Origin of the sequence: Brevundimonas sp., from assembly GCF_041688735.1 — a bacterium.
GTDB lineage: Bacteria > Pseudomonadota > Alphaproteobacteria > Caulobacterales > Caulobacteraceae > Brevundimonas.
Genome location: NZ_JBDNHO010000090.1, coordinates 1 through 53,087 on the forward strand (window position 1 = coordinate 1; position 53,087 = coordinate 53,087).

General features: G+C 65.7%; 64 protein-coding genes, 2 tRNA genes, 1 other RNA gene and 1 pseudogene. 37 read left to right on the top strand and 31 right to left on the bottom strand.

Annotation, left to right across the window (positions count from 1 at the left end; genetic code table 11):
• Positions 1-23: 23 nt before the first annotated feature.
• From fabG to ACESMO_RS09095, 5 genes are all read right to left on the bottom strand, one after another.
• Positions 24-764, bottom strand: a complete 741-nt coding sequence (gene fabG, locus ACESMO_RS09075; RefSeq protein WP_372707841.1) for a 3-oxoacyl-[acyl-carrier-protein] reductase — start codon at positions 762-764, stop codon at positions 24-26.
• A 171-nt stretch (positions 765-935) separates the two neighbouring features.
• The gene (fabD, locus tag ACESMO_RS09080; RefSeq protein ID WP_372707842.1) at positions 936-1,892 is read right to left on the bottom strand and encodes an ACP S-malonyltransferase; all 957 of its coding nucleotides are present in this window, start codon (positions 1,890-1,892) and stop codon (positions 936-938) included.
• 241 nt (positions 1,893-2,133) lie between these two features.
• Positions 2,134-3,540, bottom strand: a complete 1,407-nt coding sequence (locus ACESMO_RS09085) for an FAD-binding oxidoreductase (protein ID WP_372707843.1) — start codon at positions 3,538-3,540, stop codon at positions 2,134-2,136.
• Complete coding sequence (locus ACESMO_RS09090) at positions 3,537-3,908, bottom strand: type II toxin-antitoxin system VapC family toxin (RefSeq protein WP_372707844.1); 372 nt, start codon at positions 3,906-3,908, stop codon at positions 3,537-3,539. The genes ACESMO_RS09085 and ACESMO_RS09090 overlap by 4 nt, the downstream gene beginning before the upstream one ends.
• Before the next feature lie 5 nt (positions 3,909-3,913).
• A complete protein-coding gene (locus tag ACESMO_RS09095) occupies positions 3,914-4,174 on the bottom strand; it encodes a type II toxin-antitoxin system Phd/YefM family antitoxin (protein ID WP_372707845.1) in 261 nt (86 codons plus the stop codon).
• Positions 4,175-4,241: 67 nt separating this feature from the next.
• On the opposite strand from ACESMO_RS09095, the gene ACESMO_RS09100 reads away from it, so the two are divergent.
• From ACESMO_RS09100 to ACESMO_RS09115, 4 genes are all read left to right on the top strand, one after another.
• On the top strand, positions 4,242-4,637 hold the full coding sequence (locus ACESMO_RS09100; RefSeq protein ID WP_372707846.1) for an NUDIX hydrolase: 396 nt from the start codon (positions 4,242-4,244) through the stop codon (positions 4,635-4,637).
• Positions 4,638-4,730: 93 nt separating this feature from the next.
• On the top strand, positions 4,731-5,744 hold the full coding sequence (locus ACESMO_RS09105) for an SPFH domain-containing protein (protein ID WP_372707847.1): 1,014 nt from the start codon (positions 4,731-4,733) through the stop codon (positions 5,742-5,744).
• Between the two features lie 3 nt (positions 5,745-5,747).
• Positions 5,748-6,209, top strand: a complete 462-nt coding sequence (locus ACESMO_RS09110) for an NfeD family protein (RefSeq protein ID WP_372707848.1) — start codon at positions 5,748-5,750, stop codon at positions 6,207-6,209.
• Positions 6,210-6,315: 106 nt separating this feature from the next.
• Complete coding sequence (locus ACESMO_RS09115) at positions 6,316-6,570, top strand: hypothetical protein (RefSeq protein WP_372707849.1); 255 nt, start codon at positions 6,316-6,318, stop codon at positions 6,568-6,570.
• Here ACESMO_RS09115 and rnhA read toward each other — a convergent pair.
• A complete protein-coding gene (gene rnhA, locus ACESMO_RS09120; protein WP_372707850.1) occupies positions 6,567-7,010 on the bottom strand; it encodes a ribonuclease HI in 444 nt (147 codons plus the stop codon). The two genes, ACESMO_RS09115 and rnhA, sit on opposite strands and share 4 nt — an antisense overlap.
• Before the next feature lie 60 nt (positions 7,011-7,070).
• On the opposite strand from rnhA, the gene ACESMO_RS09125 reads away from it, so the two are divergent.
• The 6 genes from ACESMO_RS09125 to ACESMO_RS09150 all read left to right on the top strand — a co-directional run bounded on the left by ACESMO_RS09125 (position 7,071) and on the right by ACESMO_RS09150 (position 9,829).
• Positions 7,071-7,298, top strand: coding sequence for an AbrB/MazE/SpoVT family DNA-binding domain-containing protein (locus tag ACESMO_RS09125; RefSeq protein WP_372707851.1), 228 nt, complete (start codon positions 7,071-7,073; stop codon positions 7,296-7,298).
• The gene (locus ACESMO_RS09130) at positions 7,295-7,690 is read left to right on the top strand and encodes a type II toxin-antitoxin system death-on-curing family toxin (protein ID WP_372707852.1); all 396 of its coding nucleotides are present in this window, start codon (positions 7,295-7,297) and stop codon (positions 7,688-7,690) included. Before ACESMO_RS09125 ends, ACESMO_RS09130 begins: the two co-directional genes overlap by 4 nt.
• A gap of 101 nt (positions 7,691-7,791) precedes the next feature.
• Positions 7,792-8,007, top strand: a complete 216-nt coding sequence (locus tag ACESMO_RS09135; protein ID WP_372707853.1) for a twin-arginine translocase TatA/TatE family subunit — start codon at positions 7,792-7,794, stop codon at positions 8,005-8,007.
• A 29-nt stretch (positions 8,008-8,036) separates the two neighbouring features.
• The gene (tatB, locus tag ACESMO_RS09140; RefSeq protein ID WP_372707854.1) at positions 8,037-8,615 is read left to right on the top strand and encodes a Sec-independent protein translocase protein TatB; all 579 of its coding nucleotides are present in this window, start codon (positions 8,037-8,039) and stop codon (positions 8,613-8,615) included.
• Between the two features lie 44 nt (positions 8,616-8,659).
• Positions 8,660-9,490 (top strand): twin-arginine translocase subunit TatC, encoded by an 831-nt coding sequence (tatC, locus tag ACESMO_RS09145; protein ID WP_372707920.1) that lies wholly within the window; start codon positions 8,660-8,662, stop codon positions 9,488-9,490.
• Positions 9,491-9,547: 57 nt separating this feature from the next.
• Complete coding sequence (locus ACESMO_RS09150; RefSeq protein WP_372707855.1) at positions 9,548-9,829, top strand: hypothetical protein; 282 nt, start codon at positions 9,548-9,550, stop codon at positions 9,827-9,829.
• A gap of 76 nt (positions 9,830-9,905) precedes the next feature.
• Here ACESMO_RS09150 and glnA read toward each other — a convergent pair whose 3' ends face one another.
• Entirely contained in the window at positions 9,906-11,315 is a 1,410-nt protein-coding gene (gene glnA / locus ACESMO_RS09155; protein ID WP_372707856.1) for a type I glutamate--ammonia ligase, read from the bottom strand.
• A 78-nt stretch (positions 11,316-11,393) separates the two neighbouring features.
• Positions 11,394-11,732, bottom strand: a complete 339-nt coding sequence (locus tag ACESMO_RS09160; RefSeq protein ID WP_372707857.1) for a P-II family nitrogen regulator — start codon at positions 11,730-11,732, stop codon at positions 11,394-11,396.
• Positions 11,733-11,850: 118 nt separating this feature from the next.
• Between ACESMO_RS09160 and ACESMO_RS09165 the strand changes: the two genes are divergently transcribed.
• The 3 genes from ACESMO_RS09165 (at position 11,851) to ACESMO_RS09175 (ending at position 14,439) form a co-directional block, all read left to right on the top strand.
• Entirely contained in the window at positions 11,851-12,678 is an 828-nt protein-coding gene (locus ACESMO_RS09165) for an NAD(P)H-hydrate dehydratase (RefSeq protein ID WP_372707858.1), read from the top strand.
• 73 nt (positions 12,679-12,751) lie between these two features.
• The gene (gene yaaA / locus ACESMO_RS09170; RefSeq protein WP_372707859.1) at positions 12,752-13,522 is read left to right on the top strand and encodes a peroxide stress protein YaaA; all 771 of its coding nucleotides are present in this window, start codon (positions 12,752-12,754) and stop codon (positions 13,520-13,522) included.
• 71 nt (positions 13,523-13,593) lie between these two features.
• A complete protein-coding gene (locus ACESMO_RS09175) occupies positions 13,594-14,439 on the top strand; it encodes a 3-hydroxybutyrate dehydrogenase (protein WP_372707860.1) in 846 nt (281 codons plus the stop codon).
• Between the two features lie 3 nt (positions 14,440-14,442).
• On the opposite strand, the gene ACESMO_RS09180 is transcribed toward ACESMO_RS09175, so the two are convergent.
• The 3 genes from ACESMO_RS09180 to ACESMO_RS09190 are packed head-to-tail and all read right to left on the bottom strand — an operon-like array spanning position 14,443 to position 16,480.
• Entirely contained in the window at positions 14,443-15,369 is a 927-nt protein-coding gene (locus tag ACESMO_RS09180; RefSeq protein WP_372707861.1) for an L-threonylcarbamoyladenylate synthase, read from the bottom strand.
• A gap of 2 nt (positions 15,370-15,371) precedes the next feature.
• On the bottom strand, positions 15,372-15,929 hold the full coding sequence (locus ACESMO_RS09185; RefSeq protein ID WP_372707862.1) for a YceI family protein: 558 nt from the start codon (positions 15,927-15,929) through the stop codon (positions 15,372-15,374).
• A complete protein-coding gene (locus ACESMO_RS09190; RefSeq protein ID WP_372707863.1) occupies positions 15,929-16,480 on the bottom strand; it encodes a cytochrome b in 552 nt (183 codons plus the stop codon). The genes ACESMO_RS09185 and ACESMO_RS09190 overlap by 1 nt, the downstream gene beginning before the upstream one ends.
• 127 nt (positions 16,481-16,607) lie before the next feature.
• Here ACESMO_RS09190 and ACESMO_RS09195 point away from each other — a divergent pair, with 127 nt between their 5' ends.
• Positions 16,608-18,392 carry an acyl-CoA dehydrogenase gene (locus ACESMO_RS09195; RefSeq protein WP_372707864.1) on the top strand — a complete coding sequence of 595 codons (1,785 nt, stop codon included), beginning with the start codon at positions 16,608-16,610 and terminating at the stop codon, positions 18,390-18,392.
• On the opposite strand, the gene ACESMO_RS09200 is transcribed toward ACESMO_RS09195, so the two are convergent.
• Positions 18,389-19,201 carry a serine protease gene (locus ACESMO_RS09200; protein ID WP_372707865.1) on the bottom strand — a complete coding sequence of 271 codons (813 nt, stop codon included), beginning with the start codon at positions 19,199-19,201 and terminating at the stop codon, positions 18,389-18,391. The two genes, ACESMO_RS09195 and ACESMO_RS09200, sit on opposite strands and share 4 nt — an antisense overlap.
• Positions 19,202-19,293: 92 nt before the next feature.
• Here ACESMO_RS09200 and ACESMO_RS09205 point away from each other — a divergent pair, with 92 nt between their 5' ends.
• Together ACESMO_RS09205 and ACESMO_RS09210 are read left to right on the top strand one after the other, a co-directional pair.
• The gene (locus ACESMO_RS09205; RefSeq protein ID WP_372707866.1) at positions 19,294-21,486 is read left to right on the top strand and encodes a S9 family peptidase; all 2,193 of its coding nucleotides are present in this window, start codon (positions 19,294-19,296) and stop codon (positions 21,484-21,486) included.
• A gap of 115 nt (positions 21,487-21,601) precedes the next feature.
• Positions 21,602-22,150 (top strand): N-acetyltransferase family protein, encoded by a 549-nt coding sequence (locus ACESMO_RS09210; RefSeq protein WP_372707867.1) that lies wholly within the window; start codon positions 21,602-21,604, stop codon positions 22,148-22,150.
• A gap of 10 nt (positions 22,151-22,160) precedes the next feature.
• Here ACESMO_RS09210 and ACESMO_RS09215 read toward each other — a convergent pair whose 3' ends face one another.
• The 8 genes and pseudogenes from ACESMO_RS09215 to ACESMO_RS09250 form a co-directional block, all read right to left on the bottom strand.
• Entirely contained in the window at positions 22,161-22,589 is a 429-nt protein-coding gene (locus ACESMO_RS09215) for a response regulator (protein WP_372707868.1), read from the bottom strand.
• 702 nt (positions 22,590-23,291) lie between these two features.
• The gene (locus ACESMO_RS09220; RefSeq protein WP_372707869.1) at positions 23,292-23,774 is read right to left on the bottom strand and encodes a hypothetical protein; all 483 of its coding nucleotides are present in this window, start codon (positions 23,772-23,774) and stop codon (positions 23,292-23,294) included.
• Positions 23,774-24,016, bottom strand: a complete 243-nt coding sequence (locus ACESMO_RS09225; RefSeq protein WP_372707870.1) for a hypothetical protein — start codon at positions 24,014-24,016, stop codon at positions 23,774-23,776. Before ACESMO_RS09225 ends, ACESMO_RS09220 begins: the two co-directional genes overlap by 1 nt.
• Positions 24,017-24,786: 770 nt before the next feature.
• Positions 24,787-25,719 (bottom strand): hypothetical protein, encoded by a 933-nt coding sequence (locus ACESMO_RS09230; RefSeq protein WP_372707871.1) that lies wholly within the window; start codon positions 25,717-25,719, stop codon positions 24,787-24,789.
• Between the two features lie 46 nt (positions 25,720-25,765).
• Positions 25,766-25,978: a hypothetical protein gene (locus ACESMO_RS09235; protein WP_372707872.1), complete on the bottom strand. Its 213-nt coding sequence runs from the start codon at positions 25,976-25,978 to the stop codon at positions 25,766-25,768.
• A 931-nt stretch (positions 25,979-26,909) separates the two neighbouring features.
• Complete coding sequence (locus ACESMO_RS09240) at positions 26,910-28,124, bottom strand: site-specific integrase (protein WP_372707921.1); 1,215 nt, start codon at positions 28,122-28,124, stop codon at positions 26,910-26,912.
• Between the two features lie 330 nt (positions 28,125-28,454).
• Positions 28,455-28,589, bottom strand: a pseudogene (locus ACESMO_RS09245) (DUF6538 domain-containing protein); the annotation flags it as partial.
• 73 nt (positions 28,590-28,662) lie between these two features.
• Positions 28,663-28,736, bottom strand: a tRNA-Gln gene (locus tag ACESMO_RS09250).
• A gap of 156 nt (positions 28,737-28,892) precedes the next feature.
• Here ACESMO_RS09250 and ACESMO_RS09255 point away from each other — a divergent pair.
• Positions 28,893-28,969, top strand: a tRNA-Pro gene (locus ACESMO_RS09255).
• Positions 28,970-29,049: 80 nt separating this feature from the next.
• On the opposite strand, the gene ilvC is transcribed toward ACESMO_RS09255, so the two are convergent.
• Complete coding sequence (gene ilvC, locus ACESMO_RS09260) at positions 29,050-30,066, bottom strand: ketol-acid reductoisomerase (protein ID WP_372707873.1); 1,017 nt, start codon at positions 30,064-30,066, stop codon at positions 29,050-29,052.
• On the opposite strand from ilvC, the gene ACESMO_RS09265 reads away from it, so the two are divergent.
• The 5 genes from ACESMO_RS09265 (at position 30,065) to ACESMO_RS09285 (ending at position 32,911) form a co-directional block, all read left to right on the top strand.
• On the top strand, positions 30,065-30,613 hold the full coding sequence (locus ACESMO_RS09265; protein ID WP_372707874.1) for a DUF924 family protein: 549 nt from the start codon (positions 30,065-30,067) through the stop codon (positions 30,611-30,613). The two genes, ilvC and ACESMO_RS09265, sit on opposite strands and share 2 nt — an antisense overlap.
• A gap of 273 nt (positions 30,614-30,886) precedes the next feature.
• Entirely contained in the window at positions 30,887-31,756 is an 870-nt protein-coding gene (locus ACESMO_RS09270; RefSeq protein ID WP_372707875.1) for a thymidylate synthase, read from the top strand.
• Positions 31,723-32,058 carry a phosphoribosyl-ATP pyrophosphohydrolase gene (locus tag ACESMO_RS09275; RefSeq protein WP_372707876.1) on the top strand — a complete coding sequence of 112 codons (336 nt, stop codon included), beginning with the start codon at positions 31,723-31,725 and terminating at the stop codon, positions 32,056-32,058. The genes ACESMO_RS09270 and ACESMO_RS09275 overlap by 34 nt, the downstream gene beginning before the upstream one ends.
• On the top strand, positions 32,058-32,585 hold the full coding sequence (locus ACESMO_RS09280) for a dihydrofolate reductase (protein WP_372707877.1): 528 nt from the start codon (positions 32,058-32,060) through the stop codon (positions 32,583-32,585). Before ACESMO_RS09275 ends, ACESMO_RS09280 begins: the two co-directional genes overlap by 1 nt.
• Before the next feature lie 2 nt (positions 32,586-32,587).
• On the top strand, positions 32,588-32,911 hold the full coding sequence (locus tag ACESMO_RS09285; protein ID WP_372707878.1) for a YbjQ family protein: 324 nt from the start codon (positions 32,588-32,590) through the stop codon (positions 32,909-32,911).
• An 87-nt stretch (positions 32,912-32,998) separates the two neighbouring features.
• Here ACESMO_RS09285 and ACESMO_RS09290 read toward each other — a convergent pair whose 3' ends face one another.
• The 3 genes from ACESMO_RS09290 to ACESMO_RS09300 form a co-directional block, all read right to left on the bottom strand.
• Positions 32,999-33,727 (bottom strand): sterol desaturase family protein, encoded by a 729-nt coding sequence (locus tag ACESMO_RS09290; protein ID WP_372707879.1) that lies wholly within the window; start codon positions 33,725-33,727, stop codon positions 32,999-33,001.
• Positions 33,728-33,815: 88 nt separating this feature from the next.
• The gene (locus ACESMO_RS09295) at positions 33,816-34,913 is read right to left on the bottom strand and encodes an NADH:flavin oxidoreductase (protein WP_372707880.1); all 1,098 of its coding nucleotides are present in this window, start codon (positions 34,911-34,913) and stop codon (positions 33,816-33,818) included.
• A 65-nt stretch (positions 34,914-34,978) separates the two neighbouring features.
• The gene (locus tag ACESMO_RS09300; RefSeq protein ID WP_372707881.1) at positions 34,979-36,061 is read right to left on the bottom strand and encodes a P-loop NTPase; all 1,083 of its coding nucleotides are present in this window, start codon (positions 36,059-36,061) and stop codon (positions 34,979-34,981) included.
• Positions 36,062-36,133: 72 nt separating this feature from the next.
• Between ACESMO_RS09300 and miaA the strand changes: the two genes are divergently transcribed.
• The 5 genes from miaA to ACESMO_RS09325 all read left to right on the top strand — a co-directional run bounded on the left by miaA (position 36,134) and on the right by ACESMO_RS09325 (position 39,423).
• Positions 36,134-37,018, top strand: a complete 885-nt coding sequence (miaA, locus tag ACESMO_RS09305) for a tRNA (adenosine(37)-N6)-dimethylallyltransferase MiaA (protein ID WP_372707882.1) — start codon at positions 36,134-36,136, stop codon at positions 37,016-37,018.
• 39 nt (positions 37,019-37,057) lie between these two features.
• Positions 37,058-37,424: a transfer-messenger RNA gene (ssrA, locus tag ACESMO_RS09310) on the top strand.
• A gap of 212 nt (positions 37,425-37,636) precedes the next feature.
• Positions 37,637-38,125, top strand: a complete 489-nt coding sequence (locus ACESMO_RS09315; protein WP_372707883.1) for an SspB family protein — start codon at positions 37,637-37,639, stop codon at positions 38,123-38,125.
• A 56-nt stretch (positions 38,126-38,181) separates the two neighbouring features.
• A complete protein-coding gene (locus ACESMO_RS09320) occupies positions 38,182-38,952 on the top strand; it encodes a C13 family peptidase (protein WP_372707884.1) in 771 nt (256 codons plus the stop codon).
• A 66-nt stretch (positions 38,953-39,018) separates the two neighbouring features.
• On the top strand, positions 39,019-39,423 hold the full coding sequence (locus tag ACESMO_RS09325; RefSeq protein ID WP_372707885.1) for a GFA family protein: 405 nt from the start codon (positions 39,019-39,021) through the stop codon (positions 39,421-39,423).
• On the opposite strand, the gene ACESMO_RS09330 is transcribed toward ACESMO_RS09325, so the two are convergent.
• Complete coding sequence (locus ACESMO_RS09330) at positions 39,408-39,770, bottom strand: RusA family crossover junction endodeoxyribonuclease (RefSeq protein ID WP_372707886.1); 363 nt, start codon at positions 39,768-39,770, stop codon at positions 39,408-39,410. The two genes, ACESMO_RS09325 and ACESMO_RS09330, sit on opposite strands and share 16 nt — an antisense overlap.
• A gap of 93 nt (positions 39,771-39,863) precedes the next feature.
• Between ACESMO_RS09330 and fumC the strand changes: the two genes are divergently transcribed.
• The 4 genes from fumC to ACESMO_RS09350 all read left to right on the top strand — a co-directional run bounded on the left by fumC (position 39,864) and on the right by ACESMO_RS09350 (position 42,494).
• Positions 39,864-41,252 carry a class II fumarate hydratase gene (fumC, locus tag ACESMO_RS09335; RefSeq protein ID WP_372707887.1) on the top strand — a complete coding sequence of 463 codons (1,389 nt, stop codon included), beginning with the start codon at positions 39,864-39,866 and terminating at the stop codon, positions 41,250-41,252.
• Positions 41,252-41,983: an AAA family ATPase gene (locus ACESMO_RS09340; RefSeq protein WP_372707888.1), complete on the top strand. Its 732-nt coding sequence runs from the start codon at positions 41,252-41,254 to the stop codon at positions 41,981-41,983. Before fumC ends, ACESMO_RS09340 begins: the two co-directional genes overlap by 1 nt.
• 173 nt (positions 41,984-42,156) lie before the next feature.
• Positions 42,157-42,333 carry a DUF4169 family protein gene (locus tag ACESMO_RS09345; protein WP_372707889.1) on the top strand — a complete coding sequence of 59 codons (177 nt, stop codon included), beginning with the start codon at positions 42,157-42,159 and terminating at the stop codon, positions 42,331-42,333.
• 2 nt (positions 42,334-42,335) lie between these two features.
• On the top strand, positions 42,336-42,494 hold the full coding sequence (locus ACESMO_RS09350; protein ID WP_372707890.1) for a hypothetical protein: 159 nt from the start codon (positions 42,336-42,338) through the stop codon (positions 42,492-42,494).
• Here the strand turns inward: ACESMO_RS09350 and ACESMO_RS09355 are convergent.
• Together ACESMO_RS09355 and ACESMO_RS09360 are read right to left on the bottom strand one after the other, a co-directional pair.
• Positions 42,491-43,435, bottom strand: coding sequence for a DMT family transporter (locus ACESMO_RS09355; protein WP_372707891.1), 945 nt, complete (start codon positions 43,433-43,435; stop codon positions 42,491-42,493). The genes ACESMO_RS09350 and ACESMO_RS09355 overlap by 4 nt on opposite strands.
• A gap of 96 nt (positions 43,436-43,531) precedes the next feature.
• Complete coding sequence (locus ACESMO_RS09360; protein ID WP_372707892.1) at positions 43,532-44,287, bottom strand: Coq4 family protein; 756 nt, start codon at positions 44,285-44,287, stop codon at positions 43,532-43,534.
• A 113-nt stretch (positions 44,288-44,400) separates the two neighbouring features.
• Here ACESMO_RS09360 and ACESMO_RS09365 point away from each other — a divergent pair, with 113 nt between their 5' ends.
• Together ACESMO_RS09365 and ACESMO_RS09370 are read left to right on the top strand one after the other, a co-directional pair.
• Positions 44,401-44,625, top strand: coding sequence for a ribbon-helix-helix domain-containing protein (locus ACESMO_RS09365; RefSeq protein ID WP_372707893.1), 225 nt, complete (start codon positions 44,401-44,403; stop codon positions 44,623-44,625).
• A 48-nt stretch (positions 44,626-44,673) separates the two neighbouring features.
• Complete coding sequence (locus tag ACESMO_RS09370; RefSeq protein WP_372707894.1) at positions 44,674-45,390, top strand: SIMPL domain-containing protein; 717 nt, start codon at positions 44,674-44,676, stop codon at positions 45,388-45,390.
• A 3-nt stretch (positions 45,391-45,393) separates the two neighbouring features.
• Here the strand turns inward: ACESMO_RS09370 and ACESMO_RS09375 are convergent, their stop codons facing one another.
• Positions 45,394-45,720 (bottom strand): hypothetical protein, encoded by a 327-nt coding sequence (locus ACESMO_RS09375; protein ID WP_372707895.1) that lies wholly within the window; start codon positions 45,718-45,720, stop codon positions 45,394-45,396.
• A 3-nt stretch (positions 45,721-45,723) separates the two neighbouring features.
• Positions 45,724-45,918 (bottom strand): hypothetical protein, encoded by a 195-nt coding sequence (locus tag ACESMO_RS09380; RefSeq protein WP_372707896.1) that lies wholly within the window; start codon positions 45,916-45,918, stop codon positions 45,724-45,726.
• 119 nt (positions 45,919-46,037) lie between these two features.
• On the opposite strand from ACESMO_RS09380, the gene ACESMO_RS09385 reads away from it, so the two are divergent.
• The 4 genes from ACESMO_RS09385 to parE all read left to right on the top strand — a co-directional run bounded on the left by ACESMO_RS09385 (position 46,038) and on the right by parE (position 51,240).
• Complete coding sequence (locus ACESMO_RS09385; protein WP_372707897.1) at positions 46,038-48,374, top strand: ATP-dependent helicase; 2,337 nt, start codon at positions 46,038-46,040, stop codon at positions 48,372-48,374.
• A 228-nt stretch (positions 48,375-48,602) separates the two neighbouring features.
• The gene (locus tag ACESMO_RS09390) at positions 48,603-48,773 is read left to right on the top strand and encodes a hypothetical protein (protein ID WP_372707898.1); all 171 of its coding nucleotides are present in this window, start codon (positions 48,603-48,605) and stop codon (positions 48,771-48,773) included.
• Positions 48,774-48,791: 18 nt separating this feature from the next.
• A complete protein-coding gene (locus ACESMO_RS09395; RefSeq protein ID WP_372707899.1) occupies positions 48,792-49,172 on the top strand; it encodes a hypothetical protein in 381 nt (126 codons plus the stop codon).
• A complete protein-coding gene (parE, locus tag ACESMO_RS09400) occupies positions 49,135-51,240 on the top strand; it encodes a DNA topoisomerase IV subunit B (RefSeq protein WP_372707900.1) in 2,106 nt (701 codons plus the stop codon). Before ACESMO_RS09395 ends, parE begins: the two co-directional genes overlap by 38 nt.
• Before the next feature lie 238 nt (positions 51,241-51,478).
• Here the strand turns inward: parE and ACESMO_RS09405 are convergent, their stop codons facing one another.
• Complete coding sequence (locus tag ACESMO_RS09405) at positions 51,479-52,831, bottom strand: glycosyltransferase (protein ID WP_372707901.1); 1,353 nt, start codon at positions 52,829-52,831, stop codon at positions 51,479-51,481.
• A 31-nt stretch (positions 52,832-52,862) separates the two neighbouring features.
• Complete coding sequence (locus ACESMO_RS09410) at positions 52,863-53,018, bottom strand: hypothetical protein (protein WP_372707902.1); 156 nt, start codon at positions 53,016-53,018, stop codon at positions 52,863-52,865.
• Positions 53,019-53,087: the final 69 nt, after the last annotated feature.

The following is a 53,087-nucleotide window of genomic DNA, read 5'->3' on the forward strand; positions in this document are numbered from 1 at the left end:
GGCGTGGAGGCGCAAGACGTTCCTCAGATCATCGCCATCCCCCCGTTCACATGCAGGGTCTGCCCCGTGACGTAGGCGGCTTCGTCGGAGGACAGGTAGACGGCGGCGGCGGCGATCTCGTCGCCGGCGCCCAGCCGGCCGAGAGGGATGGTCTTCAGGATGGTCTCGCGCTGCTGGTCGTTGAGCACATCGGTCATCGGCGAGGCGATGAAGCCCGGCGCGATGCAGTTGACGGTGATGCCGCGCGAACCGACCTCCTGAGCCAGTGACTTGGAAAACCCGATCATCCCGGCCTTGGAGGCGGCATAGTTGGTCTGGCCGGGGTTGCCGGTGACGCCGACGATGGAGGTGACGCCGATGATCCGGCCCGAGCGGCGCTTCATCATCCCCTTCATGGCGGCGCGCGAGAGGCGGAAATAGCTTTCCAGATTGACGGTGATGACCGACTGGAAATCCTCGTCCTTCATCCGCATCAGCAGGCCGTCCTTGGTGATCCCCGCGTTGGCGACGAGGATGTCGAGCGGGGACCCGGCGGCCTCCTCAGCGCGGGCGACCAAGCCGTCGACGGAGTCTGGGTCGGACAGGTTGGCAGCGGCGACGAAGGCGCGCTCGCCGAGTTCACCGGCGATCTCGGTGAGTACAGCCTCTCGCGTGCCGGACAGGACAACGTTGGCACCCTGCGCATGCAGTGCTCGGGCGATCGCGCCACCGATACCGCCCGTCGCCCCGGTGACGAGGGCGGTCTTGCCAGTGAGGTTGAACATTTAAATCTCCTCTTCCTTCTCCCCTTGCGGGAGAAGGTGGCCCGGAGGGCCGGATGAGGGGTCACGCGGACCTCTCGAGTTGAAGTTGGAAAGGCCATCCCGGTTCGACCGGTGCGACCCCTCATCCGTCAGGCTGCGCCTGACACCTTCTCCCGAAGGGGAGAAGGGAAGTCAAAAACTCTTCACGAACGCTTCCAGCTCTTCCGGCGTGTTCAACGCGCCGCTTTCCGCGTCCGGCACGATCCGCTTGGCCATGCCGGTCAGGACCTTGCCGGAGCCGATCTCGGCGAAACGGGTCACGCCACCCTCCCCGGAGTCTTGGCCCGCCATCCATTCCATGCTCTCGCGCCAACGGACGCGGCCGGTGACCTGTTCGACCAGCAGGCGGCGGATGACTTCAGGATCGGTCTCCGGCCGGGCGGTGATGTTGGCGACCACGGCGATCGAGGGGGCGACGATCCGCGCGTCGGAAAGCGCCTCGGCCATTTCGTCTGCGGCGGCCTGCATCAGCGGGCAGTGGAAGGGCGCCGAGACGTTGAGCGGGATGGCGCGCGCGCCCAGCTCCTTGGCTTTTTCGATGGCGCGGTCGACCGCGGCCTTGTCGCCCGAGATGACGATATTGCCGGCGTTGTTGTCATTGGCGACGACGCACACACCGACTTCGGAGCCGGCGGCGGCGGCGGCCTCGGCCAGGGCGAGGTCGGTCTTCGGGCCGATCAGCGAGGCCATGGCACCGCGTCCGACGGGCACGGCACGCTGCATGGCCTGACCGCGCAGCTTCAGCAGCCGGGCGGTGTCGGCAAGGGTGATCGAACCCGCCGCGCACAGGGCCGAATATTCGCCCAGCGAATGGCCGGCGACGAAGGCGGCGCGGGAGACATCGACGCAGAACTCGACCTTCAGCACACGGGCGGCGGCCAGCGAGACGGCCATCAGGGCGGGCTGGGCGTTCTCGGTCAGGGTGAGCTGGTCCTCGGGGCCCTCGCGCATCAGCAGCGAGAGTTTCTGGCCCAGGGCGTCGTCGATCTCGGCATAGACCTCGCGGGCCGAGGCGAAGGCGTCGGCCAGGGCCGCGCCCATGCCGACCGACTGGCTGCCTTGTCCGGGGAACAGCAGGGCGAGGGTCATGGGGGGTCTCCGGCGGCGTGGAATCGAGCCGGAGGGGTAGGACGGAAGCGCGGAGGGGGCAAGGTAGAGGACGGTCCTTCTCCCAATGGGAGAAGGTGGGCGGCGAAGCCGCTCGGATGAGGGTCGGCTGGTTGAAGCGGCGGAGCCGCCCCCGGACGGTCGACCCTCACCCTTGAGCGCAAGAACGCCGGCTCCGCCGCCGTGCGCTCAAGCCCTCTCCCAGTGGGAGAGGGCTCCAGACCTAGAACAGCACGCCGGGGTTCATGATCCTGTGCGGATCCAGGGCCGCCCGAATGGCCTGCATGGTCTGTATTTCGAGCGGGGATTTGTAGCGCCTCGCCTCGTCCGTCTTGAGCCGCCCCAGTCCGTGCTCGGCGGAGATGGAGCCATCATAGCGGGCGACGATGTCGTGGACGATCCGGGAGCCCTCGGGCCAGCGGGCGAGGAAGGCCGGGTGGTCGCCACCGACAGGGCACAGGACGTCATAGTGGATGTTGCCGTCGCCGACGTGGCCGAAAGCGCTGACCCGCGCGCCCGGCTCGAATCGCTCGACCGCCGCCGTGGCCTGGTCCAGGAAGTCCGCGATGCGGGAGACGGGGACGGAGACGTCATGCTTCCAGCCCCCGCCCTCGGGCTTCTGGGCGGCGGACTGCTCCTCGCGGACCTTCCAGAAGGAGGCGCGCTGGGCGTCGTTCTGGGCGATGGCGGCGTCGGTAATCAGGCCGGTCTCGAAGGCGTGGGTCAGCAGCCGTTCCATCCCCGCCTCGGCCGCGCCCGGCTCGCCGGACACCATCTCGATCAGGACGTACCAGGCGGGCGTGGCCTCCAGCGGCTCGCGTGAGTCGGGGATGTTGCGCAGCACGAACTCCATGCCGATCCGCTTCATCAGCTCAAAGGCCTCGACCCCGCCGCCGGTCTCGGCCTTGGCGCGCGCCAGCAGCTGAACCGCGGCATGGGCGCTCTCCAGTCCGACCATGGCCGTCGCTCGGCTGCGCATGACAGGGAACAGCTTCAGGGTCGCGGCGGTGACGATTCCGAGCGTACCCTCTGCCCCAATCAACAGTTGCTTGAGGTCATAGCCGGTGTTGTCTTTCCTCAGCCGTTTCAAGCCGTTGAACACCTCTCCGTTCGGCATGACCGCCTCAAGGCCGAGGACCAGATCGCGCATCACGCCATAGCGGATCACGGCGGTGCCGCCCGCGTTGGTGGAGATCACGCCGCCGATGGTGGCTGTGCCTTCCGCGGCCAGGCTAAGCGGAAACAGGCGATCGGCGGCGGCGGCGGCCTGCTGGGCCTCCAGCAGAGTCACGCCGGCCTCGACCGTCATGGCGTCATCCAGCGGAGTGACGTCGCGGACCGCGCGCAGCCAGCGTGTCGACAGCAGGACCTCGCCATAAGGAATCTGACCGCCGACGAGGCCGGTGTCGCCGCCCTGCGGAACAATGGCGACCCTGTGGGCGGCGCAGACGCGGACGGCGGCGGCGACCTGTTCCGTCGAGCGGGGGGTCAGCATCAGGGGCGTGTGGCCGTGCCAGCGGTTGCGCCACTCCGTCAGCCACGGCGCGATCTCGGCGGGATCCTCGGTCCAGCCGCCGGGGCCGATGGCGGATTTCAGGGCGGCGAGGGCGGCAGGCGAAGGCGAGGTCACCACAGAACCGAAACGCCATAGGCGGCCAGGGCCGGATCGCGGGAAACGATGGTGAGATCCTCGATCAGCGCTTGCGCGACGAGCATGCGGTCCCAGGGATCCCTGTGCAGAAGTGGCAGGCGGGCGGCACAAATGGCGTGGGCGATGTCGAGCGAGAGCCAGTCGAACACGAGCAGATCCCGAAGATCGCCCAAATCTGTCGGCAAGCGGCCGAGGTCTTTGTCAAACGCCCTCTTGTACTCGATCTCGTAGGCCGACACCGCACTGACCAACCGAACTGTGTCCGGGTCGCTGATCACGTCGCGCGCCATTGGGGACAGTCTGACGGATCGCAGCCCGGCCCAGATCACCGCGTGGGTGTCGAGCAACACTCTCATCGTTTGGTCGGATCGATCGGCGCGTCCATCAAAGCTTCGAGTTCGAGGTCCGGCTCAAAGAAAACGCGGTCAGGAACATCGATGTTGAGATGGTCCCACACGCCGATCTGCGGGCGCCGACGGGGCTTCGGCTCAGCCGCGACCAAGCGAACGGCGGCCTTGCCGTTGCGGGCAATTACCACCTCCTCGCCGGCTTCCGCCCGAGCGACAAGTTCGGACAGTTTGGACTTGGCCTCAGCGATGTTCATGGTCGTCATGGAGCGAGACTAGCACAGGGGGCCGGGTTGGTCCAAGACAGTTGGACCAACTACGGAAGCCGCCGACATGACCCCCATACCCGCCGTCGGCGTCGTCTGCCTGCGGGGCAACGAGGTTCTGCTGATCCGGCGGGGAACACCGCCGCGGCAGGGCGAATGGAGTCTGCCGGGGGGGCGGATCGAGCCCGGGGAGCGGGCCGTGGACGCCGCCCTGCGCGAACTGTTGGAAGAGACGGGGGTTGTGGCCGAGATCACCGGCCTGATCGACGTGGTCGACGGGGTGTTTCCCGAGGCGGGCAGCCACTACGTCCTGATCGACTACGCAGCGCGCTGGCTGTCTGGCGAACCGCTGGCCGCTGACGACGCGCTGGAGGCGAGGTTCGTGGCGCTGGACGCGGTTGAGGCTCTGATCGACTGGTCCGAGACGCTCCGCATCATCGGAATGGCCGTCGCCGCGCGCTGAACGGCGCGGATTACGGGGATGTCATCTTTCTCTGTCCGGTTTCTGTGGCGCGCGGGGCACAGGGTGCTAACCTGAGCCTGACAGGGAGATATCATGGAAACTTCGGTTCTTTTCACTTTGGCACTGGTCGCTCTGGCCTTCGTGCTGCTGTTCAGCGTGGTCAAGATCGTGCCTCAGGGCCGCGAAATGACGGTCGAACGGTTCGGCAAATATACGCGCACCCTCGCGCCCGGCATCAGTATCCTGACGCCCTTCGTCGAGCGCATCGGCCGGCGCATGAACATGATGGAGCAGGTCCTCGACGTGCCCCAGCAGGAGGTCATCACCAAGGACAACGCCATGGTGAAGGTCGACGCCATCGTCTTCATCCAGGTCATGGACGCATCACGCGCAGCCTACCGGATCGAGAACCTGCCCTATGCCATCACCCAGCTGTGCTCGACCAATCTGCGCACCGTCGTCGGCTCGATGGACCTCGATGAGGTTCTGTTCCAGCGCGACAACATCAACTCGCGCCTGCTGACCGTGATCGACGCAGCGACCGAGCCGTGGGGCGTCAAGGTCAACCGGATCGAGATCAAGGATCTGACGCCACCGGCCGACATCACCAACGCCATGGCCCGGCAGATGAAGGCCGAACGCGAGCGTCGCGCCGTCATCACCGAGGCCGAGGGCGAGAAACAGGCCGCCATCGCCCGCGCCGAGGGAGCCAAACAGGCCGCCATCCTCGAGGCCGAGGGTCGCCGCGAAGCCGCCTTCCGCGACGCCGAGGCCCGCGAACGCGAGGCCGAGGCCGAGGCCAAGGCGACCGCCATGGTGTCCGCAGCGATCGCTGCGGGCGACGTCAACGCCATCAACTATTTCGTGGCCCAGAAATACGTCGAGGCCTTCGCCGAACTGGCCCGCAACCCGACGGCCAAGACGGTCATCGTCCCGGCCGAGATGTCTGGCCTGGTCGGCACCATCGCCGGTCTGGGCGAACTGGTCGGCCTGGCCCGGGAACAGCAGCAGGGCCGCAGCGACGTGCGTCGCGACGCTCCGCCGCCGCCGAGGACAGCGCCGCCCACCCCGCCGCGCCCGCCGCGCGGCTCCGTTCCGAGGACCTGATCCATGGACGCCCTGATCGACCTGCACGCCACCCAGCCCTTCTGGATCTGGCTGGCCCTGGGCGTGCTCTTGCTCGCGGTGGTAGCCGCCACCTCGTCCGACTGGCTGTTGTGGCCGGCGGTGTCGGCGGGGGTGGTGGCCGTGGTCACGGCCTTGCAGCTGCCGCTGGGCGGGTTCTGGGGCGAGGCGGCCCTGTTCGCCATCTTGACCGTGATCACGACTCTGCTTTCGCGCCGACTGATCCGGCGGGTCAATCCGTCGGCCGTTCCGGACATCAACGCCCGTGACAGCCGGCTGATCGGCCAGCGGGCGCAGGTGGTCCAGGCCTTCGTCGACGGGCGCGGCCGGGTCTTCGTCTCGGGGTCCGAATGGATCGCCGAGATCGAGGGCGCGGCCCCCCTGGCGGGCGAGAGCGTGATCGTCGAGGGCGTGGACGGGCCGAAGCTGAAGGTGCGGGCGGCTTGATCGGCTTGCTGACGACGTTGCTGGCGGCCTGCTTGCCGAGGTCGATCGCTTCGGCGAGGTCCGGTTCGTCGAGCGCGTCAGCCCGGAAGACGGGCGATTCGTCTCAATGGATTGCGACGAGGACGGTTGCACCGGCCATGATCGCTCCGGCGTCATGTACCACCACAACGGCGAATGGATTTTGCAAAAGATCGTCGTTGGGCCCGGTCCGTCAGCGGCCTTCGAATCCCGTCTTGCGCCCGACTCCGAGGACAGCCGGGTCCTGACGGCCGTGGCATGCGTTGAGGAAGGCGGGATGTGGCTGACGCTGGACCTGACGCAGCCCGAGCGCCCCATCTACGGCCTGTTCGCCCAGCCCTAACCCGCCTGCAGGTCCTCGATCCCCCGGTTGGCCAGGCCGTCGGCGCGCTCGTTCAGCTCGTGACCCGCATGGCCCTTGACCCAGTGCCAACTGACATCATGCCTCGTACGCGCGGCATCCAGCCGTTTCCACAGGTCGTCATTCTTGACCGGCTTCTTGTCGGCCGTCTTCCAGCCTCGCGCCTTCCAGCCGTGGATCCATTCGGTGATGCCAGTCATGACGTATTTGCTGTCGGTATGCAGATCGATGCGGCACGGTCGGGTCAGGGCTTCCAGCGCGGAGATCGCCCCCATCAGCTCCATGCGGTTGTTGGTGGTCAGCGGCTCGCCGCCCCACAGTTCCTTCTCATGCCCGCCGCCGGTCTGCAGAATCGCGCCCCAGCCGCCGGGGCCGGGGTTGCCCTTGCAGGCGCCGTCGGTGTGGATGATGACGTGGGACACGGGGCGACTCGCAGAGCGTTATAACGTGTGTTATATACTGGTCTTCAACGGAGGCCAGCCATGATCGCGCTCAAGCTAACCCAGGTCGGAAATTCGGTCGGTGCCATCTTTCCTCGTGAAGCCTTGATCGAGCTTGGTGTCGAGAAGGGGGCGACCTTGTATCTGACCCGCAGCCCCGACGGTTCGATGCGTTTGTCGCCTTACGACGACAAGGTCAAACAGCAGATCGCGCTGGGCGAGGCGCTGATGGACGAGCATCGCGACGTCTTTCGCGCCCTCGCGAAATGACCACGCGTGAGCCAATCTGGATCGAGAAACAGGCCATCGTCACCCTGCATGACCGCTCGCTGGCCCTGCACGGTGGGCCTGCCGGCGTACGCGACGAAGGTCTTCTCGAATCCGCGCTTCAGAGACCGCAGAATCGTTTCTTTTACCAAGGCGAAGCCAGCATCGCCGCCCTCGCCGCGACCTATGCCGTGCGCGTCGCGTCGAACCGCCCCTTCTTGGACGGCAACAAGCGCGCGGCCTACCAGGCGATGATCCTGTTTCTGGCAATTAACGACGCGCCGTTGGGCGGCGACAGGGTCGATGCGATTAACACCATGCTGGGCGTCGCCGCAGGCGATATCGACATCGACACCCTCGCCGCCTGGGCCCGCACCAACAGCGTGGCCACCTGAGGCGGCAATCGCTTGGCGTCGCGCCACCGAAGCGCCTATATGCGGGACCAAGACATTCGGCTGGAGCAATACCGCCCCGCCTCTGACTGAGATGAACCGCCATGCAGCCCGGTATCTGGCAAATCCTGATCATCGCCGCCCTCGCCCTCCTGCTGTTCGGCGGGCGCGGAAAGCTGTCGGGCCTTATGGGCGACGCCGCCAAAGGCATCCGGGCTTTCCGTGACGGCCTGAAGGACGGCGATGTTGAAAAGCCTCGCGATGAACGGGCGGGCACCCTGCCCCGTGCCGAGTCCGAAAAAGAAGACCTGAAGTCGTAGCCGCCGTTTCGCGTCGGAGAGACTGACGGATGGGTGGACTTGGGCCTGGTATCGGCGGGCTGGAAATTCTTGTGATCGGCCTGCTTGCGCTTATCGTCGTCGGGCCCAAAGACCTGCCCATGCTCTTGCGCAAGGTAGGCCAGGCCTTGGGCAAGGCCCGCAGCATGGCCAGTGAATTCCGTTCAAGTTTTGACGAAATGGCGCGCCAATCCGAGCTGGATGAGCTGCGCAAGGAGGTCGAGGCGTTGCGCACCGGTCAGGGTCTGGTGCCGCTGGGCGCTGAAGCCGACGCCGCCTTTCGCGACATCGGCAACGATCTGAATCGTCCGCTCGATGGCCCGGCCGCCCCGCCCGCCCTGTCCGCGCTCGACGAATGGCCGGATAGCCCGCCGATCATGACGCCTCTGGAAAAAGAAGAACGCGTGGAGCCCGAAGCCCCGCGCCCGAGGGCGAAAGCGAAGGCCGCGACGTCGGTCGGTTCGGCGAATGGACCCCAGACCAAGTCGACCGCCCGGTCATCGAAGCCTGCCCCCCTCGCCGCCGCCACCGCGTCCGCGAAGGCCGGCGGCAAGCGCACGCCCGCCCGGTCGAATAAGGTTGAGCAGTGAACGCGCCGGACGAAGACGAAATCGAGGCGTCGCGCGCGCCGCTGATGGATCACCTGATTGAACTGCGCAGCCGTCTGGTCGTCTGCGTCGCCGCCTTCGTGCTTGGTTTCATCGGCTGTTTCATCGTCGCCGACCCGATCTATGTCTTTCTGGTCCAGCCCTTCGCGGTGGCCGCCCAGTTCCGCGAAGCGGCAGGACCCGGCGGCAACGTCTCGCCCTTTGATCTGATTCTTGGCACGGCGGGTCTGGTCCCCGTGCCGCGGGGCGACGGCGAGACCGTGAATCTGATTTTCACGGCTCCGCTGGAATTCCTCATCACCAAGATGAAACTGGCCGCCTTCGGTGCCGTGGTCATCACCTTCCCCGTCCTGGCTTGGCAGCTTTACCGCTTCGTGGCGCCAGGTCTGTATCGCAACGAGAAGGGAGCCTTCCTGCCCTTCCTGATCGCGGCACCCTTGCTTTTCCTGCTCGGCGCGGCACTGGTCTATTACGTCATGCTGCCGTTCGTCATGCTGTTCTCGCTGGGACAGCAGATCAGCGGGGGTGGCATTACGGCCGAACTTCTGCCGCGGGTTTCGGACTATCTGAACCTCGTCATGGCGCTGCTGCTGGCGTTCGGCCTCTGCTTCCAGTTGCCGGTGGTCATGACGCTGTTGGGGATGGCCGGGCTGGTCTCGTCCCAGGCCCTCGCCTCCAGCCGAAAATACGCCATCGTCGCCATCGCCGTGGTGGCGGCGTTCGTGACGCCACCGGACCCGCTCAGCCAGATCATGCTCGGTATTCCTCTTGTGCTGCTCTACGAGGTCTCGATCTGGTGCGTGCGGCTGATCGAGATGCGTCGCGGCAAGGCCGATCTGGAGGCTGCCGCGGCCTGACCGGAACCGGTGACCAGCGTCGCCGTTTGCACGGGGCATCCAACTCAGGAAACCGTCATGACCCAAACCATCCGCCTGTCCGCTGTCGCCTCGCTCGCCGCCCTGGCGCTCGGCGTAGCGGCCTGTACGCCCGCCGCCGACGAAACCGCGGACGCTCCGTCCACCTCGACCACCATCGTCGAGACCCGTGAAGTCCCCACTGCGCCGGTCGTGATCGAGCGCGAAGTCGCCGTTCCCGGCGCTCCGATCGTGATTGAGCGCGACGGCCGTCCGGCGGGCGACAGCACGACCGTGCGCGCGGGCCGGGACGGTATCGAGGTCGAGACGACCAACCGGTAATCCTTGTCAGGACAATAAAGAAGGCCCCGGACGGTTTCCCGTCCGGGGCCTGTTTGCCTTCGACCTCAGCCGCCGATCAGCAGCTGTAGTACATGTCGAATTCTACCGGGTGCGGGTGCAGTTGCAGGCGCATCACCTCTTCCATCTTCAGCTCGATATAGCTGTCGATGAAGTCGTCATCCATGACGCCGCCCTTCTTGAGGAAGGCGCGGTCCTTGTCGAGGTTGTCCAGCGCCTCCTTTAGCGAGCCGCAGACCTCGGGGATCGAGCCGCGCTCTTCCGGCGGCAGGTCGTAGAGGTTCTTGTCGGCGGGCGCGCCCGGATCGATGCGGTTCTCGATTCCGTCCAGACCGGCCATCAACAGGGCCACGAAGGTCAGATAGGGATTGCCCATCGGATCGGGGAAGCGGGCTTCGATACGCTTGGCCTTGGGCGAGTTGACCCACGGAATGCGGATCGAGGCCGATCGGTTGCGCGACGAATAGGCCAGCTTCACCGGCGCCTCGTAGCCGGGCACCAGTCGCTTGTAGGAGTTGGTGGTCGAGTTGGCGAAGGCGTTGATGGCCTTGGCGTGTTTGATGATGCCGCCGATGTACCAGAGGCAGAGGTCCGAAAGGCCGGCGTATTTGTCGCCCGCGAACAGCGGCTTGCCGTCACGCCAGATCGACTGGTGCACGTGCATGCCCGAGCCGTTGTCACCGTACATGGGCTTGGCCATGAAGGTGGCCGACTTGCCGTAGGCGGCGGCAACGTTGTGGATCACGTATTTGTAGAGCTGCAGCCGGTCGGCCATGGTCAGCAGGTCGCTGAATTTCAGCCCCAGTTCGTGCTGCGCCGGGGCGACCTCGTGGTGGTGCTTCTCGGGCTGGAGGCCGAGGTCCTTCATCACGGACAGCATTTCGCCGCGCAGGTCCTGGGCGCTGTCGACCGGATTGACCGGGAAGTAGCCGCCCTTGGGTCCCGGGCGGTGACCCATGTTGCCTTCGGAGTATTCCGCGCCCGTATTGGCCGGCAGCTCGATCGAGTCAAAGCTGAAGCCGGTGTCATGCGCGGCGGTGCTCCAGCGCACGTCGTCGAAGATGAAGAACTCCGCCTCAGGCCCGAAATAGACCATGTCGCCCACGCCGGAGGACTGGACATAGGCCAGCGCCTTCTTGGCCATCGAGCGGCTGTCGCGGTTGTAGGGCTCGCCGGTGTCCGGGTTCAGCACGTCGCAGAACAGGAACATGGTGGTCTGCTGGTAGAAGGGGTCGATGTAGGCCGTCGTCAGGTCCGGCTTCAGCAGCATGTCGGACTCGTTGATCGCCTTCCAGCCGGCGATGGAGGAGCCGTCGAACATCGTCCCCTCGTCCAGGAACTCGTCGTCGACCATGTCGATGTCGAAGGTGACGTGCTGCAACCGACCCTTGGTGTCGGTAAAGCGGAGATCGACGTAGCGGACGTCCTTGTCCTTGATGTCCTTTAGGATCTTGCTGGCGGCGGTCATCTATCGAAGGTCCTGTTTGTTCTGGGAGGAGGAACGAAAAAGCCGCCCGTTAAAGGACGGCCGGTTGGTCTTTGGCGATCAGACGGCCTGGGCTCCCGTCTCGCCCGTGCGGATTCGGATGACGTCGATGACGTCGGAAACGAAGATCTTGCCGTCGCCGATCTTGCCCGTCCGCGCGGCCGTCTGGATGGCCTCAATGACGGAGGCGACCATGTCGTCGGGAACCACCACCTCGATCTTGATCTTGGGAAGAAAGTCGATGACGTATTCGGCGCCGCGATAGAGTTCGGAATGGCCCTTCTGGCGACCATATCCCTTGGCCTCCAGCACGGTCATGCCCTGGACCCCCGCGTCTTGCAGGGCCTCTTTCACTTCATCCAGCTTGAAGGGCTTGATGACGGCTTCGATCTTTTTCATTGCGGTCCCAGTGGGGCGTATCATGCCGCGCGCTTGGACGGCAAAAGGACATTGCATCGCACCATAAGGCAAGCGTTTTTCCACGTCTGTCTCCATCCGTGAACGGAGAGCAACGATCATGAGCGAAGCCTTCCCTCCCGATTGGCGAATCGTCCTGCCTTGGCCGGGGCCGGAAACGCACAAACACGCGCGCGGTCGGCTGGGCGTCGTTTCCGGCAACGCGACGCAGACCGGCGCGGCACGCCTGGCGGCGCGTGGAGGATTGCGGATCGGGGCAGGGGTGGTCCGCATCCTCTGCCCTCCGGACGCGGCGGCCGTCATCGCGCCGGCGATCGAGGCGATCATGCTGACGCCCTTTTCGTCGGCGGAAGCGCTGGCGGAAGCAGCGACAGGCATGGACGCCGTGGTCATCGGCCCTGCGGCGGGCGTGAACGACGCGACCCAATCCAATGTCCGCGCTCTGGCCGGAACCGGCGCTGCGCTGGTGATCGACGCCGACGGCCTGACGGTCTTTGAACAGCGGCCCGAGGACCTGTTCGCCCTGCTGGACCGCGACGACGTACTCACCCCGCACGAGGGCGAGTTCAGGCGGCTGTTCCCAGACCTGATCGACACCGGTCGCGAGACGGCGGCGGCCGAAGCGGCACGGCGGGCCGGGTGCGTCGTGGTCCTGAAGGGGTCGCAAACCGTGATCGCCTCATCCGACGGGCGTCTGGACGTCAACGGGAACGGCTCACCCTGGCTGGCCACGGCCGGAAGCGGCGACGTGCTGGCCGGCATGATCGGCGGCCTGATCGCCCAGCGGATGGACAGTTTCGATGCCGCCCGCGCGGCCGTCTGGATGCATGCCCAGGCCGCGGCGGACTTTGGGCCCGGGATGATCGCGGAAGACCTGCCCGACGCCCTGCCAAGGGTCTTGGGCGGACTTTACGCTAAGCGGGATTGAGCCGCGACGGACCACGTGGTTCAATTCGTCACCGAAGAGGACTATCTCGACGCATCGCCGCCGGAGTTCCGCCTTGTTGATCGTACTGTCCCCGGCCAAGCGGCTGGATTTCACCGAAGCCGACGCGGCCGTGGCATCCACCGCCCCTCGCTTCGCCGACGACACCGCCAATCTGTCGAAGACCACGCGACGCCTGACCAGGGGCGATCTGAGACGTCTTATGTCGATCTCGGACAAGTTGGCCGAGCTGAACCGCGAGCGCTTCAAGGCCTTCGATCCGGAAGCGACGGATACGGGGGTTCAGGCCGCCTTCGCCTTCGCCGGCGACGTCTATGAAGGACTGAAGGCCCGGGAGCTGGAGCGCGACGCGCTGGAATGGGCCCAGGACCATCTCCGCATCCTCTCGGGCTTCTACGGCCTGCTGCGGCCACTCGACCGGATTCAGCCCTACCGGCTCGAAATGGGCGTTCGCCTGAAGACCCGTCGCGGAACCGGGCTCTACGACTTCTGGGGCGACCGGATTTCAAAGCGCCTGAACGCCGATGCCGAGGGCCAGGCCGATTCCACGCTCGTGAACCTGGCCAGCCAGGAGTATTTCGGGGCGGTTGACGCCAAGGCCTTGAAGCTGGCCGTGGTCACGCCGCACTTTCGCGAATCCAAGGATGGCGAGAGCCGGATCGTCTCCTTCTTCGCAAAGAAGGCGCGGGGCGGCATGGCCCGCTTCGCCATCGACGAGCGAATCGAGAAGGCGACCGATCTGAAGGCCTTCGACCGCGACGGCTACGCTTTCGACAAGGCGGCTTCCACCGAAACGGACTGGATATTCACCAGATCGGGAAATTGAGGCTTGATCGGCTCGCCTTCGCATCCGCGAACGGCTAGGCTTTATCCAGGACGACAGACGGACGAGACCTCATGTTCCAATGGCCCAAGCGCGGTGACGATTCCCAAGCCGACGCGCCTTTCCGCGACATCGGCGACCTCAAGGGCCAGGTGGCGGTGATCTCCGGCTCGACCTCGGGCATCGGCCTGGCGCTGGCGCGCGCGGTGGCGTCGCGCGGCGGGGACGTGGTTCTGAACGGCCTCGGCGATCCGTCCGAGATCGAGCGGAACCGGTCGGAAATGGAAACAAGCTGCGGCGTACGCGTGCGCTATCACGCCGCCAATATGCTGCGCGGTGACGAGGTCGCCGACATGGTGGCCTATGGCAAGCACGAGCTGGGCCGTGTCGACATCCTGGTCAACAACGCCGGAGTCCAGCACGTCGAGGCGGTCGAGAAATTCCCCTCTGACAAATGGGAGCAGATCATCGCGATCAACCTGTCCTCGGCCTTCTATGCCATTCGCGCGGCCATCCCGATCATGAAGGCGCAAGGGCGCGGCCGCATCGTCAACGTCGCCTCCGCCCACGGCCTGGTCGCCAGCCCGTTCAAGTCCGCCTATGTCGCCGCCAAGCATGGCGTGATCGGGCTGACCAAGACCGTCGCCCTGGAAGTCGCGCAGGACGGCATCACCTGCAACGCCATCTGCCCGGGTTATGTGGAAACGCCCATCGTGGAGCGTCAGATCGCCGACCAGGCCCGCACGCGCGGCCTGTCGAGGGAAACGGTCCTCAGGGACGTCATCCTGGCCGCCCAGCCGACCAAGCGGTTCGTGACCACGGACGAGCTCGCGGGGATGTTTCTGTATCTGGTGTCCGATCTCGGGGCATCGGCCAACGGTGCCAGCTTCTCCATCGACGGCGGCTGGACCGCGCAATAGACCTCAACCGACGAACCCCGCCGCGCGTCGCAAGCGGTCGTTGATCGCTTCGCCGAGGCCAATCGAGGGTATCGTTGACACCGCTATGCCGAGCGGCCCTTCGCGGTCCGCCTCGCGCAGGCGACGGAACAGATTGGCAGCCGCCTCGCGCAGGTCGCCGGAGGGGCTAAGGCTCCAGCGCGCGTCGCCCACGCCCGGGCCGAACCCCAGCAGAATCTCGCCCGCCCGCGCGGCGACGGCCTCGATGCGGACCGGCGCGTCCGGCGCATAGTGCAGCGTCAGGCGGCCCGGCGATCGGTGCCCCTCCCCGCTCGGGTCCAGCGGCCCGATCAAGGCCTCGATCTCGGCGCGGGTCACCGCGCCGGGGCGCAGCAGGGCGACCTTGCCGTCCATCACCGACACGACAGTGCTCTCGACGCCGACCGCGCAGGGGCCGCCGTCGACGCAGGCGGCGGCGCTGGCTCCCGTCTCCTCCACCGCGTCGGCGAAGGTGGTCGGGCTGGGCCGGCCCGAGCGGTTGGCGGACGGTGCCACCACGGGTCGGCCGAAGGCCGAGATCAGCGCGCGGGCGCGGGCATGCCCCGGAACACGCACGGCCACGCTGTCCAGACCGGCGCGGGCAAGGTCGCAGACGCGTTCGCGGTCGCGGACAGGCGCGACGAGGGTCAGGGGACCGGGCCAGAAGGCCTCGGCGAGCGCGCGGGCAGTTGCATCGAAGACGGCGACGGCTTCCGCCTGTACCGCGTCGGCGACGTGGGCGATCAGGGGGTTGAAGCGCGGCCTGCCCTTGGCCTCGAAGACGGCGGCGACCGCCTTCGCATTTCCCGCGTCGGCCGCCAGTCCGTAGACTGTCTCCGTCGGCAGGATGACGAGCGCGCCGTTGGCCAGCGCCCGAACGGCCTCCGCGTCGGTCGCACCGCTTGTAGACATGTTCAATCCCGGCGTGCCTGAAGCGACACTCGCACCGTCACCTGACGCGCCACGAAATTGTTCCAGAGCCCCGAAGTTCCTATGCCGAAAGCCGCGCGATCGACCGTGAATCCGCCCGTCATCTGCGCCCTGTCGCCGGTGGTGCGCAAGTCCACCGGGAAGGCCACGGGCCGGGTCGTGCCCTTGATGGTGACGTCGGCGCGCGCGCTGTAGCGCTCTCCGCCCGACGGCTCCAACGCGCGGAGCTGGAAACGGATCGTCGGATGCCGGGCCGCATCGAGAAAGCCGGGACCCGTGGCCCGCGCCGTGGCGAAGGCTGGCCGCACTCTCAGAGACGCGGCCTGCACAATCACCGTGGCCCTGCTGAGCTCGGGCGAATCCGGATCGAAGGCGATGTCGCCGCCCCAGTCCTCGAAGTGACCCATGGACGTCAGACCAAAAGCATTGACCGACATTACGATGGTCGAGGCGTCGCGCTCGATTGTCCACGGCCCGGGCCGCGCGCCGACCAGAAGAACCCAGGCGAGCAGCGCCGTCGGCAGGACCGCGCCGGGGTTCATCAGGGCCGCCTTGGGATGAAGGGAATCATCCGGTGCAACACATTGTCCTGATCCACGAAATGGTGCTTCAGCGCGCCGATGACATGAAGTGCCAGCAGGACGTAAAGCGCCTTGGTGCCCAATTCATGCATGTTCATGAACTGCCCTGCCAGTTCGCGGCTCTGCGGCAGGGGCAGAAGCGGCCAGTTGAACAGTCCGAACCACGAGATCTCGCGTCCCGCAGCCGACGACGCCGCCCAACCACCCAGCGGCATGCCGATCAGCAGGACGTAGAACAGGACGTGGGTCGCACGCGCCAGCAGTCTCTGCCAGCGCGGATTACCCTGCGGCAGAGGAATGGCGGGATTGGCCACGCGCCAACCCAACCGCACCAGAGTGAGGATCAGAATGCTCAGCCCGACCGCCTTGTGGACGCTGACGAACTCTCGTGAAATCGGGCCTTCGGTCGCATCACTCGCGGTGATCAGCGCGATCTGGGTCACCACCAGCGCCGCTATTCCCCAGTGCAGGATCAGCGAGACGGTCGAATAGCGGTTGCGCGGCTCGGCCATGTTTCCTCCGTTCGGCTTCCGTCATAGCTTGGCTCACCTTGGGCTTCTCGCCAAGCGGGCGCTTGCGTGCCGTCACGGCATGCCGCCATGAAGGGCAAGGAACCAGCCTGTTCAGGAAGCGTGCCCGATGATTTACCGCGCCCCCATTCGCGATCTCGCCTTCACACTGACCGAAATCGCCGGCATCGACCAATTGAGGGCGACCGGCGCCTTCCCGGATTATGACGCCGAAGTGCTGGGCGCGGTGCTGGAGGCCGCGGGGTCATTCTCCGAGGGCGTGCTCGCTCCGTTGAACTGGATCGGCGACCAGAAGGGCTCGACCTACGCCAATGGCGACGTCACCGCCGCGCCGGGTTTCGCTGACGCCTATCGCCAGTTTGCCCAAGGCGGCTGGACCGGCCTGACCGCATCGATCGAGTCGGGCGGCCAAGCGCTGCCCAAGGCGCTGGAGCTGGCCGCCTATGAAACCGTTCACAGCGCCAATATGGCATTCGGCCTGTGCCCGATGTTGTCGCTGGCCTCGATCGAGGCCCTGGAAGCGCATGGGACCGACAGCCAGAAGGCGACCTATCTGACGAAACTGGTCAGCGGCGAATGGACCGGGGCCATGGTCCTGACCGAGCCTCAGGCCGGCTCTGACCTGGGTGCCCTGACTACCACGGCGACACCGAACGGCGACGGGACCTACGCCCTGAACGGCCAGAAGATCTACATCACCTGGGGCGACCACGACGCCACGGACAACATCGTCCACCTGGTGTTGGCCCGCCTGCCCGACGCGCCGCCGGGGCCGAAGGGCATCAGCCTGTTCCTGGCGTCGAAATATCTGGTCAAGCCGGATGGAACGCTCGGCGAGCGCAACGCCTTCCGGCCGGTGGGGGTCGAGCACAAGCTGGGCATCCACGCCTCGCCGACCTGCGTGATGAGCTATGAGGGCGCGACGGCGGAGCTGGTGGGGCGCCCCAATGAAGGGCTGTCTCACATGTTCGTCATGATGAACGCGGCCCGGATCGCCGTCGGTGTCGAGGGCGTGGGCATCGCCGAGCGGGCCTATCAGCACGCGCTGGCTTACGCGTCAGACCGCCGTCAGGGCCGCAGCGTCTGGACCGGCGAGGCCAACGCCCCGATCGTCGATCATCCGGACGTGCGGCGCATGCTGTCGGTGATGAAGGCCAAGATCGCGGCGGCGCGCGCCATCTGCCTGTCCTGCGGCGTGGCGGCGGACATGGCCAGGCATGCGCCGGAAGAGGCCGCGCGCCGGCGCTGGAAGGGTCGTGAGGACCTGTTCACCCCCATCGCCAAGGCCTGGTCGACCGACCTCGGCGTCGAAGTCGCCTCCATGGGCATCCAGATTCACGGCGGCATGGGCTTCATCGAGGAGACCGGCGCGGCCCAGCATTATCGCGACGCCCGCATCGGCCCGATCTATGAAGGCACGAACGGGATCCAGGCCATGGATCTGGTCGGTCGCAAGCTGTCGCAGGACGGGGGTCAGTCCGCCCGGGACCTGATCGCGGACATGAAGGCGACGCTGGCCGTCCTGCCTCGCCTGTATTCGGGCAAGCCGGTGGACCGGTTCGCCAATGCGCTCGAAGCCGTGGAAGACGCGACGCTCTGGCTGCTGGACGCCAAGGCCGACGCGGGTCGCGCGGCTGACGTGCTCGCCGCGGCGGACGGCTATCTGAAGCTGATGGGCGATGTGGCCGGAGGCTGGATGCTGGCCAAGGGAGCGCTGGCGGCCCGGGCCATCCTGGACGCGGGCGAAGGCGACCCGGCTTGGCTGGAAGGCAAGATCGCCCTGTATGAGGTCTATGCCGCCAATGTGTTGGGCCATGCGCCCAGCCGGCTGGCCGCGATCGGACAGGGCGGCGCGCTGCTGGAACGGATGACGCTGGACGTGCTGGCCGGTTAAGGCCCCGCCGCGTCCATCAGGGCGATGGCCTCGCGCACGAAGCGCGCATGGGCCACGATGCCGATGCCCAGCGGTTCGTCGCCCGGACGAACCTCCGAAGTCAGGACGCCGGCTATGAAGGGATGATCCGGCTGGACCGTGCCGGGCAGTTTGCGCGCTGCCGGGGTCCAGAACACGGGACCGCCCGAGTTTCCGGGAAACACCGGAAAATCAAGCAGAAACACCGGAAAGGCCTCGATGGGCGTCAGCGGCCAGGAAGCGATGCGGCCGGTCCGCAAGATGGGGAAGCCAGCGGTGTTGGCCGCGAAGCCGCGCGGATAGCCCAAGGTCATCAGCTCGTCTCCCGGCCCGACCTGCCACCTCTCCAGCGCGTCCGGTTCGGCCAGCCATGCCAGCGGAATGGCGGCGCGCGCGAAGGCCGCCGGGGCCGACACCTCCATGACGGCGACGTCACGGTCGGGATGTTTCGTCCAGACAGGCTCGCCCGCTTCCGACCGGATGCGCAGCGGCTCCGGTGTGAATCTCCAGCCCGAGCCCGGCATCTCCACGCGCCAGCCGATGCGGGCGTCCGGTCCCGGCATGCCGTTGATGACGTGGGCCGCCGTCACCAGGACGGTGCGAGGCTGGCCGTCGGGCCGGGGCGCATCGATCAGGAAGCCGGTGCCCACCCGTCGCGTGCCGTCGCCATTGGGCTGATCCAGCTGCACCGTCGCCGCGATCAAGCCCAGGGTCAGATCCCAAGCGGGCGCGGCCAAGGCGGCGACGGGCGGATCCTGCGTCGGGGCGGGCGGAGCCTGAAGGTCGAACATGGGGACGATCCAGCAGTGGCGATTTGTTCATTTGACGGCGGACGGGTGCCTCCCGCAAGGTCCGCCGCGATACCATCTGGGGGATTAATGCCATGAACCGCCGCGACCTGCTCGCCACGACCGCCGCCGCCCTGGCCGCGACCGCCCTGCCCTGTTCGGCCCTGGCCGCTTCACCCCTGACCGGAGCCTCGATGCCCCAAGCCCGCCCCGTCCCGCCGGTCGCGAAGAAGATTCCGGTGACCATCGAACAGCTGGGACGCACGCGGACCGACGACTATCAGTGGATGAAGGACGACAACTGGCAGGCCGTGCTGCGAGACCCGAAGCTGATCAAGGCCGACGTCAAGGAACACCTGACCGCCGAGAACGCCTATCGCGAAGCCATGATGGTCTCGACCTTGCCGCTGCAGGCCACGATGTTCGAGGAGATGAAGGGGCGGATAAAGGAGGACGACAGCTCGGTCCCCTCGCCCGATGGAGCGTGGGACTACTACACGCGCTTCCGCACCGGCGATCAGCACCCGCTGTTCTGCCGGCGTCCGCGCGGCTCGGCCGAGGGGGAGGTCGTCCTGCTGGACGCCAACGCCCTGGCCAGGGACAAGGCTTATTCACAAGTCAGCGCCGCCGACCACAGCCCCGACCACGCCCTGTTCGCCTATGCCGAGGACGGGCAAGGGTCCGAAGTGCACCAGATCTTCGTCAAGGATCTGGCGAGCGGCGCGGTCCTGCCCGACCCGATCGGCTCGGCGGGCGGCAACTTCACCTTCTCGCCCGACAGCCAGTGGATCTTCTGGACCAACCGAGACGACAACGGCCGCCCCGACAAGATCTTCCGCCGTCCCGCACGTGGCGGCGAAACCACGCTGGTCTATGAAGAAGACGACGACGGGATGTTCATCGGCGTGGGTCGAACGTCCGACGACGCCTTCATCGTGATCAGAATCGGTAATCAGGAGACGTCGGAGGCCCGGTTCATTGCGGGCACGACGCCAACCGCCGAGCCTGTCGTGCTCGAGCCGCGCCTCGTCGGACGAGAGTTGAACGCCGATCACTGGGGCGACCGCTGGGTGATCCGCACCAACGCCGACGAGAGTGTGGACTTCAAGGTCGTGGAAGCCCCCACCGCAACCCCCGGCGCCGCCTACTGGAAGGACCTGATCGCGCATACCCCCGGCCGCTACATCGAGGATGTGGCGCTGACCAGGGCCTTCATCGCGCGCCAGGAACGGGCCGACGCCAACACCAGGATCGTCATCCGCGACCGGGCGGGCGAGGAGCACGAGATCGCGGTTGACGAACCCGCCTACTCCCTGTCGCTGGCCGGGGCGTCGGAGTTCGACACCACCACCATGCGCTACGGCTACAACTCGCCGTCCACGCCGACCTCGACCTATGACTATGACCTGGCGACGCGCAAGCGGACCCTGCGCAAGGTGCAGGAGGTGCCGTCAGGGCACGATCCGGCGGACTATGTGGTCGAGCGGCTGAACGCCCCGGCGGCCGACGGCGAGATGGTGCCGGTGACCGTGCTGCGCCGCAGGAATACGCCGGTCGACGGCTCGGCACCGCTGCTGCTCTACGGCTATGGATCCTACGGCATTCCCATGCCGGCCTCCTTCTCCACCGCCCGACTCTCGCTGGTTGATCGAGGCTGGATCTACGCCATCGCCCACATTCGCGGCGGCTCGGACAAGGGCTGGGGCTGGTTCTTGAACGCCCGGCGTTTCACCAAGAAAAACACCTTCACCGACTTCATCGCGGCCGCCGAACATCTGATCTCGAGCGGGCATGGCAAGGCGGGACAGATCGTGGGCCACGGCGGATCGGCCGGAGGGCTGCTGATGGGCGCGGTCAACAACATGCGGCCGGACCTCTGGGCCGGGATCATCGGCGACGTGCCCTTCGTGGACGTGATCAACACCATGAGCGACAGTTCGCTGCCACTGACCCCGATCGAATGGCCCGAATGGGGCAATCCCATCGAGAACCCCGAGGCCTACGACTATATCATGAGCTACAGCCCCTATGATCAGGTCTCGACCCAGGCCTATCCGGCCGTTTTGGCCACGGGCGGCCTGTCGGACCCACGCGTCACCTATTGGGAGCCGGAAAAGTGGGTGGCCAAGCTGCGTCCGGCGACGACGTCTGGGAAACCCGTGCTGCTGAAGATCAACATGGAGGCGGGACACGGCGGGGCCTCGGGCCGGTTCGACTATCTGAAGGAAGTCGCCCTGGTTTACGCCTTCGCGGTCTGGGCGATCGACAAGGGTTGGGAGGCTGTGTGATCCGCCGCTCTCCCGCCGGGAGAGGGTTTGAGCACATCACGGCGCAGCCGTCGGTCTAGCGCGACCCGAAGGACGGGGTTCCACTCCATCACCTTTTCCCAACGGGAGAAGCCCGATGATTCGTGACGCCTCTATCGCCGACCTGCCCGCCGTCGCCGCCCTCTACGGACGCGAGGTCGTCGGCGGGACCGCCTCGTTCGAGATGGATCCGCCGTCCCTCGCGGAGATGACCCGCCGCTTCGAGGCTGTGCGCCGACACGACCTGCCGTGGCTGGTGGCGGAGATCGACGGAACGTTCGCGGGTTATGCCTATCTGTCTCCGTTCCGACCACGCCCCGCCTATCGCTATGGTGTGGAAGGATCGATCTACGTCGATGATGCCGAGCGGGGCCGGGGGGTCGGTCGGGCGCTGCTGACCGCCCTGATCGAGCGCGCGCGCGCGATGGGCCTGCGGCACATTATGGGCGCGATCAGCGACAGCACCACCAGCGAGGCCTCGATCAGCCTGCATCACGCGCTTGGGTTCCGTGACGCGGGAGTCTACCGCCAGGTCGGCTGGAAGTTCGATCGCTGGCTGGACGTGACGCTGGTGCAGCTGGACTTGTCGCCGGACGGCCATCCACCCCGGACGCCGGGTCTGGATTTGACCGGCGGCCTGGCTTGAGGACAGGCGGTCAAAGGGAGTCTGCCTCGTCGTGGCTGTGGGTCAGCCACGGCGCGAGACGGAAGCGATGCGGCGTGTCGCCCAATGTCTTGTGGCGGATGAATTGCCGGGCGAAGTCCACGACGGCCCGTATTGTCTGATCATCGAACGGCTTGGACACGGCCCCCAGCGCCCCGGCGTAGCCTTCGGGGATCTGTTCCGGGTTTGCCGTCAGGAAAACGACCGCAGACCCGTAATGCTTCACCATCCGTTCGGCGATCTGCGGACCGGTCATGCCGTCCAACAGGTTGATGTCCACAAGAGAGAGGTCAGGGCGCTCGCGTTCGGCGATTTCGAAAGCGCCGGGCATGTCCATTGCGCGGCCAACGACGTCGCATCCAGCCTCGGTGAGAACGAGCTCCAGCTCCATCGCCAACAAGGCCTGATCTTCGACAATCAAGACCCGAAGGTCAGGTGGAACCGACACACTTACATCCTCGCTCAACCGGACGCATGCACTGCTGTGTCGGCTAGCGGACATTCGAACTCGCGGAGGTCAAGTTGGTTCTACGTGAAACGACAATTTGCGAAGAAATCCCGGTTTCTCATGCGGTCGCGCGTGTTATCGGGAAATTGAGCCCTGAAACAGTTCAGCTTTATGTAAAGACGCCGCCTGGAAGGATGGCTGGGGAACAAGGAAACGTCCCCCAGCTAAATTCATCAAACAAATCAATGCCCGTCAAAATAGCTCGGGACCGTTTGTATCAATTGTTTGTATCAGTTCGGATCGCCACGCAACGCCAGCGATGCCGGGAATAATGACTTCGCGCCCTGCCTTTGTGGGATTATCTGACCTTTGAAAGGTCGCCTGAACAACACCGATCCGCGAAACCGGACGGGGGTTACGGTCGGCCATACCAAGTCAGAGAATCGTGCCCGATCTCTACAAGGCGTTCGCCGGCGCCGCCCGGCCGCGCCGATCGACTTCCGTGCCCACCTGCTTCAACGACCCGGCTGACGGCCTCCGGTCCTCGCTCCGCTATGACCTCCGCCCTGCCGCGTCACATCAGAACTTTTGGGAATGGAGCTTGTTGGTTTGGTCGGGGCGGCGTGGCTTAAATGACCGGGCCGCTCCTCTCTACAAAACGATCCTCGAATCAACTCATCCAACCCACTCCGCTCTGAAGGCATCGGCTTCGGCTGGCGACTTGAAGGTGATGGCGACGCTGAATGTCACTTCGTAGTGGTTTTCGTATCCACCGCCCAGGTCGGAGCAATCGACATTGATCATGTAGCCCATCGTATTTTTCCAGAGCCAGTCGGCGACCTCGTCGGTCAGCGTATAGACGACCGTCTTCACCCAGTTTGGGCTGCGATTTTCTGAAAAAAGCGGGAGACCGACCGGGGACCCGACCGGAACGGCAACGTCGTTTGAATTCTGTATCCCTGTCCATGCGGCTTGGGTGAATTCGTGACAGTCGATGGGATCATACTCGAAGGTTTCGACCTCGACATCATGCTGTGACTCAATCTGCTCTCGGATGACTTCCTCTGTATCGAAGTAGTCCCACGGCTCGATCTCGGCCGTAAAGGTTGTCAGGTCGGAGCGGCCCTTGACCACGAGATTGGTGATTCGGAAATCCATCACACCACCTCTTTGGTCAGGCGGGAAATGACGATCTTTCGGCTTTGAACCAGAACGAAGTCCAGATCACTAAAGTAGTCAGTGGGTCTCGTCGATGTCATCCGCTCGGTCTTTATATCGGTCTCGCCGAGTTTCGGACCAACTACGACAGACCAGCTATTATTTCTGGATGAGGCCCAGTAAGCCGAGCCACTGTCATTAGCTTTCTGGTTTGCTCGCTTGCGTTTTGCATCAGTGATCATTTTTGGTCTACGTCCATGTAAGTTGCTGACGAAATAAGGGCCGTCGCTCGATAATCTTATTTGAATAAACGAAGGGACTCGAACCCTCGCCCCTGTCCGGGAGAACCTTCTGAACGGTCCGGGTAATACACAAGTTTTTCGGTACAGCAACAACTATTATCACGGTGATCGTTATAATGAATTTTAGATTGACGGAATACTCATTTTACGCAGGTCCGCGCTGGCACGGAGGCATGAAGAAATAATTTTCGGTGTTGACGGCGAGACAGAGTACTCCGCCATCTAATATCACCGAAACGTTGCAGACTAACGCGGGACAATCGAAGCCGCCGTTTTTTAGACGTGCAATCATTGCCGTTCTTTATTTCACCACGCCACGAGGTGTGAGGGAGTGAGTTATTGATTGACGGGACATTCGGTGTCCTCAAAAAACCGTTTGACATGCACAAACGACGAGTTCATACGCCGACTCAACTGGCCACGCGCAATACGGCGGCCCATTGAAATCGTAAATATTCAGCCACCCCCCCCCTCGCAAGTCTATGCGTCGGTCGTTGACTATTCACGAGGCTGTCACTGGTGAGGCGAATCTGACTCCGAGGTCATGGGCACCAACTTGGTCGCCCCCCCGATCTCATCGCACCCCGTGGAACTCTCCCCGAAAGCGGACTCGGCCAAGGTCTGCTATGGGTGGAAAGCGGACATTTGACCTCTCTGGGACTTGTGAGCTTCCTTGGCGCCATGGAGTCACCACGTTCGTGCCGACCCCCTTACTCGTCTTCGTCTGGCTGCTCGGCCTGCTGCGCCGCTCTACGATCTCGGAACATCGACGATGAGATTTCACCGGCCTGAAAATTCACTGGGCGCTGGTTCAATTCTGCCCCGTAAAGCGCGGCCAGATAGGACGTATCCCACTCCGTAAGCGCGAGCGGCGGTTGCGGCGTGTCGAACAGGTTGAGGATGGTGTCGTAGCTCGAGGCGTCCGCCTCGGGGTCGATCTGGGCCAGAGCCACCATCCCGACGTAGTCGCCTAGGCGCCGCAGATCGACCCCGGCGGCGGCGTTCACGTCGATGATGATGAAGGCTTTCAACAAATCGTTTTGGAGTGGGCTCCGCAACCGACCTTCTCCAGGAATTCTCGGCGGGCTCTCGCCTGGCATGCGAACGCCGGGAAGACCTGTGCCCCGGACCGTCGGCATGCTGACGTGCCACCAACGCACCGGCACCCCAGTTTCCTGAAAGCGCTTAAGCGCCTCCGAGCTTCTTGCTGCGCCACTGTACTGAGGTCGGAACACAAGCGGGTTGCGGGCGACGAGCCCCCGGGCGAGTCCCTGAGCGTCGTCAGTCGCTATGATCAGGATATTGGGGCTGCACCCCGGGTCCCCGATTTCGAGGCCCGCCTGAAGCGCGACCGAAGACACCTGATCCACCAAGGCTTGGGCGGCTTCGCGCCGGAAGTTGACGACGCCGACGCAAACTCGCCGGTTCCACCGCGCCGGGCCTCGTCCCACCGGCGGGGCGACGATCTCATCGACGAAATCATCCACGGCATCGCGCAGCCCACGGCCCTCGACGACGACGTCTTCTAGTTGAGTGGCCGGGGGTTCTTGAGGCAGGGCGGGCGGGTCCTGCGACTGCCAACTGACATTCGCAGTCGCAGTCGCAGTCGCAAGGGTTAACGCAATGACGACTGCACTGAACATCAGCCTAAACCGTGATCACCGAATGTGAAGCATTCATCGATATGCTTCAGCAGATTTGCTGCGACGCCTCGTAATAACAGACGGCGTAAGTGTTGCCTGGGTGCTTCAAGCAATCGGCCATGTAAGCCTTCTGACAATCCGTGAGCGGCTCTAGTCGCGTTTGCGTATAGGCGCCGATTGATGACGGTACCGCAGAACCCGCGAGTGTCGGCGCACCAAGGACAATAGCGAGCACGGCAGCGTTGACGAAGTTTTTCATTTGTAATCCTCCCAGCCAAAGCGAGACGGTATAAGTCTGTCGGCGCTATCGCAATGGTGGAGGCTGGCGTCGATCACAACTTTTTGTGATGGCTGCGTTCTCGTGTTCATTGAACACGGGATTGCAGGCCGAGGCCGCCAGGCGGTCGAACTGACGGGTAGGTGGTGCGAGATACCTTCTGATCGCCGAGACCCATGGGTCTCGGTCGCCGTCGTTGGGTTCATGGTTTCAATGGTTGGAATGATTGGCTGTTTAGCAGTCGTTTTTGGGCCGCGTTGACGTCCGCTATGGGTCGATTTGAGAAGTGGGCTTCGCGCCCGAAACCGGACCTATAGCCGTTGGATATCGTCGAACGGCTCGGTCGGTTGAACTGACCCAGGCACGGTTTGTGTAGCAGTCGCCCGCCTGTTTTCCTGAACGTTTCCCTGACCTTGACCCCTGATCGTGGTCACCATTGTGTAGAAGGGTTGTGTAGAGATCGTCGGAAAACGGTCGTGGGGACGGTAAATCCGCAGCGTTTTCAACAATGGGGGAGACGATGGCGCGCCCGGAACGAATCCGGCTGGGTGGGCTGTCATGACGGTCCACCAACGGTCCCTCTTCACCGTCCCCCACCGTCTTCTCCAGGTCGTCCATGATCATCTCCCAAGGCCGTCAGGAGACGAATGGCGCGGTTGCGGCTCGCGCCCAGCCTTGGTGTGATCGTGGTCTCCACGGTCTCCTGGACGGCTTCCTGACCGTGTTCCTAACCGGTGCCGAGACGATGGCCGAAGGCTGCCCTTGATCATGCCGCGACGGTTCCCTCCACCGTGCCCAACGACCACTGTGACGGCCATCAAACGGTCGTTGGGCACGGTGGAGGGAACCGTCCCGAGCACCGTCGCGGCATGATGGGGATCAGCCTCGGCGGATCGTATCATTGAGGAAGCGGTCAGGTGAAGCGGAAGGCCATCCCTTGAGGCCGACCGATGTCGATCTGGTCTATCGCTTCCTTGAGGACTGCGAGATCGGCCCCCGAACCGTAGCCACGGGCGACCGTGTTGCCTTCCTTGTGGCCGGTCAGGAGATCGTGGATTTCTTCTTTGACTGGGGACTGGCGGGCCGCGCGCTTAAAGCTGTGCCGGAAGCTGTGGAAGGTCAGGGCTGCATCGTCGATGCCCTGCCCTTCTCTCTCCGCGTTTGATTTGCACCATTTTCCCCACCACTTGCTAAACTGTGAGCCTCTCTTGCCCTTCGCGTCTGTTGTCAGGTCCGGGAACACGTCGTCGGATTGCAGCCGCGTCCAATCGACGAAGCCCAGGTCGAACAGCCGCTTGTGAAGCGGAATGATGCGACGGGCCGATTTATTCTTGACTGAACGGGCGCCCGACAATGGCCGCTTGGTTAGGTCGAACGCGACGATCCCCTCCCGGTCTACGATCTCGTCGGTCCGTAAGCTGGCAAGCTCTTCAAGCCGCATCCCGGTGTGGATCGCGACAATCGGAAGCCAGTATTTGGAATCTCGGACCACCTGCGAACCGGCTTGGTCTCGGTAACCGGCTTCACCCTTCCCGGCGAACCCGGTGAACATCGGCCGTGTGAAGATGAAGTCCAGGTCGGATTCATCGTAGGGCTTCCGCTCGTTCGCCTCTTCGGCAGATGGCTTCGGCATTGTGTGATCGGCTGGATTGAACGTCATCTTTCGGCGCGAAACAGCGAAGGCGAACATGGATTTGTAGGTGTTGATCCAGTTCCAGATGGTCTTGATGTGGAGCCGGGCTTGAGCGGTCCCCTCGCACTTGGCGTTCAGGACGGCGAACGGCAGCATGTCGTCGGCCGGTCGCTTGGTCAGGGGGAAGGTCGAAAGAGCCGCCTTGAAGTCGTCCATGTCGGAGGGTTCGACGCTGGCGATGTCGCGGTCGCCCAGGAATTCGATCAGGCGACGAATGTATCCCTTCTGACGTGGGTCGAGGGGCTTCACCTTGTCCCAAGCATCGCGCAGTTCGGACAGCTTCATCCCTGCCGATGATAGCGGCGCCGTGGCGGTCGGCGTTGTCGCCGGGACCAGCGCGTCGTCCTCTTCGGGCCAGCCGTTGAAGTCGTCCCGCGAGAACCGGTCGCGGAACTCCTCGACATCGTTCCATGCCGATCTGAACCACTCGCGCACGTCACGCTTGAGCAGGAACGGGGTCGCGGGTGGAACGGCGAGGATTTCGGCCAGCCTGTCGGTCAAGTCCTCGATCTGGTCGATGGTACTGTGGTGCTGGAGTAGGTAGCGCAGCCGGGACGCGGCGGGTGAATGATCCGCGACGGCTTCGTCATTCCAGAAGGCACGATAGGCGGTGTCGATCTCGCCGTGTCGCCATGTCTGGATGGTTGTGAAGACTTCCTCGCGGCTCATGCGAACGGGCCGCATGACGGGCGGCGGCGCGGCCGGATTTCGCATCGCCTTGATGCGCTGCTTTATCCCCGCAATTCGGGGGGCACCGAGCCGGACCGCATCGTTCTCGTCGCTTGTGTTGAGGCTGACGATTTCCTCGCGCTTGCCCCAAGAGTCGCGCAGATCGGCCGGGATCGCGATGCGAACGCGCCAGATTCCATTTCTTTTTTCCAGACCCTTCATAACCCGCATTTTGTATCACCTTTTTGTATCAGGGATACGGCCAAACCCTTACGAGGCGGGCATTGCTGGATTTGAAGGAGGATGGCTGGGGAACAAGGACTCGAACCTTGAATGACGGTACCAAAAACCGGAGTGTTACCATTACACCATTCCCCAGCAGGTCCGGCGTTTCCGGGGCTGAAACCCCGGAAGGCGTGCGAGATACGACAAGGCCGCTGGCGATGCAACACCCGCCTTCAGGACTATTTCCCGGCGTCGCGTTTCCTCGCTTGCGGCCCTGTGACCCCGTCGCTATAAGCCCCCTCCTCAAGTCGGAGTGTGGCTCAGCCTGGTAGAGCACTGCGTTCGGGACGCAGGGGTCGGAGGTTCGAATCCTCTCACTCCGACCATTTTCCCCGCGCCAGCATTTGCCCCACGAGGGCTCATGGCTTGAGCGCAGGTCGGGCGCGCCGGCGCCTCCTTTTTTTGTTCAATCCGCTGCTTTCGCGGCCACCGCGTTCAGATGCGCGCCGACGGACTCGATGGTGCGTTCGCCCAAGGCCTTGCGGCGGGCCAGAAGATCGGGAGAGCCGGCGTCGTAGTCGGCCATCAATCGCTTCACGAACGAGCCGTCGCGGACCTCGGTCAGCACGTCGTCCATCGCCGTGCGCGAGGGCTCGCCGATGATGCGGGGCCCTGTCAGATAGGCCCCGTACTCCGCAGTGTTCGAAATCTTGGCGAAGGCTCCGGCGATGCCGCGCTCGAACATCAGGTCGGTGACCAGCTTGACCTCATAGAAGCATTCAAACCAGGCCACCTCGGGCGGATAGCCGGCGTCGACCAGCTTCATGAAGGCGGCGTCGATCAGTTCGCCGACCCCGCCGCACAGCACCACCTGCTCGCCGAACAGGTCGCTCTCGCATTCGGCGGCGAAGGTGGTCTCGAGAATGCCCTTGCGGCCGCAGCCCAGGGCGGCGGCGTAGGACAGCCCCAGGGCGTGGGCGGCGCCGGTGAAATCCTGATGCACGCCGAACAGGGCGAAGACCCCCTGCCCCTCGACATACAGATCGCGGATGCGCGGACCGATGCCCTTGGGCGAGGCCAGGATAACGTCGATGTCGGCGCGCGGCTGAACCAGGCCGAACCGCACCGACAGGCCATGGGCGAAGATCAGGGCCGCGCCCGGCTTCATCGCCGGGGCCAGTTCGTCGCGCCAGAGGTCGCGATGGGCCTCATCGGAGACCATCACGGCGACGACGTCAGCGCTCGCGGCGGCCTCGCCGGCGGTCAGGATCGGGAAGCCGTCGGCCTCGGCCCTGGCTCGGGTGGCCGAGCCCGCCTTCAGACCGACGACGACGTCGGCCACGCCGCTGTCGCGCAGGTTCAGCGCATGGGTCCGGCCCTGGCTGCCGTAGCCGATCACGGCCACCCGCTTGCCGCGAACGATCGAAAGATCGCAGTCGCGGTCATGGAACACGGGCAGCGGCGCGGCTATTTGATGGGTCATGAGCACAGACATAACGCCTTCCGACGTCGTCGCCTTCTGGAAAGAGGCCGGACCTTCGAAGTGGTTCGCCAAGGACGACGCGTTCGATGCTGCCTTTCAGCGCATTTTCGAGCACGGGCACATGATGGCGGCGCGGCGCGAGCTGGACCATTGGGCGAAGACGCCCGAGGGCTCGCTGGCCCTGCTGCTCCTGCTGGACCAGTTCCCGCGCAACGTCTTCCGCGGTACTGCCCACGCCTTCGCCACTGACCCGCTGGCGCGCATGTTCGCCATCCAGGCGCTGGATGGACGGCAGGACGACGCGATCGAGAACGACCTGCGCCGGTTCGTCTATCTCCCGCTTCAGCATGCCGAGGACATGGCGTTGCAGGACCGACAGGTGGCCTTGTTCCAGACGATGGAGCGCGCCGCCGACGACCGCTGGGCCGAACACCATCACAAGGTCATCGCCAGTTTCGGACGCTTCCCTCACCGCAACCGCGCTCTCGGCCGCGAGACGACGCCGGACGAGCGGGCGTTTCTGGATGAGGATGGTTTCAGGGGGTGAGGCTGGCCGATCGATCCGTCTCCTCCCTGTCGGCGCCGCCGATGGGGAGGTGGCTCGGCGGCGCCAGCCGGCGAGACAGAGGGGGCGAACCGGTGACAGGGGACTGGCGTTCCACCGGCCCGGCCGGCGTCGCCTTCTCCGTCACGGCGCGAAGGCGCGCCGCGCCACCTCCCCATTCGCTTTGCGAACAGGGAGGAGACAGCAGAGCGGTTTCTGTGGGCAAGCGAATCAGCGACCTGCCAAGCCGGGCGAATCACCGGCACAGTCCTGCCCATGAACGCCGTAGCCACCCTCGCTGACCTGCAAGCCCGCACTCAAAGCGAATTGGGGACGGTCGCCGCCGATCATCCCGAGTGGCAGTACCTCAATCTGCTGCGCGACATCCTCGACAATGGGTCACAGCGCGACGACCGGACGGGCACCGGCACTCTGGGGGTGTTCGGGCGGCAGATGCGGTTCGACCTGGCCAGGGGCTTTCCGGTCCTGACGACCAAGAAGCTGCACCTGCGGTCGATCATCGTCGAACTGCTGTGGTTCCTGCGCGGCGAGACCAACATCGGCTGGCTGCAGGAAAACGGCGTCAAGATCTGGGACGAATGGGCCGACGCCGAGGGTGAGCTGGGGCCGGTGTACGGCAAGCAATGGCGATCGTGGAGCGCGCCGGACGGTCGTGTCATCGACCAGATCGAAAAGCTGGTCCACGGGCTGAAGACCAACCCCAACAGCCGCCGCCACATCGTCACCGCCTGGAACCCGGCGGACGTCGACGACATGGCCCTGCCGCCCTGCCACTGCCTGTTCCAGTTCTTCGTCGCCGACGGCAAACTGAGCTGCCAGCTGTATCAGCGGTCGGCGGACGTCTTCCTGGGGGTGCCGTTCAACATCGCGTCGTATGCGCTGCTGACGATGATGGTGGCGCAGGTCTGCGGCCTGAAGCCCGGTGAGTTCGTCCACACCTTCGGCGACGCCCACCTGTATCTGAACCATGTCGAACAGGCCGAGACCCAGTTGGCCCGCGCACCCCTGCCCGCCCCGACCATGACCATCACGCCGCGCGACGACCTGTTCGCCTATCGGCTGGAGGATTTCGTGCTGGCAGGCTATGAGCCTTGGCCGCATATCAAGGCACCGGTCGCGGTTTGATGGCGCTCGACCTCAAGGGTCTGCAGGCCGACGTCCTGAGCATCTCCGACATCTACGCCGCCGAGCACGGCATCGACCGGTCCGGCGATTGGGCCCTGCTGAAGCTGCAGGAAGAGCTGGGCGAGCTGACGGCCGAGCACCTGCGCCTAAGCGGTCGCGCGCGAGGCACCGCCGACGCGGGCACGCTGGGCGACGAGGCGGCGGATGTGCTGGGGATGCTGCTGATCTATTGCGACGGGGCGGGGATCGATCTTGAACAGGCCATGCAGCGCAAATGGCTGCATTGGCTGGAGCCGCGCTGATGTCCATTCCCCCCCTCGCCCTCGTCGTCGCGCGCGCGCGCAACGGCGTCATCGGCCGCGACGGCGACCTGCCGTGGCGGCTGCGCAGCGATCTGCAGCGGTTCAAGGCCATCACCATCGGCAAGCCCTGCATCATGGGTCGCAAGACGTGGGAGAGCCTGCCGCTGAGGCCCCTGCCCGGGCGGCTGAACATCGTGCTGACGCGCGACGAATCCTATGAGGCCGAAGGGCGGTCGCGCGGGGCGCTGGTCTGCACCTCGCTGGACGAGGCGATCGAGATCGCGCGGGAACAGGCCCAGGACGACGGGCTGGACGAGATTTGCGTCATCGGCGGCACCGCCCTGTTCGAGAAGGCCCTGCCCCGGGCCAAGCGGCTCTACATCACCGAGGTCGACGCCGAGGTCGAGGGCGACGCGCTGTTCCCTGTGTTCGACGAGGGTGCATTCGTGGAGGTATCGTCGGATGCGCATCCGGCCGGCGAGAAGGACGACCACGCCTTCGTCTTCCGCGTCCTGGACAGGAAATGACCATGCTGATCGTGACCACCAATGAGGCGCCAGGCTATCGCGTCGTGAAGACGCTGGGTATGGCGCGCGGCATCACCGTGCGCTCGCGCAACGTGATTTCAGACGCGGTCGGCGGCCTGCAATCCATGCTCGGCGGCCGCGTCGGGGCCTATGTGAAACTGGCCGAGACCTCGCGCGCCGAGGCCTATGACGAGTTGATCCAGCACGCCCGGTCCATGGGGGCCAACGCAATCCTGGCCATGCGCTACGACGCCAACGAGATCATGCCTGGGATTACTGAAGTACTGGCCTATGGCACGGCGGTGGTGATCGAGCCGGCGTCGTGAGTGACGGGTGGTTAGTGGCGAGTGGCTGGTAATCAGCTGCTTCGTTCGCGCAACACCTCCCACTAATCACTCGTCCCTCGTCTCTCGTCACTTCACGTCCGGCATCGCGTCCGTCCGGCACAGTCGATCCCACAGCCGGAAATACAGGCCGAAATTCGTCCGCATATGGGTGTGGTGACGGCTGTGGTGGGTGGCGGTGATCAGCTGTGCGCCGGGGCCTGAGCGGACCCAGCGATCGGGCCACATCTCCCAGCCACAGTGGTTCATCACGGCGCTGATGGTCATGAAGGTCAGCAGGGCGACGACGACCCAGAGGTTGACCGGAATCAGGAACACCAGCAGCGGCAGCAGCCAGGCGGTAGCGACCGCCTCGATGGGGTCGAAGGCGAAGCTGGCGAAGGGGCTGGGTTCGCGCGAGCGATGGTGGCCGGCGTGGGTCCAGGCGAACAGCCGCGGGTGATGCAGCAGCCGGTGGGTCCAGTAATAGTGGGCGTCCTGCACCAGCAAAAGCAGGACAAAACTGACCGGCAGCCACCACAATCCGTATACGGACGGATCGAGATACATCCGCGTGCCGCCGGCCTTGAGGGCCTCGAGCGCAATGGCCGCCGGGAAGGCATAGATGGGCGTCGAGATCAGCGAATAGCGGATTTCCTGCGCCATCAACCGGCGCGACGGTCGCTCGCGATTGAGCTGGCGACCGACGCCGCCCTCGCGGCCCCACAGCAACCACCACACCCCGCCCGCGAGCAGAAGATAGCGCGCGCCGATGATCAGGCTGAGCCAGACGGTGGTGATGAGGACGGCCGCAATCATGCGCAGATGTTAGAGGCCTGCGGCCCGAGGGGCGAGGGTTGAAAAGGTCGCTCTTTACGCCTCGGCCAAGACCCTGCTCCGCTCGCCCCTAGCTCAGCGTCATCATGGCGCTGCCTTCGAAGTCTTTCAGTTCGTCGAGGCGGCCGTCGCGGACCTTGGCGACCCAGTGCGGATCGGCCAGCAAGGCGCGGCCGACGGCGACCAGATCGAACTCGTCCGTCTCCAGACGCGCGATCAGCCCGTCCAGCGAAGCCGGCTTGGAACCCGCGCCGCCGAACGAGGCGATGAACTCGCCGTCCAGACCGACCGAGCCGACGGTGATGGTTGGCAGGCCGGTGATCTTCTTGGTCCAGCCGGCGAAATTCAGGTCCGAACCTTCGAACTCCGGTTCCCAGAAGCGGCGCTGCGAGCAGTGGAACACGTCCACACCGGCCTCGACCAGCGGGGCGAGCCATTCGCCGAGTTCCTCCGGCGTAAGGGCGTTCTTGATGGCGTAGTCCTGCAGCTTCCACTGCGACAGACGCATGATCAGGGCCATGTCGGGCCCGACGCCCTCGCGCACGGCCTTGACCACCTCGGCCCCGAAGCGGGCGCGCTCGCGGATGGTGGAACCGCCCCAGCGGTCATCGCGGTCATTGAGGCCCGACCAGAAGAACTGATCGATCAGATAGCCGTGGGCGGCGTGGATCTCGACCGCGTCGAAGCCAAGTTCGCGCGTGGCCCGGGCGGACCGGCCGAAGGCTGAGATGGTGTCGGCGATGTCCTCGTCGGTCATCGGCTCCAGACCGCGCTTGCCCGGCGTGGTCATGCCCGAGGGGCTGTCGACCTTGCCCAGCGGGGCCCAGTCCTGGCCGCGGCCGCGCGCCGAGCCGACGTGCCAGATCTGCGGCGCGATCAGGCCGCCGGCGGCGTGGACTTCATCGACCACCGTCTTCCATTCGGGCAGGGCCTCGCCGTGGAAGAGGGGGACGTTGGCGTCGTTTCGGGCGGCGGGTCGCTCGACGACCGTGCCCTCGGTGACGATCAGGCCGACGCCGCCCTCGGCCCGGCGGCGATAATAACCGGCGACGTCGCTGGTGGGGATGCCGCCCGGCGAGAAGGACCGCGTCATGGGGGCCATGACCACACGGTTGGGCATTTTGAGAGACTTGACCTGGAAGGGCCGGAATAGGGCGTCGACGCTCATCGGGACTCTCGGGGAGAAATGACTGGAACCGACAAGGTGGCGGCTAGAGTTTCGTTTGGAAACCCTCAGAGACCGAGTTTTTTCGCTACCGCGTCTGCGATCCCCGCGAAGCGCGCGGCGAGGTCCCCATCAGGCACGTCGAGAACTGTAGGTCGGCCGGCGTCGCCGCCCTTGCGGAACGCGGCGTCCAGCGGCAGGGCACCGAGGAAATCAATGGACAGCCGCTCCGCCTCGGCCTTGGCGCCGCCCTCGCCGAACACCGGGCCGGTCATGTTCTCGATCAGGCCCAGGGTCGGCACGCAGACCTTTTCGAACAGCCGGTAGGCACGGCGGGCGTCGGCCAGGGCGACTTCCTGCGGCGTGGAGACGATGACGGCGCCGTCCAGCGGCGTCTTCTGGACCAGGGTCAGTTGCACGTCGCCGGTGCCCGGAGGCAGGTCGACGACGAGGATGTCGAGCGGGGCCTCTTCGCTGCCCCAGGCGGTCTGGGTCAGCATCTGGGTCAGGGCCTGGGACGCCATGGGCCCGCGCCAGATCATGGCGTCGTCAGCCTTGGTCAGCAGCCCGACGGACATGGCCTTGAGACCGTAGGCGACGTGTGGCTGGATCTTGCCATCACTGTATTCGGGCTTGCCCGCGATGCCCAGCATGGTCGGCAGGGACGGGCCATAGACGTCGGCGTCGAGGATGCCGACCGACAGGCCGCGCCCATTTCGTTGAATTTGGGCGAGGGCGACGGCCAGGTTGACCGCGACGGTGGACTTTCCGACCCCGCCCTTTCCGCTGGCGATGGCGAGCACGCGACGAACATGGGCGGGGCGGTCGGTGGCGACGGGAGCCTTCGGGCGGCCCTGATCGACGGCTTGCGGGGACAGGGAGGCGCGGCGGGGCGCGGGCGCGGTGACGGCCTCTGCCGTCATGATCACGAAGACCTTCGCCATGCCGGGCAGGGCTTTCAGTGCGGCCTCCGCTGCGTCGCGGACGGCGGCATACACGACGGTGTCGGCGGCCTTGACCTCCATCACGAAGCCCGCGCGATCTTCCGCGACGACCAGACCCTGGACCAGACCGGCGGCGACCAGCCCCTGTCCGGACTTCGGGTCGAGGACGCCGTCGAGCGCGGCGAGGACGTCGGAACGGTCGGGCAAGGCGGTCAGGTCCGGGTTGCGGGGGCGGGGCCTGCGTTCTATCGCCGGAGACCCCTGCCCGCGAGCGCTGATTTGTCCCGACCCCTCATCCAGCTAATCGCCGGCCCCACGGCCTCAGGCAAATCACGGCTGGCGCTTGAGTTGGCGCGCGAGACGGGCGCGGTGATCGTCAACGCCGACAGCCAGCAGCTTTACCACGATCTGCGCGTGCTGAGCGCCCGGCCAACGGCGGACGAGGAGGCTCTCGCGGAGCACAGGCTCTATGGCGTGGCCGACGCGGCCGATGCCTGGTCGGTGGGTCGCTGGACCCGGGCGGTCATGACCTTGCTGGTCGAGATGGATGGGCGACCGGTGGTGCTGGTCGGGGGGACGGGGCTATATTTCAGCGCCTTGACCGAGGGGTTGGCCGATATTCCCGACGTGCCCGCGGCCGTCCGCGCCGCCGCCGAACGGGTTTTCGACGCGGACGGAGAGGTCGCGTTCCGGCAACGGCTGGCGGAGATCGACCCCCGCGCGGCCGAAGCGATCGAGGTCGGCGACCGGCAGCGGCTGGTCCGCGCCCAGTCCGTCGCCACGCATACGGGCCGTGCGTTGAGCGATTGGCGGGCCGACACCAGGCCGTTGTTGCCACCGGGTTCATGGCGCGGTCTGGTCCTCGCGCCCGAGCGCGGCGCGCTCTACGCCGACTGCGACGCCCGGGTATCGCGGATGGTGGAAAACGGGGCGCTCGACGAGGTGCGTACCCTGGTCGCGCGCGGGCTGGACCCCGGCCTGCCGGCCATGAAGGCCGTGGGCGTGCGCGAGTTCGCGGCTCATCTGGTGGGCGAGACGACGCTGGAACAGGCCGTCGAAGCCACCCGGCAGGCGACGCGCAATTACGCCAAGCGACAGCTGACCTGGAGTCGGAACCGCATGAGCCAGTGGGGTCAGTCACCCGTCGACAGCTTGGTCCGATAAACAGCAACCGCGACCGGGTCACCGCATGAGGCCGCCGAGGGGCTTTGAATTTCGACTGAAACGCCCTATATCGGTGATGTCCGGGTTCGCCCGGACTATGGCGATAAACGCGCTTGTAATAAGCGGACCGGACCCGGGTGCGATTCCCGGCGGCTCCACCATTTCTTCCCAGCGTTATCGGCGGAGCGAGCATGGGGCCGACTAGCATCGACGGACGTGTAAAAAAGACTGCTTTCGCCCGTCCTGGCCCACCGTATCGGGCCATTTTCTAACTGCGAACGATAACTTCGCTGGAGAAGTCGCTCTCGCCGCATAAGCGGTTCGAGTGATTTCGAACACTTAAGTCCTCAGGGATCAGTTCCTGGGGCGGGGCCCGGAGGGCGCCTGCCAACAGAAGCCCTCCACCTTCCCCCATTTAAGGCGCCCTCCTCTCTTTCCTGGAAGGCGAGGGGGCGCCTGCCAACAGAAGCCCTCCACCTTCCCCCAATGACGCGCCCTCCCTTTCTTTTGAAGGATGAGGGGGGCCTGCCAACAGAAGCCTTGGCATTTTCACCACCTTGGCGCCTTTCGCCGGCCTTCGCGCACAGCTATCAGTCGCGGATCAACCGGGACCGCGCCATGGCCGACGAGACCCCGCCAGTCGACGAGATGCTCTACGAGCAGCTGGCGCAGGACGCCCTGCGCGGCGTCATCCGCTCGGCCCTCGAACGGGCGGCCCTGCCCGCGGGCATCCCCGGGGCGCACCATTTCTACGTTACCTTCAAGACACGCGCGCCGGGCGTTAGCGTGCCGCCCGACATCATGGCCAAATATCCGGACGAGATGACGGTCGTGCTCCAGCATCAGTACTGGGACCTGACGGTCGAGGCGACCCGTTTCTCGGTGATGCTGAAGTTCGGCGGCATGCCCAAGGTGCTGTCCATGCCCTACACCGCCGTGACGCGTTTCTATGATCCGTCGGTGCAGTTCCTGCTGCAGTTCGAGGCCCCCGCCACGATCGAGGAAATCGCCGTGGAGATCGCGGCGATGCCACCCGCCGAGGTCGAGCCCCTGGGCGGCGACGACGCGCCCAAGGTCGTGTCGCTGGATCAGTTCCGGAAGAAGTGACCCCTTCCCCTCCCCGCCGGTTCGGCTAACGTCGCCTTCAACTTGAGCGAGGATCCATGGGGCGGTTTCTGATCGCGGTTCTGTCGATGACGCTGGCGCTCGCAGCGCCGGCCTGCGCGCAATCGCCCGCCTCCAGCCCGGCCCCCAACCGCTTCGAAGGCTGGACCACGGCGGTGATCGCCGCCGACTGGCGCGACGGCGACGGCGATCCGATACTGGCCTTCGACAATGCCCGGCGAGATCTCGTTCGGGCATTGCAGACGGCGGGCTTGCCGCGCGAGACGATGGTCGACTACTCCCTGAACCCGCACCTCACCGATCCCGTGTCGGCGCAGGACGTGATGGACGGCGTGGCCGCTGCCGCTCAACGCGGACAGCGGGGCTGCGTGCTGTATTTGACGTCGCACGGTTCGCCCGAGGCCGTGGTCTTCGGCCCGGACGCGGAGCTGGCTCCCGCAGACATGGCCCGGCTGGTGCGCCGGTGGTGCGGTGCCCGGCCGACGGTGGTGATCGTCTCGGCCTGCTATTCGGGCATCTTCGTCAACGCGCTGGCGGCGCCCAACCGCATGATCCTGACGGCCGCCAGCCGCGAACGGACGTCCTTCGGCTGCGGCGCGCAGGAGACCTATCCGTGGTTCGACGGCTGCGTGCTGGAATCCCTGCCGAGCGCGACGGACTTTCTGGCGCTGGCGGCCAGCGCGCGCGCCTGCGTGGTCCTCAGGGAGGCCGAGGCGGGGGTCGAACTGTCCTCGCAGCCGCAACTGTTCGTGGGGGCCGAGATGCAGATCCGGCTGCCGACGCTGCGGTTCACGCGCCCCACCGGCTGAACAACCACTGGTGTCCACCCTTGAGAACGTATAGAGAACATTCATACGACGCAGGGAGGAACGACCATGCTGTCCGGAGGATGCCATTGCGGTGCCGTGCGCTATCAGATGACGGAGGAAGTGGCCCACCACGCCCTTTGCCATTGCACCGATTGCCGCAAGGCCAGCGGCGCGCCGGCCGTGGCCTGGGCGCTCGTCCCGACCGATCAGGTAATCATTACCGGCAGCCCACGCGCCTACGCCTCATCGGAGCAAGCGCTCAGGCATTTCTGTGGCGTGTGCGGGACCAGCCTGTTCTACACCAACGACGTCGTTTTTCCCGGCATGACCGACGTGCAGAGCGCCACGCTGGATACGCCCGACGCCCTGCCCCTCCAGGCCCAGATTCAGACGGCCGAGCGGATTGGATGGATGGCCACCGCGCATGACCTGCCGGCCTTCGACCGCTACCCCGGTCAACCCGCGGATTGACGTGGAAACACCCGGATCGTGATCCGCTCGCGCTCGCCCTCGCGGCGTTCGACCAGCAGCCGCGCGACCTGGGCATCGTCATGAAACAGATAGCCCTTGATGGCGTCGAGCAGTGCCTTGGCCAGGTTGTCGAGATCCATCAACGGCGGATCACCGACGTGCTCCATGACGATCTCGACGACGTAGTCCCCGTATGAGGGACGGAAGCGCCACTCCTTGCGCATGAACTCATAGACCAGCGGCTTGTAGTATTTGGCCTGGGTGGTCAGGCCGTCGATGGTGATCTCGACGGCGTCGCCGGTCTCCCGGGCGCGGACTTTGCCGATACCGATCCAGCCGGGGGTCATTCAGCCGTCCTCGCCCGCGCGCCTTGTTCGCCCGCCCCTCCGTGCTACACCGCAGCGCACCGCCCCGCCACGTCCGAAGAGCCCTTGCCGACCATGACGCACCGCACCGAAACCGACACCTTCGGCCCCATCGAGGTCGCCTCGGATCGCTACTGGGGGGCGCAGGCGCAGCGGTCACTGGGCAATTTCAAGATCGGCTGGGAGAAACAGCCCCTGCCGATCGTGCGGGCCCTTGGCATCGTCAAACGCGCCGCGGCCGAAACCAACATGGCGCTGGGCAAGCTGGACGCGAAAATCGGCGAGACCATCGTGTCGGCGGCCAATGAAGTCATCGACGGCAGGCTGAACGACCACTTCCCGCTGGTGGTGTGGCAGACCGGCTCGGGCACCCAGTCGAACATGAACGCCAATGAGGTGATCTCGAACCGGGCCATCGAGATGCTGGGCGGCGAGATAGGCTCCAAAAAGCCGGTCCATCCCAACGACCACGTCAATATGAGCCAGTCGTCCAACGACACCTTCCCGACGGCCATGCACATCGCCTGCGCCGAACAGGTGGTCAGCGATCTGCTGCCCGCGCTGAACCACCTGCATGCGGCGCTGAAGGCCAGGTCAGAGACCTGGACCCACATCATCAAGATCGGCCGGACCCACACCCAGGACGCCACGCCCCTGACGCTGGGCCAGGAGTTCGGCGGCTATGCCCAGCAGGTCGCCAACGGCATCGAGCGCATTGAACTGACCCTGCCGAAACTGATGGAATTGGCCCAGGGCGGCACCGCCGTCGGCACCGGCCTGAACGCCCCGATCGGCTTCGCCGAACAGGTGGCCGAGCGGATCTCCGCCATCACCGGCCTGCCCTTCGTCACGGCCCCCAACAAGTTCGAGGCCCTGGCCGCCCATGACGCCATGGTCTTCAGCCACGGGGCCATCAACACGGTCGCCGCGTCGCTGTTCAAGATTGCCAATGACATCCGCTTCCTCGGTTCGGGTCCGCGGTCCGGCCTCGGCGAACTGGCCCTGCCGGAGAATGAGCCGGGCAGTTCGATTATGCCGGGCAAGGTCAATCCGACCCAGTGCGAGGCCCTGACCCAGGTCTGTGTGCAGGTGTTCGGCAACCATGCCGCCGTGACCTTCGCGGGGTCTCAAGGGCATTTCGAGCTGAACGTCTACAACCCGGTGATGGCCTATAATTTCCTGCAGTCGGTCCGCCTGATGGCCGATGCGGCGATCAGCTTCACCGACAACTGCGTCGTCGGGATCGAGCCGCGCGAGGACAACATCAAGCGCGGCCTGGATAATTCGTTGATGCTGGTGACGGCCCTGAACGGCAAGCTGGGCTATGACGCCTGCGCCAAAATCGCCAAGACCGCCCACAAGAACGGCACGACCCTGCGCGAAGAGGCCGTCGGCGGCGGCTATCTGACCGACGCCGAGTTCGACGCGGCGGTACGGCCCGAGAAGATGATCTCGCCGGGGTGATGACCGCCCTCACCCGCCCCTACTGGATCGAGGCGCGGTTTGAGCGGCGCGAGGGGTGGGACGACACGGTCTATCCTTTCAACCTGGCGGCCGTGCGGTCGCGGCAAACGCTGGCGTTCCACCCCAATGTGACCTTCCTGGTCGGCGAAAATGGATCGGGCAAGTCGACGCTGATCGAGGCGCTGGCCGTGGCCTGGGGCTTCAATGCCGAGGGCGGGTCGCGGGACCACCAGTATTCGACGCGTGCCTCGCACTCGCCCCTGCATCGCTTCGTGCGGCCGGTGCGGTCGGCGCTCAAGGCACGGGACGGATATTTCCTGCGGGCCGAGAGCTTCTTCACGACGGCCAGCTATCTGGAGGAGTCAGGCACGAGCCGGGCGGGCCAGACCGGGCTGCATGAACAGTCGCACGGCGAGAGCTTCTTCAATCTGTTCGATAACCGTTTCATGGGCGACGGCCTGTACATCCTCGACGAGCCCGAAGCGGCCCTGTCTCCCAGCCGGCAGTTGTCCTTCCTGGCGCGGATGCACGAACTGGTGCGGATGCGATCACAGTTCATCATCGCCACCCATTCACCGATCATCCTCGGCTACCCCGACGCCTGGATCTATCAGGCGTCGCCGCAGGGGCTGGAGCGGATCGACTACGAGGACACCGAACACTATCAGATCACCCGCGGCTTCCTGAACCGGCGCGAGATCTATCTGGACGTGCTGCTCGCCGAGGAATGACCGGATCGATCCTGTCGGCGAGCACAGGTCGACGCGCCGGAAAGGCTCGCCGATCGAGCCGACCACTTCGAGGTGTTCGCGGATGGTGGACCGGTCTAGCATAGGCTGCTCCTGACGCTTTCGACGTCAGGTCATCGCGTAACCCTGCCAGGAGTTGCCTTATGGAGACGGCCATGGGCGAGCTGATCAACCTGAACCGCTTCCGCAAGGATGGTGCCAGGGCCGCAGCGAAATCGGCTGCCAGAACCAACCGCGCGGCCCATGGCCAGACCCGGGCTGACAAGATGAAGGCCGAGCGTGAACGCGCCGCCACCGACCGTCTGCTGGACGGCTCCAAGCTGGAGGACTGAGATTGACGGGTCCGCGAGATAACCCCCGCATCAAGCACGGCCTGATCCCCATCCTCGTCGCCATGCGGATGGCAGCCGAGCGCGAGCGACGCGAGGCCGAAACGGCGGAGAAGGCGGGTCTTCCGCCACCGCGAAAGAAGAAGCGCGGCTGGTTTGGCTAAACCACGGAGATCTTGGGCGCGCGGATCAACATGACCTGCCCGCCCAGCACCAGCAGCAGTCCCACCAGCGCGGGCCAGCCGAAGCGGGCCCCCTCGAACAGGGTGGAGACCAGCATGGCGATGGGCGGCGTCAGGGCGGAAATGTAGCTGGCCAGCGCATAGCCGCGGGTACGGGCAATCCAGAAATAGATGGCGAAGGCCACGACCGAGCCGAACACCGACAGATAGAGCAGCGACAGCAGATAGCCGGGCGTAGTGGCGATGCGCCATTCGACGCCGGTCGCCAGCCCGTAGATCACCAGCATGCCGGTGCCATAGGCCATGGCCCATGCCGTCGAGGACAGCACGGGCGAGCCTTCGCGCTGGCCGCGCCACGAGAAATAGTTGCCGAATGCCGAACTGACGACAGCCAGAGTGGCCATGCCGACGCCAATCAGGGCGCGGGCATCCATGTTCGCCGCGATGACCTCGCTGCCCGACAGGACCGCGACGCCGACCAGTCCGAGACTGGCCCCGCCCCAAGCAGCCGAAGAGGCTTTCTGCTTCGCCGCGACGCGGAACAGCACCAGATTCAGGAAGGCCAGCGCCGCGAAAATGACCGCCACGATGGCCGATGGGATCCGCTGTTCGGACTGGTAGACGAAGGCATACGAGACGGCGAAGACGAATGCCCCCTGCCCCATGGCGGCCAGATGCTGGGCCGGGTTGAGGCGGATCGGCAACCGCGCGACCAGACAGGCGACGAACAGAATGATGGCGGCGAGCCCGAAACGCCACACGACGGAGGCGATCGGGTCCACCGTCCCCAGTTGCCAGGTGATGGCGTACCAGGTCGTGCCCCAGATCAGGGCGCAGACCACGACCCCACCGATCGCCAGCGCGGCGGCGGACGACAGGCGCGGGGCCTTGGCTTCAGGCTGGGTTTCGGTGGGGGAGGTCACCGGCCCGAAATGGACCGCCGCGCGGGATCGGGCAAGCGGGTTGTGCGGCCTGATCCACACGCGCCGCCAATGGCGTCCGAAAGTCGCCGCAGAGGGTCAGGCGCGCAGCTTCAACCCGGCGCGGGTCTCGGCCGACACTGAATCATAGATGGTGGCGGGTCGGATCCTCAGCCGGGCACGAGCGGCGTCCAGCGGCTGTTCGAACAGGGCCTCATAGTCGAGAGCGGGCAGCCAGCGGGCGACCCGTCCATTGCGCCAGGCCTGCCAGGCGGCGCGGCGCGCGGGAACCGAACGGGCTTCCCGCTGGATTTCGCGCGCGGCCGCCCAGCCGATGAAAGCGAAGCCGAGATTGCCGGTCTGGGCGTGGGAGAAGGACACCACGCAGGCCTCGCCCAGGGCGTCGGTCTCATAGCCGGTCAGGACGTGCCAGATGTCATGCACGTCGCGGATGCGGCGCGAATACCAGATGACGGGATGGGGCGCGTCGACCAAGGGGCCGACCTTGCGCGCCTCGTCGGCCAGACCATCGGCGGTGAACCCCCGGGCCTCGCGGAAGGCGCGGTACTCCGCGCCGACGGTGCCGGGCGCGAACCGCGCCAGCCAGACGGGGTCGTCCAGCTTGTGGGCCAGCTCCTCTCGCATGAAGGCCTGACGTCCGCCCTCCATCGTCTTGAGCATGCGATCATAGCCACGGGCGATGGAGCGACCCGACAGCGCCCTCATGATCTCGAACACCTGAGTGGTGTCTTCCTTGTCCCGAATCAACTTTCGAAAGGCGCGGAACGCCTTCATCGGCTCCAGCTTCTGCGGGCGCAGGCGATCGACCCGGTCGAATTCAGCGGTGGCGGTCATGACGGCATCCTGCCCCGAGGGCGGAGCACTATAACCCGATCCCGTTAACAGGTGAACGTCGATCATGAAGTGGGCATGGCGCGTCGGCGCGACATCGCGCTAGGGTGCCGCGCATGCTGAAGAAGCGGTCCGTATCCCTGTCCGGCCATGCCACCTCGGTGGCGCTGGAACCCGCTTTCTGGGTGGTGCTCGACGCCGTGGCGACCGACCTGGGCCTGACCCGGGCGGGCATGATGAAGCGGATCGACGAGACGCGGGGCCGCACGCCCCTGGCCTCCGCCTGTCGTCTTCTGGCGCTGGCCTGGGCGGGCGGCGACAGATCCTTCACGACCATTTGACAGCCGAACGCCGCGAGCGCCTGCTGAACTGCGTTCGGAGAGAAGACCATGGTCGACAATCGATTGATTCCGGCGGCGGCGCTCGGCGGCCTGCTGGGTCTAGGCCTGATCGGGGCCGGTGCCTTCATCGGACAGGGCGTGGTCAATGCCCGCGTCGGCGACCGCGCCGTCACCGTGCGCGGCGTGGCCGAGCGTAACGTCGAGGCCGATCTGGCCGTCCTGCCGGTCCGGTTCACGGCATCAGGCGACGTGCTGTCCGAGGTGCAGACGCGCATCGACGGCGATCTGGCCATCGTCCGCCGCTTCCTGACCACGCAGGGTTATCCAGCCGAAGCGGTGTCGCTGGGAAGGCTGGAGGTCGCGGATACGCGCTCGCGCGAATACGCCAGCCAGACGGGCGGGCCCCGCTTCATCCTGGCCCAGACGGTGATCGTGCGGACGACCGACGTGGCCCGGGTTCAGGCAACCACCCGCGCGCTCAATGACCTGGTGCGTCAGGGCTTGGTGCTGCAGGACTTCAACGGCGCGACCTATCGCTTCACCAGACTGAACACCGTCCGCCCCGCCATGATCGCCGAGGCGACCGCCGCCGCAAGGACGGGTGCCGAGCAGTTCGCCAAGGACTCCGGCGCGCCGCTCGGTCCCATCCGTCAGGCGACGCAGGGGTCATTCGAGTTCCTGTCGCGCGACGAGATCGGCGACGAAAGCCAGTCCCCGGACAAGAAGGTCCGGGTCGTGACCACCATAAGCTACCGCCTGCGCTGAGGATCAGTTCGCCGGTGCGGGACCAGGCGACGGCAGTGTCGGCGGTTCCATGTTCGGCAGGTCCGGCATCTTGGGCGCTTCCATGGCCGGCAGGTCGACGTCGACGTCGACGTTGGTGTCCTTGCCGTCCATGCTCATGCCGCCTCTCGAGAAGACGACGAAGGCGATGACAACGACCACCAGCAGCAGGCCGCCGACCAGGAAGCCGATCCAGCTACTGCTGCCGCTGCCGCTGCCGCCGCCGCTGCCGCTGCCTGACGGCGGATTGTTGATGGTGGTGTTGTGAACGACCTCAGGCCGCTCCGAGGGGGGGATGTTGGGATCGGTCATGGTTCAGCCTCCAGTTCCGGGAACGGCCGGGGCGGAAACCTCCGGCAGGTTGACGTCGACATTGACGTCCTTGGTTTCCGGCGTGCCGCCTCGCGCGAAGACGAAATAGGCGACGATGGCCAGAACGACGACGATGCCGCCGACGATGAAGGCCAGCCCGACGTTGCCGCCTCCGCGGCTATTGTTGGTCTCGACCATGGATTTCTCCCAGCCCCGTGTTGACGATGACAGCGGAACGGCGGTCAGGCTTGGCGGTTCCGCAAGCGCCTGTGCACGGCGGCGCTGACATCAGGCCTCGTGCCCCTTATGTTCTACCGATGAGTCTCCCCGACACCCCTGCCCCGCGTATCTCCGACCTCGCGCGTTCGCGCGGCCCCGGCGGGGCCGAAACGCCGACCGCCGACTATCTGGCCGGCCTGAACCCAGAGCAGCGCGAGGCGGTCGAGACGGTGGACGGCCCGGTGCTGGTGCTGGCCGGAGCGGGCACGGGCAAGACGCGGGTACTGACCACGCGGCTGGCGCACATTCTGGCGACCGGTCGGGCACGGCCGTGGGAGCTGCTGGTCGTCACCTTCACCAACAAGGCCGCGCGCGAGATGCGCGAGAGGATCACCCGTCTGATCGGCCCATCGGCCGAGGGGCTTCGCTGGCTGGGGACCTTCCACTCGGTGGCGGCGCAGATCCTGCGGCGGCATGCGGAACTGGTCGGGCTGAAATCCACCTTCACCATCCTCGACACCGACGATCAGGAGCGGGTCTGCAAACAGGTGCTGGAGGCCCAGAATCTCGACACCAAACGCTGGACGCCCAAGTCCTTGAACGGCCTGATCGATCACTGGAAGAACCGGGGCTGGACACCGGAGAAACTGCCGCCGGGCGAGGATTTCGCCGATGGAAAGGGCCACGCCCTCTACGCCGCCTATCAGGCCCGGCTGGTCAGCCTGAACGCCTGTGATTTCGGCGATCTGTTGCTGCACAATCTGACCATCCTGTCGAGACATGCGGATATCGCAGAGGAATACCGTCGCCGGTTTCGCTACATCCTGGTCGACGAATATCAGGACACCAACGTCGCCCAGTACCTGTGGCTGCGGCTGCTGACGGCCTCCACCGGCAATGTCTGCTGCGTCGGCGACGACGACCAGTCGATCTATGGCTGGCGCGGCGCGGAGGTTGACAACATCCTGCGCTTCGAGCGGGACTTTCCCGGCGCCAAGGTCGTCAGACTGGAGCGCAACTATCGGTCGACGCAGCATATACTCGGCGCGGCATCAGGCTTGATCGCGGCCAACCGGGACCGGCTGGGCAAGACCCTTTGGACCGAGGATCTGAGCGGCGACAAGGTGCGGGTGCGCGGGGTCTGGGACGGCGAGGCCGAGGCCCGGCTGGTCGCTGACGAGATCGAGACCGCCCGGCGGGCGGGCATGGCCTACAAGGACATGGCGGTGCTGGTGCGCGCCTCGTTCCAGATGCGGGCGTTCGAGGAGCGGTTCGTGCTGCTGGCCGTGCCTTACAAGGTGATCGGCGGGCCGCGCTTCTTCGAACGGGCCGAGATCCGCGACGCCCACGCCTATCTGCGGCTGATCCTGAGCGAGGACGACGATCTCGCCTTCGAGCGGATCGTCAATGTGCCCAAGCGCGGCATCGGCGACACCAGCGTGCAGAAGGTGCTGCAGATCGCGCGGCTGTCGAGCCGCTCGGCCATGGCTGCGGTGCGCGACCTGATCGTCTCGGACGAGCTACAGGCGCGGACCCGGACCGCGCTGTCGAACTTCGTGCGCGACATCGACCGCTGGCGCGCCCTGACCCAGACCACGACCCACTGGGAGCTGACCGAGGCCGTGCTGGAGGAGAGCGGCTACACCGACATGCAGAAGGCCGACCGCGCGACCGGCCAGACGCGGCTGGATAACCTCAAGGAACTGACGCAGTCCATGCAGGCGTTCGAGACCCTGCCGGCCTATCTGGAGCACGTCTCGCTGGTGATGGACCTGGATCGCGGCGGCTCGGATGACGCGGTGCAGATCATGACCTTGCACGGGGCCAAGGGGCTGGAGTTCCCGCTGGTCTTTTTGCCCGGCTGGGAGGAAGGCGTCTTCCCCAGCCAGCGCAGCATCGACGAAAAGGGCGAGAAGGGCCTCGAGGAGGAACGCCGCCTGGCCTATGTCGGCGTCACCCGGGCCAAACAGGACGCGCGGATTTCGTTCGCCGCCAACCGTCTGGTCTACGGCCGCTGGACCTCGCAACTGCCCAGCCGCTTCGTCGATGAACTGCCCATCGCCCACGTCGAGGCCGAGAGCGACACCGGCTACTACGGTGTCACGCCGGGCATGAAGGACGCCAAATCCCGCTGGGACGAGATGCCAACCTTCGGGGCCGGCTATTCCTCACCCGGCTGGAAGCGGGCCCAGAGCTTCACCGCCGCCAAGACCCCCGACGCCCGGTCCGCGCGGCATACGCTGATCGAGGGTGACGGCAGGCTGGTGGCGACGGCCGACCCCAAGGCGGGCGGCGGCTGGTCAAAGGGCGAGCGCGTGTTTCACCAGAAATTCGGTTACGGCGCGGTCACGGGGATCGAGGGCAACAAGCTGCTGGTCGAGTTCGAAAAGGCGGGCGAGAAGAAGGTGATCGACACGTTTGTAGAGAAGGCTTGATGCGCGCTGTTTTGGCGGCCTTGGTGCTGGCCTCGACGGCAGCTTCAGGGCCGACCGATGCGCAGGAGCTGCTGCGGTCTGACCTTACGTTGTGGAACGGAACGGACGACGACAATCTCTATCCCAGGCATTTCTCCGATCCGGACGGCTCTTTCGGGTGCGTCAGTAACATCCCTTTCGGCGACTACCGACTGGTGCCGATCAGCGTGGACGGGAGCGAGGACGCGGGTGTGCCAAACCCGTCCAGCCGATGTCCTGACCGAGCCCGCCCCCAGTCTGTGGGAGCGGATCGCCTCGGGCGTGCCCATCCCCATGCTGACCAGTGCCGTGATCGGACCGGTCTTCGCGCCGCTGCAGGAAGAGACGCCGGTGCTGCGGCTGGTCTGGCTGCCGGCGTAAGCGACGATCCTGGCCCTGGTGGTCTTCCGCATCGACCGGCTCTGGCGGGTCTGGCCGACGGCGATCGCGCTGGCGATCCTGGTCGGAGGGCTGATGGCGCTGGCCACTGTCCTGTCCGTGCTCAGGGCGATGGGATCAGGGATGCGCGAAGGTTGGCGGCCGCTGGGTTTCCTGGCCGCCTTCGTGTTGCTCAACCTGTCCGAGAGCATCCTGCTGAGCCATCAGAGCCTGCCCTGGGTGCTGTTCCTGGCGGTGCTGACCCGGTCGATGCTGCCGTCATCCACAGCCGAGGCTGTGCCGCTTGCCCGGACGACGCGGCGGGCCTACCAGACCGGCTCCCGAATCGCCGCACAGTATCCGCATGGGCCAGTCCGCCGACCTCCTTTCGCTGTTCGATGACGAGCCGACGCAACCGCGCCCGGCCGAACCCGTCGCCACGCCTGAACCCGCCCTGACGCCGCAGGCCGCCGCACGGAAGCCGGAACCGGAACCGCTCAGCGCGCCCTTGCCCGCCGCCCCCTCGGCGCCGCCCCTGCCCGGCAACTATTCCGCCTCCTCGATCGAGGTGCTGGAAGGGCTTGAGCCGGTCCGCAAACGCCCCGGCATGTATATCGGCGGCACCGACGAGCGGGCCCTGCATCACCTGTTCGCCGAGGTCCTCGACAACGCCATGGACGAGGCCGTGGCCCGCCATGCCAAGCTGATCACGGTCGATCTCGACGCCGACGGCTGGCTGTCGGTCAAGGACGACGGTCGCGGCATTCCGGTTGACCCCCACCCCAAACACCCCGGTAAGTCGGCGCTGGAAGTGGTAATGACGGTGCTCCACTCGGGCGGCAAGTTTTCCGGAAAAGCCTATGAAACATCAGGCGGTTTGCACGGCGTCGGTGTCAGTGTCGTCAATGCGTTGAGCGAGCGGCTGGACGTCACGGTCTGGCGCGATGGCCATGAGTGGACACAGTCGTTCAGCCGCGGACTGCCGCTCGGTTCGATCGTCCGGGGCGGCACGTCCAAAAAGAAGGGCACCCTGATCCGGTTCAAGCCGGACGAGGAGATCTTCGGTGTCGGGGCGGCGTTCAAACCGGCACGTCTGTTCCGCATGGCGCGGTCCAAGGCCTATCTGTTCCGGGGCGTCGAGATCCGCTGGACCTGCGCCGCTGAACGGATCACCGACCACACCCCGACCGAGGCCGCGTTCCACTTTCCCAACGGCCTGGCCGACGCCCTCGCCGAGCGGATCGGCGACCTGGAGACGGTCACCCCGGCCTTCTCCGGCCGCGTCGAGCGAAAGGGTGAAGCCGGGGCCGTCGAATGGGCCGTGACCTGGTCGCCGATCGGCTTCGGCGAGGCGGACGGCTTCGTCTCGTCCTATTGCAACACCGTCTCGACGCCCGATGGCGGCACCCACGAGGCCGGTTTCCGCGCCTCCCTGGTCAAGGGGCTCAAGGCTTACGGCGAACTGGTCAAGGAAAAGCGCGCCGACCTGATCACGGCCGAGGACGTCATCGCCAACGCCGGGTCCATGATCTCGGTCTTCATCCGCAACCCGGAATTCCAGGGCCAGACCAAGGACCGGCTGTCCTCGGCCGACGCCCAGCGGCTGGTCGAGCAGTTGATGCGCGATCCGCTGGATCATTGGCTGACCGAGAGCCCCAAACAGGCCAACACCCTGCTGGGCTTCGTCATCGAGCGGGCCGAGGACCGGCTGAAGCGGCGCAAGGACAAGGAGGTCCAGCGGGCCCAGGCCACACGCAAGCTGCGCCTGCCCGGCAAGCTGTCGGACTGTTCGCGCCAGTCGGCCAACGGCACCGAACTGTTCATCGTCGAGGGCGACTCGGCCGGCGGCTCGGCCAAACAGGCGCGCGACCGCACCACCCAGGCCATCCTGCCGCTGCGGGGCAAGATCCTGAACGTCGCCAACGCCACAGCCGACAAGCTGCGTGCCAATATCGAGCTGACGGATCTGGCGCTGGCGCTGGGCGTGCAGCCCGGCAGTCGCTTCAACATTGAGGACCTGCGCTACGAGCGGATCGTCATCATGACCGACGCCGACGTGGACGGGGCCCACATCGCGGCGCTGCTGATCACCTTCTTCTACCGCTCCATGCCCGAGACGATCCGTCAGGGCCGGCTGTTCATGGCCCTGCCCCCGCTCTACCGGATCAGCGCCGGGCCGTTGTCGGAGTACGCCCGCGACGACGCCCACCGCGACGAACTGCTGGCCACCGTCTTCAAGGGCAAGAAGACCGAGATCGGCCGGTTCAAGGGCCTGGGCGAGATGATGGCCTCCCAGCTCAAGGAGACCACCATGGACCCGAAAAAGCGCACCCTCGCGCGGGTCACCGTCCCGGCCTCGGAAGACGAAATCGAGGACCTGGTCGAACGGTTGATGGGCAAGAAGGCGGAGGCGCGGTTCCAGTTCATCCAGGACAATGCGCAGTTCGCGGTGGCTGATCTGGACGTGTAGTTCAGCAGGTCGTTGGCATCCCGTAGCGCCCCACCACGGCGGTGGTGTTCGCCCCGTTCAGGTTGAGCACCGTCAGGCGATCGTATTCCAGTCCGGCATGTCTGCGGCGGCTGCGAAGCCGAGCGCGCGCGCGGTCAGCGGGAAGGTATGGCTGTGACCGACGATCAGGACGTCGCCGTGAGCAGGACGAGGGCGGCCGTCAGCAGCCGGCTCTTCATCGTCGACTCTTCAGTCTGCTTCACTGTACGGCGCGTTCTCCATCCGGCAAGACGAAGGCCGGTTCGCCGCTGACCTCCGCATAGACGGAACTCAGGTCCTCGAAGACGCGGTTCCAGGCGAAGCGTTCAACCGTGCGGAGGCGGGCCGCGGCGCCGATGGCCTCGATGTCGCGGGCGAAAAGGGCCTCGATGGCGGCGGCGTAATGGGCGGGATTCGCGCTCTTCGCCAGTTGGCCGACCGTGTCGTCGACCGTCTCCTTGACCCCGCCGGAGTTCACCCCGACGACCGGGCGGCCACAGGCCATGGCCTCCAGCACGATCAGGCCGAACGGCTCCTTGTCGTTGGCGTGCACGAAGGCGTCGCAGGAGGCGATGATCTTGGCCACGGCCTTGGGGTTGGCCTCGTACGGCAGGGAAATGACCCGCTCTTCCGCCGGCATCCTCGAGCCCGCCCCGACCAGGACGAGATAGTAGGGATCGCCCAGCCTCTGGACGGCCTCGATCAGGACATCGATGTTCTTCTCGCGTGCCGGACGTCCCGCGAAGCAAAGCAGGCGCGCCGACGCGGGCAGGTCCAGCTTTTTCAGCAGCCAGTCGCGGTCACGACGGTCCGGGCGGAAGGTGTCGATCTCGACGCCCAGCGGGCGGATCACGATATTGCCGACCCCCGCCTCTTCAAGCCGCCGCGCGATGAAGCGGCTGGGCGAGACGACCTTGTCGAACTGGCCGAACAGGCGCGCCCAGCGTTTCTCGACCGGCTTCTTGGCCCATTCACCGAAATGCAGGGCCGCGAGCCCGGCGGGGTCGGAATGGCAGAAGCCGACGACGGGACAACCCGCGCGCTGCCCGGCCTCGAGCGCCCCCTGCCCCGGCGTATAGGGATCGCCGGCTTCGATGATCGAAGGGTTCAGCGACGCCACCCAGGCCCCCCAGCGGCGCACCGAAGTGGGCCAGCGATAGCCGTCGCCGAACGGCAGCTTGGTCGCGTGAAGTTGCACGATCCCGTCATCCCCCGCCCTGTGGTGCGCGCCCGGCACGACCAGCGAGTGCGTCACGCCGGGTCGATTGGCCTCCAGCCAGCCCTTCTTGGACAGCAGGTAGCGTTTCACCCCGCCCGAGCGGGGGGCATACAACATCGTGGTGTCGACCAGCCGCGGACGACCGTCCTCGCCCGCGATCTTCGTGGCCGTCAGGGTTTCCGAGACTTCCTCGTCCCAGCCGGGAATCATGCGCAGTTCGCCTTCCTGGACCTCCAGCCCGGCCAGGTTCATCAGCTCGCGTTCGGCGGCGCTGATGCTGGACGCGCCGATGCGTTTGACGCGCTTCTGAATCCGGCGGGCCTTGCGGACCTTCGACATATGCGACTTGACCATCACCGCGCCCTAGACCCGGACCCGGCCAAGCTCAAGTGTCATCCGTCACCGGAGGGTCTGCGGCCGGCGTGATGCCCCGCCGATGCAGGGCGTCTCGCAGCAAAATCTCCAGTTGTGCGTTGACCGAGCGCAGCTCGACGGCGGCCAATCGCTCGACCGCCGCCATCACGCCCGGTGAGGCGCGCATCAGGAATGGCTTCCTCGGCCGCGCCATGTCAGCCCCTTGATTGATATTATTATGATATCATAACGATCA

Excerpts from the sequence above, each read along its gene's own strand:
- fabG (WP_372707841.1), bottom strand. The coding sequence starts at position 764 with ATGTTCAACCTCACTGGCAAGACCGCCCTCGTCACCGGGGCGACGGGC.
- fabD (WP_372707842.1), bottom strand. The coding sequence starts at position 1,892 with ATGACCCTCGCCCTGCTGTTCCCCGGACAAGGCAGCCAGTCGGTCGGC.
- ACESMO_RS09095 (WP_372707845.1), bottom strand. The coding sequence starts at position 4,174 with ATGACGACCATGAACATCGCTGAGGCCAAGTCCAAACTGTCCGAACTT.
- ACESMO_RS09100 (WP_372707846.1), top strand. The coding sequence starts at position 4,242 with ATGACCCCCATACCCGCCGTCGGCGTCGTCTGCCTGCGGGGCAACGAG.
- ACESMO_RS09105 (WP_372707847.1), top strand. The coding sequence starts at position 4,731 with ATGGAAACTTCGGTTCTTTTCACTTTGGCACTGGTCGCTCTGGCCTTC.
- ACESMO_RS09110 (WP_372707848.1), top strand. The coding sequence starts at position 5,748 with ATGGACGCCCTGATCGACCTGCACGCCACCCAGCCCTTCTGGATCTGG.
- ACESMO_RS09115 (WP_372707849.1), top strand. The coding sequence starts at position 6,316 with ATGGATTGCGACGAGGACGGTTGCACCGGCCATGATCGCTCCGGCGTC.
- ACESMO_RS09125 (WP_372707851.1), top strand. The coding sequence starts at position 7,071 with ATGATCGCGCTCAAGCTAACCCAGGTCGGAAATTCGGTCGGTGCCATC.
- ACESMO_RS09130 (WP_372707852.1), top strand. The coding sequence starts at position 7,295 with ATGACCACGCGTGAGCCAATCTGGATCGAGAAACAGGCCATCGTCACC.
- ACESMO_RS09135 (WP_372707853.1), top strand. The coding sequence starts at position 7,792 with ATGCAGCCCGGTATCTGGCAAATCCTGATCATCGCCGCCCTCGCCCTC.
- tatB (WP_372707854.1), top strand. The coding sequence starts at position 8,037 with ATGGGTGGACTTGGGCCTGGTATCGGCGGGCTGGAAATTCTTGTGATC.
- tatC (WP_372707920.1), top strand. The coding sequence starts at position 8,660 with ATGGATCACCTGATTGAACTGCGCAGCCGTCTGGTCGTCTGCGTCGCC.
- ACESMO_RS09150 (WP_372707855.1), top strand. The coding sequence starts at position 9,548 with ATGACCCAAACCATCCGCCTGTCCGCTGTCGCCTCGCTCGCCGCCCTG.
- glnA (WP_372707856.1), bottom strand. The coding sequence starts at position 11,315 with ATGACCGCCGCCAGCAAGATCCTAAAGGACATCAAGGACAAGGACGTC.
- ACESMO_RS09160 (WP_372707857.1), bottom strand. The coding sequence starts at position 11,732 with ATGAAAAAGATCGAAGCCGTCATCAAGCCCTTCAAGCTGGATGAAGTG.
- ACESMO_RS09165 (WP_372707858.1), top strand. The coding sequence starts at position 11,851 with ATGAGCGAAGCCTTCCCTCCCGATTGGCGAATCGTCCTGCCTTGGCCG.
- ACESMO_RS09175 (WP_372707860.1), top strand. The coding sequence starts at position 13,594 with ATGTTCCAATGGCCCAAGCGCGGTGACGATTCCCAAGCCGACGCGCCT.
- ACESMO_RS09180 (WP_372707861.1), bottom strand. The coding sequence starts at position 15,369 with ATGTCTACAAGCGGTGCGACCGACGCGGAGGCCGTTCGGGCGCTGGCC.
- ACESMO_RS09185 (WP_372707862.1), bottom strand. The coding sequence starts at position 15,929 with ATGAACCCCGGCGCGGTCCTGCCGACGGCGCTGCTCGCCTGGGTTCTT.
- ACESMO_RS09190 (WP_372707863.1), bottom strand. The coding sequence starts at position 16,480 with ATGGCCGAGCCGCGCAACCGCTATTCGACCGTCTCGCTGATCCTGCAC.
- ACESMO_RS09195 (WP_372707864.1), top strand. The coding sequence starts at position 16,608 with ATGATTTACCGCGCCCCCATTCGCGATCTCGCCTTCACACTGACCGAA.
- ACESMO_RS09200 (WP_372707865.1), bottom strand. The coding sequence starts at position 19,201 with ATGTTCGACCTTCAGGCTCCGCCCGCCCCGACGCAGGATCCGCCCGTC.
- ACESMO_RS09205 (WP_372707866.1), top strand. The coding sequence starts at position 19,294 with ATGAACCGCCGCGACCTGCTCGCCACGACCGCCGCCGCCCTGGCCGCG.
- ACESMO_RS09210 (WP_372707867.1), top strand. The coding sequence starts at position 21,602 with ATGATTCGTGACGCCTCTATCGCCGACCTGCCCGCCGTCGCCGCCCTC.
- ACESMO_RS09220 (WP_372707869.1), bottom strand. The coding sequence starts at position 23,774 with ATGGATTTCCGAATCACCAATCTCGTGGTCAAGGGCCGCTCCGACCTG.
- ACESMO_RS09225 (WP_372707870.1), bottom strand. The coding sequence starts at position 24,016 with ATGATCACTGATGCAAAACGCAAGCGAGCAAACCAGAAAGCTAATGAC.
- ACESMO_RS09230 (WP_372707871.1), bottom strand. The coding sequence starts at position 25,719 with ATGTTCAGTGCAGTCGTCATTGCGTTAACCCTTGCGACTGCGACTGCG.
- ACESMO_RS09235 (WP_372707872.1), bottom strand. The coding sequence starts at position 25,978 with ATGAAAAACTTCGTCAACGCTGCCGTGCTCGCTATTGTCCTTGGTGCG.
- ACESMO_RS09265 (WP_372707874.1), top strand. The coding sequence starts at position 30,065 with ATGAGCACAGACATAACGCCTTCCGACGTCGTCGCCTTCTGGAAAGAG.
- ilvC (WP_372707873.1), bottom strand. The coding sequence starts at position 30,066 with ATGACCCATCAAATAGCCGCGCCGCTGCCCGTGTTCCATGACCGCGAC.
- ACESMO_RS09270 (WP_372707875.1), top strand. The coding sequence starts at position 30,887 with ATGAACGCCGTAGCCACCCTCGCTGACCTGCAAGCCCGCACTCAAAGC.
- ACESMO_RS09280 (WP_372707877.1), top strand. The coding sequence starts at position 32,058 with ATGTCCATTCCCCCCCTCGCCCTCGTCGTCGCGCGCGCGCGCAACGGC.
- ACESMO_RS09285 (WP_372707878.1), top strand. The coding sequence starts at position 32,588 with ATGCTGATCGTGACCACCAATGAGGCGCCAGGCTATCGCGTCGTGAAG.
- ACESMO_RS09290 (WP_372707879.1), bottom strand. The coding sequence starts at position 33,727 with ATGATTGCGGCCGTCCTCATCACCACCGTCTGGCTCAGCCTGATCATC.
- ACESMO_RS09295 (WP_372707880.1), bottom strand. The coding sequence starts at position 34,913 with ATGAGCGTCGACGCCCTATTCCGGCCCTTCCAGGTCAAGTCTCTCAAA.
- ACESMO_RS09315 (WP_372707883.1), top strand. The coding sequence starts at position 37,637 with ATGGCCGACGAGACCCCGCCAGTCGACGAGATGCTCTACGAGCAGCTG.
- ACESMO_RS09320 (WP_372707884.1), top strand. The coding sequence starts at position 38,182 with ATGGGGCGGTTTCTGATCGCGGTTCTGTCGATGACGCTGGCGCTCGCA.
- ACESMO_RS09325 (WP_372707885.1), top strand. The coding sequence starts at position 39,019 with ATGCTGTCCGGAGGATGCCATTGCGGTGCCGTGCGCTATCAGATGACG.
- ACESMO_RS09330 (WP_372707886.1), bottom strand. The coding sequence starts at position 39,770 with ATGACCCCCGGCTGGATCGGTATCGGCAAAGTCCGCGCCCGGGAGACC.
- fumC (WP_372707887.1), top strand. The coding sequence starts at position 39,864 with ATGACGCACCGCACCGAAACCGACACCTTCGGCCCCATCGAGGTCGCC.
- ACESMO_RS09340 (WP_372707888.1), top strand. The coding sequence starts at position 41,252 with ATGACCGCCCTCACCCGCCCCTACTGGATCGAGGCGCGGTTTGAGCGG.
- ACESMO_RS09345 (WP_372707889.1), top strand. The coding sequence starts at position 42,157 with ATGGGCGAGCTGATCAACCTGAACCGCTTCCGCAAGGATGGTGCCAGG.
- ACESMO_RS09360 (WP_372707892.1), bottom strand. The coding sequence starts at position 44,287 with ATGACCGCCACCGCTGAATTCGACCGGGTCGATCGCCTGCGCCCGCAG.
- ACESMO_RS09365 (WP_372707893.1), top strand. The coding sequence starts at position 44,401 with ATGCTGAAGAAGCGGTCCGTATCCCTGTCCGGCCATGCCACCTCGGTG.
- ACESMO_RS09370 (WP_372707894.1), top strand. The coding sequence starts at position 44,674 with ATGGTCGACAATCGATTGATTCCGGCGGCGGCGCTCGGCGGCCTGCTG.
- ACESMO_RS09375 (WP_372707895.1), bottom strand. The coding sequence starts at position 45,720 with ATGACCGATCCCAACATCCCCCCCTCGGAGCGGCCTGAGGTCGTTCAC.
- ACESMO_RS09380 (WP_372707896.1), bottom strand. The coding sequence starts at position 45,918 with ATGGTCGAGACCAACAATAGCCGCGGAGGCGGCAACGTCGGGCTGGCC.
- ACESMO_RS09385 (WP_372707897.1), top strand. The coding sequence starts at position 46,038 with ATGAGTCTCCCCGACACCCCTGCCCCGCGTATCTCCGACCTCGCGCGT.
- parE (WP_372707900.1), top strand. The coding sequence starts at position 49,135 with ATGGGCCAGTCCGCCGACCTCCTTTCGCTGTTCGATGACGAGCCGACG.
- ACESMO_RS09405 (WP_372707901.1), bottom strand. The coding sequence starts at position 52,831 with ATGGTCAAGTCGCATATGTCGAAGGTCCGCAAGGCCCGCCGGATTCAG.
- ACESMO_RS09410 (WP_372707902.1), bottom strand. The coding sequence starts at position 53,018 with ATGCGCGCCTCACCGGGCGTGATGGCGGCGGTCGAGCGATTGGCCGCC.